Annotated in this window: 52 protein-coding genes and 1 tRNA gene (1 of these 53 running past the window's edge); 28 read left to right on the top strand and 25 right to left on the bottom strand. The window is 56.2% G+C overall.

The window, feature by feature from the left end; genetic code table 11:
- Both queC and queE read right to left on the bottom strand, forming a co-directional pair.
- A protein-coding gene (gene queC / locus B7444_RS12805; protein ID WP_007283805.1) for a 7-cyano-7-deazaguanine synthase QueC crosses the window boundary here: on the bottom strand, positions 1–624 show its 5' portion. 78 nt of this gene lie to the left of the window's left edge; only the first 624 of its 702 coding nucleotides appear in the window; its start codon is at positions 622–624; its stop codon lies off the left edge, out of view.
- The gene (gene queE, locus B7444_RS12800) at positions 621–1,262 is read right to left on the bottom strand and encodes a 7-carboxy-7-deazaguanine synthase (RefSeq protein WP_007283806.1); all 642 of its coding nucleotides are present in this window, start codon (positions 1,260–1,262) and stop codon (positions 621–623) included. Before queE ends, queC begins: the two co-directional genes overlap by 4 nt.
- A gap of 122 nt (positions 1,263–1,384) precedes the next feature.
- Between queE and B7444_RS12795 the strand changes: the two genes are divergently transcribed.
- Together B7444_RS12795 and B7444_RS12790 are read left to right on the top strand one after the other, a co-directional pair.
- Positions 1,385–2,224 carry an ABC transporter permease gene (locus B7444_RS12795; RefSeq protein WP_007283807.1) on the top strand — a complete coding sequence of 280 codons (840 nt, stop codon included), beginning with the start codon at positions 1,385–1,387 and terminating at the stop codon, positions 2,222–2,224.
- Positions 2,225–2,228: 4 nt separating this feature from the next.
- Positions 2,229–2,993: an ABC transporter ATP-binding protein gene (locus tag B7444_RS12790; protein WP_007283808.1), complete on the top strand. Its 765-nt coding sequence runs from the start codon at positions 2,229–2,231 to the stop codon at positions 2,991–2,993.
- Between the two features lie 11 nt (positions 2,994–3,004).
- Here B7444_RS12790 and B7444_RS12785 read toward each other — a convergent pair whose 3' ends face one another.
- Both B7444_RS12785 and B7444_RS12780 read right to left on the bottom strand, forming a co-directional pair.
- Positions 3,005–3,250 carry a hypothetical protein gene (locus B7444_RS12785; RefSeq protein ID WP_007283809.1) on the bottom strand — a complete coding sequence of 82 codons (246 nt, stop codon included), beginning with the start codon at positions 3,248–3,250 and terminating at the stop codon, positions 3,005–3,007.
- Between the two features lie 166 nt (positions 3,251–3,416).
- Positions 3,417–3,493 (bottom strand) — tRNA-Asp (locus B7444_RS12780).
- 213 nt (positions 3,494–3,706) lie between these two features.
- Here B7444_RS12780 and B7444_RS12775 point away from each other — a divergent pair.
- From B7444_RS12775 to B7444_RS12730, 10 genes are all read left to right on the top strand, one after another.
- On the top strand, positions 3,707–4,657 hold the full coding sequence (locus B7444_RS12775; protein WP_224777854.1) for a retroviral-like aspartic protease family protein: 951 nt from the start codon (positions 3,707–3,709) through the stop codon (positions 4,655–4,657).
- A 117-nt stretch (positions 4,658–4,774) separates the two neighbouring features.
- Complete coding sequence (locus B7444_RS12770; RefSeq protein WP_231502873.1) at positions 4,775–6,271, top strand: methyl-accepting chemotaxis protein; 1,497 nt, start codon at positions 4,775–4,777, stop codon at positions 6,269–6,271.
- A complete protein-coding gene (locus tag B7444_RS12765; protein ID WP_007283812.1) occupies positions 6,271–6,540 on the top strand; it encodes an STAS domain-containing protein in 270 nt (89 codons plus the stop codon). The genes B7444_RS12770 and B7444_RS12765 overlap by 1 nt, the downstream gene beginning before the upstream one ends.
- Positions 6,537–6,896, top strand: a complete 360-nt coding sequence (locus tag B7444_RS12760; RefSeq protein WP_007283813.1) for a response regulator — start codon at positions 6,537–6,539, stop codon at positions 6,894–6,896. Before B7444_RS12765 ends, B7444_RS12760 begins: the two co-directional genes overlap by 4 nt.
- Positions 6,893–8,944, top strand: coding sequence for a chemotaxis protein CheA (locus B7444_RS12755; protein ID WP_007283814.1), 2,052 nt, complete (start codon positions 6,893–6,895; stop codon positions 8,942–8,944). Before B7444_RS12760 ends, B7444_RS12755 begins: the two co-directional genes overlap by 4 nt.
- An 11-nt stretch (positions 8,945–8,955) precedes the next feature.
- Positions 8,956–9,378 (top strand): chemotaxis protein CheW, encoded by a 423-nt coding sequence (locus tag B7444_RS12750; RefSeq protein ID WP_007283815.1) that lies wholly within the window; start codon positions 8,956–8,958, stop codon positions 9,376–9,378.
- A complete protein-coding gene (locus B7444_RS12745; RefSeq protein ID WP_035729850.1) occupies positions 9,366–10,196 on the top strand; it encodes a CheR family methyltransferase in 831 nt (276 codons plus the stop codon). Before B7444_RS12750 ends, B7444_RS12745 begins: the two co-directional genes overlap by 13 nt.
- Complete coding sequence (locus B7444_RS12740; RefSeq protein ID WP_007283816.1) at positions 10,196–11,251, top strand: protein-glutamate methylesterase/protein-glutamine glutaminase; 1,056 nt, start codon at positions 10,196–10,198, stop codon at positions 11,249–11,251. Before B7444_RS12745 ends, B7444_RS12740 begins: the two co-directional genes overlap by 1 nt.
- Complete coding sequence (locus B7444_RS12735) at positions 11,251–11,646, top strand: response regulator (RefSeq protein WP_007283817.1); 396 nt, start codon at positions 11,251–11,253, stop codon at positions 11,644–11,646. The genes B7444_RS12740 and B7444_RS12735 overlap by 1 nt, the downstream gene beginning before the upstream one ends.
- Positions 11,647–11,650: 4 nt before the next feature.
- Complete coding sequence (locus B7444_RS12730) at positions 11,651–11,977, top strand: hypothetical protein (RefSeq protein WP_007283818.1); 327 nt, start codon at positions 11,651–11,653, stop codon at positions 11,975–11,977.
- Positions 11,978–11,984: 7 nt separating this feature from the next.
- Here B7444_RS12730 and B7444_RS12725 read toward each other — a convergent pair whose 3' ends face one another.
- From B7444_RS12725 to B7444_RS12715, 3 genes are read right to left on the bottom strand one after another with little or no spacing between them, the layout of a single operon-like run.
- Positions 11,985–12,365 carry a hypothetical protein gene (locus tag B7444_RS12725; RefSeq protein ID WP_007283819.1) on the bottom strand — a complete coding sequence of 127 codons (381 nt, stop codon included), beginning with the start codon at positions 12,363–12,365 and terminating at the stop codon, positions 11,985–11,987.
- 52 nt (positions 12,366–12,417) lie between these two features.
- Positions 12,418–13,296 (bottom strand): 4-(cytidine 5'-diphospho)-2-C-methyl-D-erythritol kinase, encoded by an 879-nt coding sequence (locus tag B7444_RS12720; RefSeq protein ID WP_007283820.1) that lies wholly within the window; start codon positions 13,294–13,296, stop codon positions 12,418–12,420.
- Positions 13,293–15,056 (bottom strand): tetratricopeptide repeat protein, encoded by a 1,764-nt coding sequence (locus tag B7444_RS12715; RefSeq protein ID WP_007283821.1) that lies wholly within the window; start codon positions 15,054–15,056, stop codon positions 13,293–13,295. The genes B7444_RS12720 and B7444_RS12715 overlap by 4 nt, the downstream gene beginning before the upstream one ends.
- Before the next feature lies 1 nt (position 15,057).
- Here B7444_RS12715 and B7444_RS12710 point away from each other — a divergent pair, with 1 nt between their 5' ends.
- Together B7444_RS12710 and B7444_RS12705 are read left to right on the top strand one after the other, a co-directional pair.
- Entirely contained in the window at positions 15,058–15,912 is an 855-nt protein-coding gene (locus B7444_RS12710; protein WP_007283822.1) for a uracil-DNA glycosylase, read from the top strand.
- 165 nt (positions 15,913–16,077) lie between these two features.
- On the top strand, positions 16,078–18,048 hold the full coding sequence (locus tag B7444_RS12705; protein WP_231502877.1) for a transglycosylase SLT domain-containing protein: 1,971 nt from the start codon (positions 16,078–16,080) through the stop codon (positions 18,046–18,048).
- A 99-nt stretch (positions 18,049–18,147) separates the two neighbouring features.
- Here B7444_RS12705 and B7444_RS12700 read toward each other — a convergent pair whose 3' ends face one another.
- Positions 18,148–19,515 carry an MFS transporter gene (locus B7444_RS12700; protein WP_035729852.1) on the bottom strand — a complete coding sequence of 456 codons (1,368 nt, stop codon included), beginning with the start codon at positions 19,513–19,515 and terminating at the stop codon, positions 18,148–18,150.
- A 472-nt stretch (positions 19,516–19,987) separates the two neighbouring features.
- Entirely contained in the window at positions 19,988–20,566 is a 579-nt protein-coding gene (locus tag B7444_RS12695) for a YqaA family protein (protein ID WP_007283825.1), read from the bottom strand.
- Between the two features lie 124 nt (positions 20,567–20,690).
- Between B7444_RS12695 and B7444_RS12690 the strand changes: the two genes are divergently transcribed.
- A complete protein-coding gene (locus B7444_RS12690) occupies positions 20,691–21,221 on the top strand; it encodes a cytochrome b (RefSeq protein ID WP_007283826.1) in 531 nt (176 codons plus the stop codon).
- A 43-nt stretch (positions 21,222–21,264) separates the two neighbouring features.
- Here the strand turns inward: B7444_RS12690 and B7444_RS12685 are convergent, their stop codons facing one another.
- From B7444_RS12685 to ccmA, 4 genes are all read right to left on the bottom strand, one after another.
- Positions 21,265–24,579, bottom strand: a complete 3,315-nt coding sequence (locus B7444_RS12685; RefSeq protein WP_007283827.1) for a S41 family peptidase — start codon at positions 24,577–24,579, stop codon at positions 21,265–21,267.
- Between the two features lie 147 nt (positions 24,580–24,726).
- Positions 24,727–26,352 (bottom strand): Hint domain-containing protein, encoded by a 1,626-nt coding sequence (locus B7444_RS12680; RefSeq protein ID WP_007283828.1) that lies wholly within the window; start codon positions 26,350–26,352, stop codon positions 24,727–24,729.
- Positions 26,353–26,584: 232 nt separating this feature from the next.
- Entirely contained in the window at positions 26,585–27,250 is a 666-nt protein-coding gene (ccmB, locus tag B7444_RS12675; RefSeq protein WP_007283829.1) for a heme exporter protein CcmB, read from the bottom strand.
- The gene (ccmA, locus tag B7444_RS12670) at positions 27,247–27,876 is read right to left on the bottom strand and encodes a heme ABC exporter ATP-binding protein CcmA (RefSeq protein ID WP_007283830.1); all 630 of its coding nucleotides are present in this window, start codon (positions 27,874–27,876) and stop codon (positions 27,247–27,249) included. Before ccmA ends, ccmB begins: the two co-directional genes overlap by 4 nt.
- A gap of 210 nt (positions 27,877–28,086) precedes the next feature.
- Here ccmA and B7444_RS12665 point away from each other — a divergent pair, with 210 nt between their 5' ends.
- Together B7444_RS12665 and B7444_RS12660 are read left to right on the top strand one after the other, a co-directional pair.
- Positions 28,087–28,836 (top strand): amino acid ABC transporter ATP-binding protein, encoded by a 750-nt coding sequence (locus B7444_RS12665; RefSeq protein WP_007283831.1) that lies wholly within the window; start codon positions 28,087–28,089, stop codon positions 28,834–28,836.
- Entirely contained in the window at positions 28,833–30,401 is a 1,569-nt protein-coding gene (locus B7444_RS12660) for an ABC transporter substrate-binding protein/permease (RefSeq protein ID WP_007283832.1), read from the top strand. Before B7444_RS12665 ends, B7444_RS12660 begins: the two co-directional genes overlap by 4 nt.
- A 67-nt stretch (positions 30,402–30,468) precedes the next feature.
- On the opposite strand, the gene B7444_RS12655 is transcribed toward B7444_RS12660, so the two are convergent.
- Genes B7444_RS12655 through B7444_RS12645 form a run of 3 tightly spaced genes read right to left on the bottom strand, consistent with a single transcriptional unit; the run spans position 30,469 to position 33,274 of the window.
- Positions 30,469–31,392, bottom strand: coding sequence for a hypothetical protein (locus B7444_RS12655; protein WP_007283833.1), 924 nt, complete (start codon positions 31,390–31,392; stop codon positions 30,469–30,471).
- 3 nt (positions 31,393–31,395) lie between these two features.
- Positions 31,396–32,646, bottom strand: a complete 1,251-nt coding sequence (locus tag B7444_RS12650; protein ID WP_007283834.1) for an AAA family ATPase — start codon at positions 32,644–32,646, stop codon at positions 31,396–31,398.
- A gap of 31 nt (positions 32,647–32,677) precedes the next feature.
- Positions 32,678–33,274 (bottom strand): hypothetical protein, encoded by a 597-nt coding sequence (locus B7444_RS12645; protein WP_007283835.1) that lies wholly within the window; start codon positions 33,272–33,274, stop codon positions 32,678–32,680.
- A gap of 200 nt (positions 33,275–33,474) precedes the next feature.
- On the opposite strand from B7444_RS12645, the gene rimP reads away from it, so the two are divergent.
- The 10 genes from rimP (at position 33,475) to B7444_RS12595 (ending at position 46,684) form a co-directional block, all read left to right on the top strand.
- Positions 33,475–34,089 carry a ribosome maturation factor RimP gene (rimP, locus tag B7444_RS12640; protein WP_007283836.1) on the top strand — a complete coding sequence of 205 codons (615 nt, stop codon included), beginning with the start codon at positions 33,475–33,477 and terminating at the stop codon, positions 34,087–34,089.
- Between the two features lie 34 nt (positions 34,090–34,123).
- Positions 34,124–35,671 carry a transcription termination factor NusA gene (nusA, locus tag B7444_RS12635; protein WP_007283837.1) on the top strand — a complete coding sequence of 516 codons (1,548 nt, stop codon included), beginning with the start codon at positions 34,124–34,126 and terminating at the stop codon, positions 35,669–35,671.
- Positions 35,619–36,323: an RNA-binding protein gene (locus B7444_RS12630; protein WP_224777851.1), complete on the top strand. Its 705-nt coding sequence runs from the start codon at positions 35,619–35,621 to the stop codon at positions 36,321–36,323. Before nusA ends, B7444_RS12630 begins: the two co-directional genes overlap by 53 nt.
- Positions 36,320–39,106 (top strand): translation initiation factor IF-2, encoded by a 2,787-nt coding sequence (infB, locus tag B7444_RS12625; RefSeq protein ID WP_007283839.1) that lies wholly within the window; start codon positions 36,320–36,322, stop codon positions 39,104–39,106. The genes B7444_RS12630 and infB overlap by 4 nt, the downstream gene beginning before the upstream one ends.
- Positions 39,103–39,522, top strand: coding sequence for a 30S ribosome-binding factor RbfA (gene rbfA / locus B7444_RS12620; RefSeq protein ID WP_016737639.1), 420 nt, complete (start codon positions 39,103–39,105; stop codon positions 39,520–39,522). The genes infB and rbfA overlap by 4 nt, the downstream gene beginning before the upstream one ends.
- Positions 39,523–39,621: 99 nt before the next feature.
- The gene (gene truB / locus B7444_RS12615; RefSeq protein ID WP_035729862.1) at positions 39,622–40,623 is read left to right on the top strand and encodes a tRNA pseudouridine(55) synthase TruB; all 1,002 of its coding nucleotides are present in this window, start codon (positions 39,622–39,624) and stop codon (positions 40,621–40,623) included.
- Positions 40,583–40,852: a 30S ribosomal protein S15 gene (gene rpsO, locus B7444_RS12610; RefSeq protein ID WP_007283842.1), complete on the top strand. Its 270-nt coding sequence runs from the start codon at positions 40,583–40,585 to the stop codon at positions 40,850–40,852. The genes truB and rpsO overlap by 41 nt, the downstream gene beginning before the upstream one ends.
- Before the next feature lie 196 nt (positions 40,853–41,048).
- The gene (gene pnp / locus B7444_RS12605; protein WP_007283843.1) at positions 41,049–43,199 is read left to right on the top strand and encodes a polyribonucleotide nucleotidyltransferase; all 2,151 of its coding nucleotides are present in this window, start codon (positions 41,049–41,051) and stop codon (positions 43,197–43,199) included.
- A 64-nt stretch (positions 43,200–43,263) separates the two neighbouring features.
- Positions 43,264–44,682, top strand: a complete 1,419-nt coding sequence (locus B7444_RS12600; protein ID WP_007283844.1) for an NAD(P)H-dependent flavin oxidoreductase — start codon at positions 43,264–43,266, stop codon at positions 44,680–44,682.
- Between the two features lies 1 nt (position 44,683).
- Positions 44,684–46,684 carry an FUSC family protein gene (locus B7444_RS12595; RefSeq protein ID WP_007283845.1) on the top strand — a complete coding sequence of 667 codons (2,001 nt, stop codon included), beginning with the start codon at positions 44,684–44,686 and terminating at the stop codon, positions 46,682–46,684.
- Between the two features lie 23 nt (positions 46,685–46,707).
- Here the strand turns inward: B7444_RS12595 and B7444_RS16410 are convergent, their stop codons facing one another.
- The 7 genes from B7444_RS16410 to B7444_RS12560 form a co-directional block, all read right to left on the bottom strand.
- Entirely contained in the window at positions 46,708–47,163 is a 456-nt protein-coding gene (locus B7444_RS16410; RefSeq protein ID WP_146911351.1) for a hypothetical protein, read from the bottom strand.
- On the bottom strand, positions 47,160–48,080 hold the full coding sequence (locus tag B7444_RS12585) for a VOC family protein (RefSeq protein WP_231502879.1): 921 nt from the start codon (positions 48,078–48,080) through the stop codon (positions 47,160–47,162). Before B7444_RS12585 ends, B7444_RS16410 begins: the two co-directional genes overlap by 4 nt.
- A 108-nt stretch (positions 48,081–48,188) precedes the next feature.
- Entirely contained in the window at positions 48,189–48,608 is a 420-nt protein-coding gene (locus B7444_RS12580; RefSeq protein ID WP_007283847.1) for a DUF1489 family protein, read from the bottom strand.
- Positions 48,609–48,630: 22 nt separating this feature from the next.
- Complete coding sequence (locus B7444_RS12575) at positions 48,631–49,713, bottom strand: nucleoside hydrolase (protein ID WP_007283848.1); 1,083 nt, start codon at positions 49,711–49,713, stop codon at positions 48,631–48,633.
- 35 nt (positions 49,714–49,748) lie between these two features.
- A complete protein-coding gene (hemW, locus tag B7444_RS12570) occupies positions 49,749–50,900 on the bottom strand; it encodes a radical SAM family heme chaperone HemW (RefSeq protein WP_007283849.1) in 1,152 nt (383 codons plus the stop codon).
- On the bottom strand, positions 50,897–52,921 hold the full coding sequence (locus B7444_RS12565; protein ID WP_007283850.1) for a potassium transporter Kup: 2,025 nt from the start codon (positions 52,919–52,921) through the stop codon (positions 50,897–50,899). Before B7444_RS12565 ends, hemW begins: the two co-directional genes overlap by 4 nt.
- 107 nt (positions 52,922–53,028) lie before the next feature.
- Positions 53,029–53,763 carry a YggS family pyridoxal phosphate-dependent enzyme gene (locus B7444_RS12560; RefSeq protein ID WP_007283851.1) on the bottom strand — a complete coding sequence of 245 codons (735 nt, stop codon included), beginning with the start codon at positions 53,761–53,763 and terminating at the stop codon, positions 53,029–53,031.
- A 21-nt stretch (positions 53,764–53,784) separates the two neighbouring features.
- On the opposite strand from B7444_RS12560, the gene B7444_RS12555 reads away from it, so the two are divergent.
- Positions 53,785–55,125 carry an RsmB/NOP family class I SAM-dependent RNA methyltransferase gene (locus B7444_RS12555; protein ID WP_007283852.1) on the top strand — a complete coding sequence of 447 codons (1,341 nt, stop codon included), beginning with the start codon at positions 53,785–53,787 and terminating at the stop codon, positions 55,123–55,125.
- 57 nt (positions 55,126–55,182) lie between these two features.
- On the opposite strand, the gene B7444_RS12550 is transcribed toward B7444_RS12555, so the two are convergent.
- The gene (locus B7444_RS12550) at positions 55,183–56,559 is read right to left on the bottom strand and encodes a sensor histidine kinase (protein WP_007283853.1); all 1,377 of its coding nucleotides are present in this window, start codon (positions 56,557–56,559) and stop codon (positions 55,183–55,185) included.
- Positions 56,556–57,275, bottom strand: coding sequence for a response regulator (locus B7444_RS12545; protein ID WP_007283854.1), 720 nt, complete (start codon positions 57,273–57,275; stop codon positions 56,556–56,558). The genes B7444_RS12550 and B7444_RS12545 overlap by 4 nt, the downstream gene beginning before the upstream one ends.
- Positions 57,276–57,671: the final 396 nt, after the last annotated feature.

Genomic DNA, 57,671 nt, shown 5'->3' with positions numbered 1-57,671 from the left:
CCATGCGTGATGATGGGTCCGGTCTCCCATGTAGCACGAATGGCTTTCATGGTTAATCAGATCAACGAGCGTCTTGCCGCCAAGTTCTTCTGTCAGATCCCAGGTCTGTGCCTTGTCGATCCACATCAGCGGTGTATGCAATACGAAGCGCTGGTCCATACCGAGATTGAGCGCGACCTGAAGGGCCTTGATTGTATCGTCACGGCAGTCCGGATAGCCTGAATAGTCGGTCTCACACACACCGGTGACGATGTGCTTGACGTTTCGGCGATAGGCGAGGGCAGCTGCAAAGGTCAAAAAAATCAGGTTGCGGCCTGGTACAAATGTATTGGGCAGGCCGCTTTCATTGAAACCGATCTCGGCTTCGCGTGTCAGGGCCGTTTCGGACAAAGCGCCGAGGGAGGCGAGATCAATCGTGTGATCTTCGCCAAGTCGTGCTTTCCATTCCGGGGAGTGTTCGGCCATCCGGGTCCGGAGCGTATCCCGGCATTCGAGCTCTACGAGGTGACGCTGGCCATAAGCATAGCCGACGGTTTCGACGCGGTCGAAGCGGGACAGCGCCCAGGCCAGGCACGTTGCAGAATCCTGACCGCCGGAAAACAGGACGAGTGCGGCGTTGCTCATGGGATTCCGATCAGTTTGTGGGTTTGCAGGGACAGGCGCCAGCGTGGATGCGCGAGGCAGTACGCCACCGCAGCCTGTGTGTTTTCCAGCCGTGCGAGCCCATCCATGGGCTGAAGCCAGAAATGCTGGAACGACAGGCCATCGAACATTTCAGGCGGAAGCTCTGTCTGTGGATAAACGAGTTTCAGTTCCGCGCCGCTGGTCTGGACGAGAGGGCCGCCCGGCTTGGGACTGACACAGACCCAGTCGATCCCCGCGGGTGCAGTAATTGTACCGTTCGTTTCGACGGCAATTTCGAACCCATTGGCTTTGACAGCGGCAATCAGTTCCGCATCCAGTTGCAGGAGAGGTTCGCCACCCGTGAAGACGACGTAACGTCGGCCACTTTCGTCCGCAGCATTTTTCCAGCACTGTTCGATGGTTTCGGCCAGTTCGGAAGCGGTTTTGAAGCGGCCACCGCCTTCACCATCCACTCCAATAAAGTCCGTATCGCAGAAGCGGCATGCCGCCGTTTCACGATCCTGCTCACGGCCTGACCACAGATTGCACCCGGCAAACCGGCAGAACACGGACGCACGACCCGTCTGCGCACCCTCTCCCTGGAGGGTTACGAACATTTCCTTCACAGCATAAGACATGACCGCAGCATGTCGGCGAGGATCGCGCCGGATGCAAGGGAAAACATTCTTTTATTCGCAGGTATATGTTTCCTCAGGTCACAGGGGTGGGCAGAAACGTCTTTCATGGTAGGGAGAGGCTCATGGAAGACAGCAACTCCCGTACTCCCATACTTGATCTCGCACCGCAGAGGGGATTCGGCCGTGTACGGGCCGCTCTGGATGATCTGAAGGCTGGACTGCGTCTGCTGCCGCTGGCGCTTGCGCTGGGCTGGCTGGATATCAAGCTACGGTATCGCGGTTCAATTCTTGGGCCATTCTGGCTGACGCTTTCAACGGCCATCATGGTTGCGGCAATGGGGGTGGTTTACGGCTACCTTTTCCACATGGATCTGCCGCACTACCTGCCGTTTCTGTCGCTTTCGATCGTTCTGTGGGGATATATCAGCGGCGTCATCAACGATGCGGCGACGGTCTTTACGCAAAGCACGTCTCTCTTCCATGCAAGACGTATCCCGGCGACACTTCCCGTTATCCGGCTCGTTGTCCGCAATGTGCTGACGTTCCTGCACAACGTCGTAGTGATTGCTGTCGTTTTCGGCGTTTATCATCTCTGGCCCAAACAGAGCTGGAGCCTGCTTGTCAGTCTGCCCATCTGGTTTCTGGACAGTTTTGCAATCATTCTCCTGATTGGCATGCTGGGCGCCCGCTTTCGGGACATTGCGCCAATCATGTCCTCCATCCTTCAGATCTTCTTCTTCGTCACGCCTGTGATCTGGAAGCCGGATCTGATTTATGTGGGCCGCCAGTATCTGCTGCTGGATCCGTTTTATCCCATCCTCGAAATCATGCGTGGTCCCCTGATGGGATATGATGTGCGTTCCTCTTTGTGGATCGCAGCGATTGTTCAGGGTGCTCTATTATGGGGACTGGCTGCAGCCCTGTTCTGCCGGATGCGCGCCCGTATCCCTTACTGGATCTGACCTCATGCCCCGTATCGACATTGATCGGCTCCAGATCGATTTCCCGCTTTATCACGGCCAGAGCCGGTCTCTGAAGAAGCACGTCGGAAATACACTTTCCAATCTACGTCCAGGGTCTCCCGCGGCTCATCTGATGCAGGACGGGCGCGAGCGCACAGTCGTCAGTGTTCTGAGGGAGATCAGTTTCAATCTGAAGTCTGGCGAACGTCTTGGTCTGATTGGCCGGAACGGAGCAGGAAAAACAACACTTTTGCGGACCATGGCTGGCATCTATGAGCCAGTTGGTGGCCGCGTGAGGCTGGAAGGCTCCCTGGGCACCCTGCTGGATGCCGGTCTTGGCATGAATATGGAGCTGACAGGACGGGAAAATATTCGTCTGTATGGCTTGCATGGCGGGTTATCCAAGGCGCAGATCAGCCAGATTGATCGGGACGTGCAGGACTTTGCGGATTTGGGGTCGTATGTGGATATGCCCCTGAAAACCTACAGTTCCGGGATGACTGTGCGTCTGGCTTTTGGTCTGGCGACGGCCATGAGACCTCAGATCCTGCTGATGGATGAATGGTTTCTGGCAGGCGATGGTGCTTTCATGAACAAGGCGCAGGACCGTCTTGAGGCCATGGTCCAGCATGCGGATATTCTGGTGATTTCTACCCACCAGCCAGATGTGATGCGCAAATGGTGCACACGGGTTATCTGGCTGGAGGATGGCCGGATCCGGATGGATGGAACGCCCGACGAAGTGCTGGACGTTTACCTTACGGCCTGACTGGACCTGTCTCAGGCAGTAAGGTCAAGCTCGCGGTCGCTGTTGGTAGAACCAGAAGATGTGCCGCCAGTCGTTGTCTCGGAAACGATATTACCCGAAGAATCAGTGACAGTCGTCGTGACAGACCCGTCAGCATTGGTGGATGTCGTCGTTGTCGTTTCCTGGGTGGAAGACGTTGAAGACGTGTCCTGGCGGCTTCCAGTGCTGTAAAGGGATGACATGGCAGAAGAGCCAAGGGAAGAAATGCTGGAAGACATGATACATCCTTGAAGAAAGAAGGAGGTATCAGTGTGGTATGGCAGGCGTTAACGTATCCTTACCAAAGTCTTATCGCTTCAAAACGAAGTGCAACGGTATGTAACCGACATCATTTCAGTGGATTTTAGTTTTTTGGGGAGATTTATACACCACTCATGTAAAGAGTGGCGCGAGTGACGGGGCTCGAACCCGCGACCTCCGGCGTGACAGGCCGGCGCTCTAACCAACTGAGCTACACCCGCAAACCGCTTTTCAGCGATCTTTGGACCGTCCGTTTGGTGCCGTGTTGGCGTCCTCTCGGTCGGTGGCGGTGATTTACCAACCTCCCCGGACAGTGGCAAGAGGCTTTTTCGAAAAAAATGCTTTTTTGAACAAAAAAAGTAACTTGCGGGGGAAATTGATCCTGCGAGACAAGTGTAACGGTTTGCAATAATGAAAAGTGGAACGAGATGGGCATGAGAACATGGATGCAGGGAGCCATCATCGGAACGCTTGTGTCGGGATTGGCAGCCTGCTCGCCGACAGGGCCACTTCAATGCAAGGTTTATACAAGCGGTGTGATGCCCATCATCAATCGTTCAGGCTCTCCCATTGTTCGGGCGGGCATTAACGGTCATCCCGTTGCCCTTATTGTGGATACGGGGTCAATGACGTCTTTGATAGGAACATCCCATATTAATCCTCTGGGTCTGGAGGTGCTGGGAGCGTTCGGAACGATCAGCGGCGTGGGGGGCGCAGAACTCGCTGAGGTCGTGAAGATCGACAGCCTGGAAATGGGGCCATCCAAAGCGTCTAATTTTTCTGTTGTTGCGGCAGGAAAATTTGAAAGGTCTATAGATGGCCTTCCGGTTGTCGGTCTGTTTGGTGCCGATTTCCTTGGCAACTACGATACGATCATTGATATTCCCGATCATATCGTCCGCTTGGTTCGAACTGAAGATTGTCCAAGTCCCACGCCCGGTTGGGGCGAACGTATTCATACCATTCACGTGAATCATGGCGTGTCCGCTAACTCGAAGACGATACTGGACGTCAAGATCAATGGGCATTTGGCGGACGCGACTTTGGATACCGGTGCTACGAATACGGCCATGACAATGCATACGGCACGTCGTGCAGGTGTGACGCGCGAAATGCTGCAGCAGGATCCTGTAAGCGTAGTCTGGGGGATAACCCATGATCCCGTGAAGGCTTATCATCATCTTTTTTCAACGCTTGAGGTCGGCGATATCGTGTTTCACAATATCCGCCTGGCTGTTGTGGATGATCTGCCAGATACGGATGTACTGCTTGGCAGCGATTTCATGCGCCATTACCGTTTGTGGATCGGGCGTGGACGCAAGTTATATGCGCAGCATGACACGGACATTCCGGCCAATGACCCAGACCGTCAGGCTGCTGAGTAAACGTTTCCGGGCGCCAAGAGCATAAGGCGACGGACTGTTAACAGACTATCAATCAGTTCCCCGTAAACAGGTTTCCATGTTCGTAGGTCTTGCGCCTGCGGGATATGGGGACCTGTTATGACTGGGCAATCTGGAATGTTTTCCTCTCATGTGAGCGTACGATCTGAAAGTAGTATCGCTTCCAGTTTTTTCTTCTGGGCGACAGTGCTTTTTCCGGTAGTGGTCCTCACAGGAGTTACATTCTGGCGCTTCTGGAGTGTGCCGGGAACTGGCTCTTCGATGCCTGTTTTCATGGGAGTAGCGCCTGACGGGCTGGTTCTGCTCTTGAGCCTGCTTGCGGCTATCATACTGTTTTTTAGAATAGTCCGGCCTGCTTATGCCCTGTCAAAAGGCTCTCATGTCCTTGCCGTTCAGGACATCCTTCCATCTGAAAATTCGGTTCCTGAGCTCGTCGCAATACAGGCACGCTTACAGCGTGTGCAGTCTGATCTCCTCAAAAGCAACAAGGATGCATTTGAAGCCCGTACAGCCTTGTTGAGAGCGCAGGAAAACGCCGAAAGTGCTCAGGCAGAGACTCAAGTAGAATCCCAATCTTTTGAAAAAATGACAGAAGTTCTCGGCGTGGCGCTGAGCAAATTGCGAGCAGGATGTCTGGATCACCGTCTAGAAGATGCTTTTCCGGAGCGATATGAGCGACTTCGATTGGATTTTAATGCCACTGCTGAAGATCTTCAGAAAATTTTGATGTCCCTGAATGACAGTGTTGGGACAATTTCGTCCGGTTCGGCAGAAATCGCATCTGCCGCAGACGACCTTGCCCGCCGCACCGAGCAGCAGGTCAGTCGACTTGAAGAAACAACGCTATCTGTCGGAGCTGTGACAGAAACCGTTAAAAAAACTGCTGAGGCTGCAACTCACGCTAGCACTGTTGCCCAGCAGACCGTTGAGCGGGCACAAAACTCAGGGGATGTGATGGCCGCGGCAACAGCGGCCATGCTGGATATTCAAAACTCTTCCAAGCAAATTGGTCAGATCCTTGGATTGTTAGACGACATTACTTTTCAAACAAATCTTTTGGCTCTGAATGCCGGCGTAGAGGCCGCTCGAGCAGGGGAGGCGGGAAGAGGCTTTGCTGTCGTCGCAACAGAAGTGCGAGCCCTGGCGCAGCGTTCGGCAGACGCTGCCAAGGATATCAAAAGTCTGATTAGTTCCAGTATTCAGCAAATTAGCCAAGGTACGGCTCTGGTCCAGGAAACGGGAGGAGCAATGAAGACCATTGTGGAAAACGTAGGTGAAATCAGTCTTCTTATCGGTGAGATTGCAACGACAGCTCAAGATCAGGCTAATAATCTTTCTGAAATCAGTACTGCCGTCAGTCAGATGGACCAGAATACACAACAAAATGCTGCAATGGTCGAAGAGGCCACAGCGGCAAGTCACAATCTAAGCGCTGAAGCCGAAGAGCTGGTTCAGATTGTTCGTCATTTTCATCTGTGTAGTGAAGATGTTTCTCCCGTTAGCTCCGAAGTTCAGCGACGTGACCTATCACCTTCTATGCCTTTGGTTACAGAGCGATATCAGACCTCCGATGAAGGTTGGGAGGAGTTTCGGTAATGGAAATTTTTTGTTTGCCAGAGCTTCTTGAGACAGGAGTCTCTTTTGATTTGTTGGAACACCTGAAAGCTTTGCCAGAAGATATTGTTCTGGATGGCAGTGAGGTGAAACGTTTGGGCGGCCGATGCCTCGAGATCTTACTGTCAGCCCGAAAAACTGCACTGGCGCGCAATAAGAAATTCATAATTCAAAACCCTTCGCCTGAACTGGAAAAGTCTTTGATTCTGCTTGGAGCTAGAAGGCTTTTAGATGGGGACAAGACACAGTGAATATTCTGATTGTTGATGACTCGAGAACAATCCGGAACCTTCTGAAAAATACGCTGGAAGGCGCAGGATATACTGTTTGTCAGGCAGAAGATGGTATGGATGCGCTCGAAAAGCTAAGTGAATTTGACCCATCTATTATTATTACTGACCTTAATATGCCTCGTATGAATGGTTTCGAATTGGTGCAGAAATTGCGACAGCAAGCTAAAACGAAATTTATACCTATTCTGTTTTTGACAACCGAAGGCAGTCCAGAAGTAAGAGAAAAAGGTCGCGAAGCTGGTGCGACAGGCTGGCTCGTAAAGCCATTTGATGCAACGCGTCTTTTGAACACGATTGATCGGGTCTCGGCATGAACAATTATGTTGAAACTGATGACTTGGAAAGTATCCGGTTAATCTTCTTTGAAGAATGCGGAGAACAGCTGAGCCTTCTTGAGGAAGAGCTTTCCTCTCTGGATGCAGCGACAGGTCCAGGAGAAAAGATAAATACTATTTTCCGGGCGGTTCACTCCATAAAAGGGGGAGCTGGGGCATTCGGCATGGAAAAGCTTGTTCGGTTTTCCCATCTGTTTGAAGCGGTACTAGAAAAATTTCGCGGCGGAGAGTGCACGGTTGACCAAGCCGCCATAGCTACTTTTTTAAAGGCTGCCGACGTACTTACCGATATCGTAGCATTTTATCGAGATGGAACAGATCTATCAGTTCAAGATGATGTGGTTGAAGAACTGGATCGTTATATCAACGTGCCAGAAGCACTTTCGAAAAGTCCAGTCTCAGTTGAAGAACTCCCTGAAGATATAGAAGGAATTTCTTTCACTCCAATAAAAATTGATCTTCCAAAAAAAGAGAAATTTTTATTAGAAATTACTCCTAGAATTGGCTTATATGAAAGCGGAGACGATATTCGTAACATTCTGTCTTTTTTAGAAAAAAAAGGAGAAATGGAAGTCGAGATACACTGTGATGATTTACCTAACATTGAGGAATTTAATGTAAATAAAACGTATTCTACATGGAATATTGTAATATTTTCTAATGAAAATAAGAATTCTCTTGAAGAAATTTTCGAATGGTCTGGAGATAATATCAAAGTAGAATTTTTAGAAGAAAAACACGTTAGTTGCAAATTAGCAGGAAAAATTCCAAATAATTTCGACAAAAATAAGGTTGACGAATTTTCTGGAGCACAGAAGCCATCGAGAGACTCTAGAAAAGAAAATCCAACTATCCGGGTTGATACCAAGCGAGTTGATAAACTTGTAGATCTTCTGAGTGAGCTTGTAATTAATCAAGGAGCTATTCGCTCTCAGATGAAAGTTAATGATATTCGTCCTGGTTCTGCGCTGGACATTGTCATTTCTGAGTTGGATCAACTCACGCATGAGTTGCAGGAAAACGTGATGGCAATGCGGGCGCATCCTATTAAAACCGTTTTTCAACGGATGGGGCGTATTGTACGCGAAACAAGTCGAGTTTCTGGAAAAGACGTAATTCTACATCTTGAAGGTGAAGACACTGAGGTTGATCGGTCTATCCTGGAAAAATTATCTGACCCTCTGACACACATGGTACGGAATGCCATAGATCATGGGCTCGAAAGTACACATCTTCGTGTTGCAGCAGGAAAACCTGCAGAAGGGCAATTGTCTTTACGTGCATTTCATCGTTCTGGCCGGATTATAATTGAAATTGAAGATGATGGCGCCGGTTTGAATTGTGAAAAAATTCATCAAAAAGCGATCTCAAAGGGAATTATTAATAATTCTATTCTAATGGAGAAAGAAGAAATACAAAACCTTATTTTCGAGCCTGGTTTTTCTACCGTTGAAAATGTGTCTGACCTTTCGGGGCGGGGAGTAGGAATGGATGTCGTTAGAAAATCCATTTCTGAAATAGGCGGAAGAATTTCTATTTTAACAGAAGAAGACAAAGGGACATTATTTTCGATTTCGCTTCCGTTGACCTTAGCTGTTGTCGAAGGACTAATTTTCAGAACCCAGAAGCAAAATTTTATTGTTCCAGTTTCTGGAGTGGTGGAAGCATTTCTTTTTCAAGAAAGTAAAAAATTCAAAATTTCGGAAGATGTGTGGGGATATCCCTACCGTGATGAGTATATTCCTATTATAAATAGCGAAAATTTAACTGAAAAAAATAAAATAGAAACAAAAAATAATTCATGCTTAATAATAGAAAATGAAAAAAAAGAAAAAATTGCTTTAATTGTTGATGAAATCATTGATCAGTCCAGATTTGTAGTTAAATCAATAGAAAAAAATTATAAAAAAATATCCGGGTTTTCGTCAGCTACCATTTTGGGGGATGGGGGCGTCGCGCTGATTGTGGACGTAGATTTTCTTATTGAAAGTGTTTCCGGGAAAAAAAATGTCAGAGCGGCTAAATAAGGAAAATCAAAATGCCAAAAGTGCTTGTTTTTACGACGTACGATCAAGAGTACGCCATTGATATTGGTGCTGTACGCGAAATTCGGAATTGGGTTCAGGCTACACCTATTCCTTCCTCTCCGTCTTTTATGGAAGGAATTATTAATATTCGTGGAACGGTTATTCCTCTCGTTGATTTTTGTAAAAAAATAAATCCATCGAGCGATAATGGCGAAAAAAAAGCCATGGTTATTATAGAAAATGGTGAAAAAACAGTTTCATTTTCTGTTAATAATGTTTCAGACATTATCGACTACGACGAAAATAGCAGAAAAAATCTTCCTGATGTTTCTCAAGGAGATGTTTCCACGTTTCTAGAGGGAATACTTTCTATTGAAGGCCGTGTCATATTTATCTTGGATATCCCAAATCTTATTAAAGAATGCTTTCATTGAGCAACAAAGACGAGAAAATATCACGGCGTTCTTTAAGGATTATTTCTCAGATCGCCTACGATGTTTCAGGTATTCTTTTGAATGATAAGAAAGAAGACCTTGTATTCTCGCGTCTAAATAAAAGGCTGAGAGAAAATAAAATTTCAAATTTTGAGGAATATTGTGATATTATTCAATCAGATGCAGTTGAGCGTTCGCAAATGGTTGCTGCTTTAACAACAAATGTTACGGCATTCTATAGAGAGAAGCATCATTTTAATTATCTATCAAATATAATCCGAAATGGATTTATTAATAAAATAAAAAATGGTGAAGAATTACGCATATGGTCTGCTGCTTGCTCAAGTGGAGAGGAGGCTTATTCTGCAGCAATGACTGCTTCTGAAATTCTTGCGGATTTGTCAACCGCTAAGATGAAAATTTTAGGAACTGATATTGATACTAATATGCTTGAACGATCCAGAATTGGATTTTACGATCTAGAAGAAAAAAAATCTATTCCTTTGGAAATTTTTAATAAATTTTGCTTAGAAAAAGGAAAAGAGTTCACTTTCAAAAAGGAAATATTGGAAACAGTAAGATTTAAATCTCTAAACCTTATAACTGAGTGGCCGTTTGAATCAAAGTTTCATGCGATATTTTGTCGAAATGTAGCAATTTATTTTGATAAGCCAACAAGAGAAAAATTATGGTCCCGATTAGCTGAAAGACTTCACGTGGGCGGTGAAATATATATTGGACATTCGGAAAGAATTTCGAATCCAGATCTTCTTGGTTTGAGGCCTGTAGGATTGAATTCATATAAGAGAGTAAAATAGTGTTTGGCGGCCATAAGATTTATTCCGAAACCATTTCTGTATTGGTTGTTGATGACTCTTTGACAAGTCGAGCGCTTATAACGCTTGCGCTTAAGCGGAACCCTAAAATCAAAGTTGTTGGAACAGCGGGTACGCCACTTGAAGCTAAGGACCTGATTTTAAAGCTTAAGCCCGACGTGTTGACGTTAGATGTTGAAATGCCCGGAATGAATGGGTTGCAGTTTCTGGAAAAGATTATGCGTCTGAGGCCCATGCCTGTTGTCATGGTGTCTAGTCTTCTGGCGGCTCGCAGCGAAATGGTTGAAATGGCCTGTCGACTGGGAGCTGTAGAATGTTTTTCCAAATCGTCCGGTGAGCAAGGTGAAGCTGTTTTTGTGGGTTTGGCAGACGTGGTTGTTCGTGCGGCCTCTCAACGTGTCAATGCTCATCTGGGTGTCTCGACCGGCTTTTCGGGCAGCTCTGACTTTATAGTTGCAATCGGCGCTTCAACGGGAGGAGTTGAGGCACTCGGAGAAGTGCTAGGAAGTTTTCCGGAAGATTGCCCCCCGACAGTGATTGTGCAGCATATGCCGCAGCAATTTTCTAAAAATTTTGCCCGGCGTCTCAATTCAATTTCACGTCCAGAAGTTTGTCTCGCGACAGATGGATGCAAGCTTGCCAGGGGAAAAGTATTTATTGCTCCCGGGGGCGAGATGCACACTGAAGTATCCCGCACGGGACGTATGTCTCCTTATAGTTGTCATCTTGTGTCCGGTCCTCCTCTCAATGGACATCGTCCCTCTGTGGACGCCCTGTTTTTTTCAGTTGCCCAAGCGGCAGGACGGCATGCTGTAGGTGTCATTCTTACAGGGATGGAGACTGATGGTGCTCGGGGCTTGCTGGCCATGAGGCAGAGTGGTGCACGAACTATCGGGCAGGATCGCAACACGTCAATCATCTACGGCATGCCAAAGGCTGCCTTTGAATGTGGAGCTGTAGAAGTGCAGTTGCCGCTGTCTGAAATAGGACCATCAGTCCTTCGTCTTGCTGAAAATCGTACTCAGGAGAGTCATTAATGATTTCCGCTTCATCCATGTCCGTTCTTCTTGTGGACGATCAGACATCCATTCGTTCGCTTCTGCGGAACAGTCTAGTTCAGCTTGGATTTGTGCATGTCGCAGGCGTCCGTAACGGAATAGAGGCTTTGGAGCACCTGAAGGCAAATCCAACGCATTTGATTATTTCTGATTTCAACATGCCAGATATGGACGGCCTCGAATTGCTCAAGGCCGTGCGTGCGTCTTCGCATAGTGCAAAAACAGGCTTCATCATGCTGACGGGGCAGGCCAGCAAGGAATTGGTTCAGCAAGCCATTTCTGCGGGGGTGAACAATTTTCTTGCCAAGCCATTCACGACCAGTTCTCTGAAAGCTCGCATCGAGGCCGTGTTTGGTCCGATCTGCGGAGCCTGAGAATATGGCGTTTCTTGCGCTTGCGACTTTGTTCCAAGGGGCTGCCGGTCATCTTTCACGAACTCTTAGTGAATGTCAGACGCTAGAGCAGTTGGCACTTTCACATGTCGCTCCTGAAGAGACCACTACTTTGCAGTCTTTTGATTCCCTAACGCAGACTCTCGAGCAGTTTCAGAGTCTGTTTCAACGGCTTGCAGGCCAGGAAGATGTCTTGGGCATCACAATTAGTGCTGACGCGGTCGAGCAGGTGACGTTAGCCGCTCTGCGTGAGAGGCTTACTGGAAGCAGTGAGCCTTCTTCGCAGTATGCGGGTGATATTGAACTCTTCTAACTGGTTTTTAGCTAGGTTTGCTCGCATCATCCGGAGTGGAGTGAACCATCGCGCGATGACGCTGAAGTCCCCGAATGAGTTGTTCCGCGTCGGTGGGAGTAAACACAAGTCCAACCGGGCCGTAAGCCGGGTGCTGGAATGCCAATAAAGACCCCTCTGTCAGGGTATCGATCTGAAGTGCCCAGTTGGTTTTGTACACGGGAGAAAACCGAGCACCTTCAATGGGTGCCGAGGGTTTCTTTTCTACCAGAGCGGTTCGCGCCAGACCCAGGCTGGTAATCAGTTGGGTGAGTTGGGCTTCATCAAGCGTAATATCGCCGTTAAGGCCGCTGCTCTCCAAGAAAGAAAGAACAATCTTCTGTCCGTCCTCGGAGCGGGTAACCTGCATGCGTGGTCCGGTTGTCATCTTCCTGAGACTCTCTTTGAAGCGTAGAAACGCGTTAATCCTGAAGGAGGGGGCCTGCCCATGTCCACCATCCCAGATGGGCGGCCTCTTTGGAAAGCTCAATTTCAGCGTTGCGGGCTGCGTCTGGGGTTGGAAAGAGGCCAAAGCAGGTTGCGCCTGATCCACTCATACGAGCCATTAGGCACTCTTTCTGCATATCCAGTGTGTCGAGGACTTTCCCGATACTTGGGGCGTGGTGGATTGCAGGAGCTTGAAGGTCATTGGCTGTAAGAGAGAGCATCTCCACAAGATCGCTCATGGAGGTCCAGCGGGCGGGGAATACGGGAGCAGGCCGTTCAATAATTCCTCCCATAGCGGCGAAGCTTCGGAAAATATCGGGTGTGGAAACTGCAAGGCCCGGATTGATGAGTAGGATGCCGCCATTTGGCATGGCGGGAGCCACTGTCAGAATTTCTCCAATTCCCTCCATTCGGTTTGGTTTTTGCTGCACGCACACCGGCACATCGGCTCCCAAAGGTTCCGCAATAGCGATGAGGTCTGCCTCATCGATGTTCCAGAGCTCTCCTAGCAATCTTAGCGTGCAGGCGGCATCAGCTGATCCGCCGCCAATGCCAGACGCGACTGGAAGATTTTTTTCCAACGTCAGGTGATAGGGGTCGTTTTTTCCGGCATGAGCCTGAAGAGCGCGGGCAGCCCGAAGGACGAGGTTGCTGTCGTCAGCCTCCAAGCCTGCGCCGAAGCGTCCTTCAATAGAGAGAGAAAAGCGGTCTGATTTTTCCGCAATACGCACCTCATCAGCGGCACCCGCAAAAACCGCAAGGCTGTCGAGAAGGTGATATCCGTCAGGGCGGCGGCCGGTCATATGCAGGTAGAGATTGATCTTGGCGTGAGCGGTGTCTTGAAGAAGGGTCATTTGTCCTGTTCAAACGCTTTAAGATGTGGGCCGCCCTGTTGAAGGGCATTGAGAATGAGCGTGCGATCCTGCGGCTGTGGATTGTCATCCAGGGACTGGTTCCACTGATCCTGTGCCTCTGTGTGGCGGCCCAGATACCAGTAGGCAACTCCCAGGTGATAACCAATCTCAGCATCACTGGATGCGTGTTCGGCAGCCTGAATGAGAATGGGGAGAGCTGTTTTCAGGTCACCTTTATGCTTCAGAAGGGCCCAGGCATAGCTGTCCTGAATAGAAGGGTCATTGGGTTGAAGTTCCAGTGCGCGTTTGAGAAGCTGAAGCGCGTGTTCCTGGTCTAGATCGTGCTCAATGCTGGCATATCCAACGAAGTTGAGAACTTCCGGTTGATCTGGCGCCAGTTCAAGAGCGTGATGCATGTCATCCTGCATCATGGCCCAGTTTCCGTTCTCCTGAGCCGCCATGGCGCGGCCGAGGAGAATAGGCCAGGCAATTTCCTTGCGTGGTGGGGAGGCTTTCAGAGCCTTTGTATAGAGAGTGATCGCATCGGCATGATGTCCCATCTGGTCCTGGACTTCTGCAAGCTGGACCAGAAATTCCGGATTGTCCGGGAGAAGAGCCAGAGCACGATTCAGGGCATCTGCCTGCATCGGTAAGTCGTGAGAGCGGCTGGCCAGATTGACACGTTCCTGAGCAGCTAACGCAGCGAGTGGATCCGTGTTGGAAACATGTTCGAGAACGTCCAGCCCTTTAGGAATCTGGTTTCCTTCCCGAAAGGTGTCTGCCAGAAAAATGCGTGCCACCGTCAGGCTGGGATCAAGATAAAGTGCCTGCTGGAGAGTAATAATGGCCGGATCCCGCGGGATACCCTCCTGCTGAATGATGTCCGTAATCATCAGGCCAAGTTGCAGATTCAGAATTGCTGCACCTTGTGCTGCGGATAAGGGGGGGCGTTTTCGAAGATTGTGCTGAAGGGGGCCGATAATCATCGAAGCAAGGGGTGAACTGACGCCAAGTGCAGCGATTGCGTCACGTGCGGCCGGATGTTGTTCTTGCCCCTCTAGCCAGCCACCATAAAGCTGAGCGTACAAAACCTGGAGGGTGAGGGGGTCATCGGGGCTGCTGCCTGCCTTTTGGTAAAAAGACTGGGCCTGATGCGGGGTTGGGAGACGCTCTGCAATCAGGGCGGCATGAAGCTGGTACAGGCGGCGTGTCGGAGCAAAGACTGCTGCAGCGTTCAGCGTGCTGAGGGCCTGATCGACGTGTCCTTCTTCTGCCTGCGCCCACGCAAGCAGCACGGGGGCCGATACGGAAACCAGCGGTCCGTGATGGCTGTTACGGCTTAGGGTCTGACGCATTTCTGTCCAGGCTTTTCTGGGAACAGCGTTCTGCGCAAGAACAAGGGTAGCAATGTCACTGGCTGGAAGGGTCTTCGCCAAGGCGACGGCTTCGTCTTCATGACCGGTCATCGCAGCGTAGCGTAGGCCGTCTTCATGCAGCTTCAGATCGCGCGAGGATAAGGCCAGCACATGCGAGAGGGCATCGTGCGCCGCGTCGATCTCCCCACGCTGCATCATGACGCTGGAGGCCAGGAGCCACCCGGTCAGTGATTTGTCGGGGCTGATCGCTGGCAGAACTTCCGGCGCAGGCGCGGCAGAAGCGGGGGGAAACAGCACCCCGGCCAGCAGGACTGCTGAAAGACCCGCGCGAAGCGAGTAGGAAAAAACCGGAATTGATCTGGGCCAGCCGCGCGTGATCTGCATAATGGAAACAATCCTAGACCGCCTGTGGTCTGACGCCAACCTGAACGGATGCTTCATGACGCCCCAGCCAGTTCCGAGCCGGGCCGAACTGCTTGCTGCCCTGCAGCTGCAATACGAATGGGGAGTGGACGAAGTCCTCTCGGAAGAGACGATTGATCGTCTTTCCGAGGCCTCTCGAGCCCTGCCTGCGCGGACAGAGGTGCCTCTGCGGCCACAGACTCCGTCTGTATCGATACGAAGCTCAGCGCCGTTCGCTCTGGAGCAGGCAAAGGATTTACCGTCCCTTATTGCCGCCAGCGAGACGCTGGACGACCTCTTTCTGGCTCGGACGGCAACCCACCGGCTCAAGCCGGTTCATGTGGAGCATGCTCCTTTCATGTTGATTGGTGAAACGCCTGATGCCGATGAAGACCGTTCAGGAACGCTGTTTGCGGGCAGGGCAGGAGGGCTTCTGGAGCGGATGCTGGTCTCTGTAGGGCTGGATCGGGCGTCTTTATCCATGGCGCCGGCCGTTCCCTGGCGGCCACCCGGTGGGCGTGGTGTCACTGATCAGGAAATGCGGTCCTGTCAGCCACTTCTGCTCAAGACGATTGCGCTTTGTCGGCCGCCTTTGATTGTCACGATGGGAGTGACGCCATTGCGGATGTTGTTGGGCGATCAGGCAATGTTGAACCGCCTGAGGGGGAAGTGGACTGCAGTGGCGATTCCTGGTCTGCCGAATCCGATCCCTCTGCTTCCTATGCGGCACCCGCTTCAGCTGGCGGCCAGTCCGGCTGCACGGCGGAATGCCTGGCAGGATTTGTTGGTTCTGATGGAAAGATTGGATGTTGAGAATAGGGTACAAAGCCAGTCTTAATTTCAGTGCCGAAAAAACTTCGTGAAAACGTAAAAAACTACTCGAAAACAGGTGTTTGCCACTGGATTGTTCCAGTGTGTGACTGTATCATCGCTTAGTCCGGATGTCTGTCCGAGTTAACGAAGCCTTGCCAGCGCAGCAGAAACCGGGTAGCACCCCGCTGCTATGCGAAGGATTAACCCTTTCATCTCAGGTGGCACGGCGCGAGCGTTGCTCGTCAGTGTGCTGATTCTGGCCGGTGGAACATTCTCCCCGGCGCGTGCTGAAGGTGGGCGGTTGCAACCGCCCCAACCGGATCATGCAGGTGACGAAACAGCGTTTGCGGAAGCACGCCCCTCCCTAGGTGGAGACGGTACCGTCTCGCTGCCTCACCCTCTTACGGCCACCGTGGCCAACCGATATCGTCTGATTCTTCAGGCCCAACGCCGTGGCGATCTGCAAACAGCGAACGATCTGACGCGTCTGCTGACCGATCGCGTGCTGCTGGCAGACGTTCTCGCAGACCGCTATCTGGCGCCAGGTGCGCATCCTGCAGCCGATCAACTCCGTGATTGGCTGAAAAGCTACTCAACGCAGCCAGATGCGCCGGCTATTCAGGGTCTTCTGCTCCGAACAGCGTCCGCAGGTTCCGTTCCGGCGCAGTCCTTTGTGCATTCTCTCGCCCCCGATGACCGGCCCGATACGGTGCATGTGTCGCCCAATTTCACGCCAGACCCGCTGGCGCGCGCCTTTACCCGCAATCCTCTTCTGGATCGCACGGTTCAGGAGCGAGCTATGCAGGGCCTCAAAGGCGCGACCAGCGCGTTGCACCTTGTGGATATTACCCCAGGCATGACGCCGGCCTACGCTGCGCAGCTATACGGGGAAATCTCCCTCAGTCTGCTGTCTCAAGGTGAAGCGCAAAGTGCATTACATCACGGATGTAAGGGCTTTGAGCGCGGCGACCATCAGGTCGGGCTGCCAGCTTATGTGGCCGGCCTGGCTGCCTGGCGGGAAGGCCATATCGATGCAGCGTATGAGCTGTTCGAATCCGCGGCCAATGCTCCTGTAACCTCGCAGGAGCTTCATGCTGCTGCTGCCTTCTGGGCTGCGCGTGCAGAGGCGCGCCGTCATGCAATGGCGGCGTATGTGTCCTGGCTGCATCGTGCAGCGAACCATCACGAAACTTTTTATGGAATGCTGGCAGCCCAGACGCTTGATCTGGGACGGAAGGGACATGCCCGTCTGCCAGACAGTCCTACCGAGATCACCCTGCATGACCCTGTGCCGGTTCTCGGTGAAATCGATGTCGAAGCTATTGGCGCCCTTCCACAGGGAAGGCAACTTTTCGCGCTTCTTCAGATCGGAGAGCGTGCACGTGCCGAAGCCCTGATGCGGCGTATCTGGCCTGATATTGCGGCTGACAGCGCGCGTGCCCGTTCGCTTCAGCTCGTCGCACAGGCCGCTGGTTTCGAGGATCTGTCCGAACAGCTGGCGTCTCTCATCATGGACGGTGAGAGCCATCCTGATACCGCTGCAACGGCGCTTCCAATGCCTCGTCTGCGTCCCAATCATGGTTTCCGCATGAATCCGGCGCTGGTCTATGCTTTGACGCGGGTTGAATCGAACTTTGATCCGGCCGCGACATCAGGGGCTGGGGCCCATGGCCTGATGCAGATCCGTCCTGTGACGGCGAGCTTTATCACGCTGCATCATCAGACCTATGATGCTCATGGTATGGCGGTGATTCCGGTCCCGCCCGATATGGTTAGCCGTTTGCATAATCCGGCCTCCAATCTCGAGATCGGTCAGCTCTACGTGCTGTATCTTGCGAACCAGTCCAGCCATACGGCACAGGCTGCCCAGCCTGAGGGTGGGGACCTTGTGCGTGTTCTGGCGTCCTATAATGCGGGGCCTGGTGCGATTGCGCGCTGGGAGAGTGCCCAGACCGCAGATCTCCATGATCCTCTGTTTTTCATGGAAACCCTGCCGAATACCGAGACGCGTGATTATGTTCACCGTACCCTCACATATACATGGCTTTATGCCAAGCGGATGGGGCTCTCTTCTCCGTCACTCAAGGCTTTGACGCACGCCGAGTGGCCGTCCTTTGGAGCCGAAATGGCCTTGGCGCATGAGCGACTGGCCCTGAACTGACCCACACAAAAAAACGCCGCCCACAAAAGCAGAGGGCGGCGTTTTCTGGTATCTGACAGCCCGGCAGTAATGCGCCGGGCTTTTGGTTTTTTAGGAGCTTCAGCTTTTCTGCGTCTGAAGGCCGAGATCATTCATTTCTTCATGAACTGCAGCGGCTTTTGCAGCGGAGAACACTTCCATTGCATTGGCGCCCTTAGGCTGCTTCAGGCGGATGAAGCATGTGATCACGGCGGCCAGAAGGTATAGGGCTGCGTAAATAAAGACGACGCCCTGTGTGCCGTAGCTGGTGACGAACAGCGTTGCCAGCGCCGGGCCGAGGAAGTTGCTCAGTCCACCACCAAGGTTCTGAACCGACACTGCTGCACCTTTATGTTCAGGAGCAATTGCCGGGAAGATCGCGCCCATTGGAACAAACGCATTGAGCGTCAAAGCCAAAAACAGGGCGCCAATGATGGCCGTAAACATATTGCCCGGCATCAGATGGGGGATGAAGTAGAAGGCAATGCTTGCCATGGCACATCCGACAAACCCGAACCAGCGCATTTGACGCAGCCAGCCGATCCGGTCCCCGATCAGGCCCCACAAGACGTTCGTCACAGGCTGTACCAGGAAGAATGCACCATAAATCCGGAGCCATTCCGGCATGGTGAATCCGACTTCTGGGGACGTATAGAACAGCGGCATAATGACCGGGAAGCCGAACAGGGACAGGTTGCAGATGACGCGCGTGATGAGCGCCAATGCAATGTCACGGTTCTCCACAATCAGTGTGAGGCTGCGGCTGATTTCGATAAGCTGATCCTTCAGAGGAACCTTGGCGGCCAGCGGTGCAGCTTCGGCAGGCTCTTCACGAATGGTCAGGCAGGCGAGTGCGCCGCCAGCAAGAACCCATGCCAGGGACATCCACAGCGTTGGCATGAAGCCGAAAGCCGGAATCGTCCAGCTCGGCAGGAACGAGGCAATGATGCCGTAACCCAGCGTAAACATGGACCAGACCCAGCCAATGGCAGAGGCCAGACGATGATCAGGGGTCTTCTGAACGATCCAGAAGAAGAAGGCATAGAAGAACAGCGGGTATGCGAAACCGCGCAGGCCGTAGAACAGCATCATCATCGGGAAGGAATGCTGAGCCAGGCCGAGGCCGAGGAAAGCTACATGGCACAGCGCCCACCAGAGAGTGCCGATCGCCATAATGCGACGTGCACCATAAACTTCAGCCAGAACGCCGGACAGCCAGCTCGAAATGGCGGCTGTTGCACCATAAATGGTGAAGAGCATGCCGGCTTGCTTGGGCGTGAAGCCGATCTGCGTGACGTATTTCGCAAGGAATGCGACTTCGATGCCGTCGCCCGTCATGTAAAGGGCAACGGCGATGTAGCCCCACAATAACATTACCGGCATGCCCCAGAGCACGCGTGACTTGGTGATGAGTGGTCGGGGGGGTGGAGAAATCTCTGTGGCACTCATGGATGGTCATGTCTCCGTGAAGGGACGTTGTCTTCAAAGGGTGTCATCGGTCGGGAGTCCACACCATCAACAGTGTCCCGTAGCGTTAGAATTCCAGGAGAAGCCATTCCAAGAAACTGCGCTTCCAGCCCACTGAACAAGCCAGTTGCGCGTGTGGCAGACGGCAGGATCTGAAAACGTTTAGCGCTAAAGTTTGTCTCTCTTCTAAACATGGCAAGCTCCTGTGACAGCGGGAATGTGTGTTCGGGTTGTCGTGCGGAGACTGGCAATCCATCTCCAGATATCCTCTCGGATTCGCCGCGTGCGAAGCTGAGGGGAGGCTGGAAGAGGCAACAGTTGGAACTGCCGGAAAGCCGTAACCGATGACCGTATGGGGTTTACGATCGCACAGAGAATAACATGTTATTTTTATAATTAAAGAATATTTCTGTTATTTGTGTGAATATCCTCTGTGTGAAATGTGACGATCTGATCAAAGGAGTTCAACGAGTGCTACACCGGCGACGATCACCACCAGCAGGATCAACAGAATTACGGTCAGGCGTTTCTCGATAAAGTCCCGGACGGGTTCACCAAAAGCCTTAAGCAGCGCTGCTTCCAGAAAAAAGCGTGCCCCTCGCGTGACGATGCTGGCTGCAATAAAGGGCAGAAGCGGATAATGTGCCGCTCCAGCGGCCAGGGTAACAAACTTGTAGGGAAGTGGGGTGAGACCCTTTCCGAGAATGATCCAGACACCATACCGGCGGAACATCTCTTCAAGTGCCAGGATTCGTCCATCTGCGTGGTAGAAATGTGCGATCGGCATGCCGATGTGTTTCATCAGGAAGGCCCCGAGAATCCACCCGATTACGCCACCAACCACGCTCGCGGCTGTACAGACAGTTGCCAGAAACCATGCCCGGTCCTGTCGGGTCAGGATCATGGGGATCAGCATCAGATCTACCGGGATGGGAAAGACGCAGGCTTCTGCCATGGCGATGACGATCAGCCACCATACAGCTTTGGGAGAGGCGGCGAGGTCGGTAATGCGGCGGTAGACGGAGTTGATCACGGTATGGTCCTGCGGAGAAACGTCAGGACTTCCTATCCTCCCAGCCACTGAATGGAAATCCGTTGGTGTTTCATCCGGGATATGGAAAGTAGACATACTATCTCCCTCACCAAACGGATTTTCTGTGCCCCAGCGTTATTCTCTTACGGCCCGCCTGTTTCACTGGGGCATGGCGGCCATCATCATTCCCGTCTGGATGATCGGCTTTTCTGCTGGACGGCTTCTGCCGCGTGGACCCTCTCCCCTCAAAGGGGAACTGCTGTCCATTCATAAGGAAATCGCGTCGACAGTCATTATTCTTGTGGTGTTGAGAATGGCCTGGCGCGCAACCCACCGTCCGCCGGCATTGCCGGAGAGTATTCCTGAAGAGCAGCAGATTGCTGCGCGGGTTCTTCAGGGATGTCTCTATCTTCTGATGCTAAGTACGCCTCTGACAGGCTGGCTCATGGCGTCCGCTTACGGAGCCCCGGTCCAGATGCTCTGGACCGTTCATCTTCCAGCGCTCATCCAGAAAACACCTCTTCTGGCTCCCGCCCTGGGAGTGCTGCACCAGTTCTCGGCCTGGATACTGGGTGTTCTGATTGCCGGGCATATTCTGGCTGCCCTGATGCACCGGCTTTCCCGGCGCGATCAGGTCATGGACATGATGCTCTGAAAAAAGGCCTCTGCCGGGAGCAGAGGCCCTGATCGCCTGCGCCTTACTTCGGGGGCGCTGGCTGTTCCGGCGGAAAGGCTTCTGCCTTGAGCGCCTGTCGAGGATGGTCGGTCATCTGCTTGTTCAGATAGGCAATTGCCGCATCAAGCTGCTGGTCCTGGCCGTTGAAAGCCGCAACCGGCATGTTCTCGATTTCAATGTCCGGTGAGACGCCTTTGTTCTCGACCAGCCAGTGCCCGTTCATATCGAAATACGGATTTTCAGCCGTGCGGGCATTCCCGTTATCGATCAGGCGATCACCGTCAGAAAGCCAGACGCCTGCGCCCGCTGTGCGCTCACCGAGAACCGGCGCGAGATGAAGAGACTTTATCCCCTGCGAGAAGGTCTCACCGTCTGAATAGGTTCTTTCATCAGCGATGACGATAAGATGTCCCTGGAAGGCCTGCTGCATATCGATGGCCGGTGCGTTGCCGTAGCGGCTCCAGAACATCCATGGCCGGCGCATGAGTTGGGTCAGAACCCAGCTGTCAATGTTGCCGCCGTTGTTCCCGCGGACATCAACAATCAGGCCGTCCTTGTCGATATTGGCGTAGAATTCCCGTGCAAAGGCCTCCATGTCGTCTCCGACCATGGCTTGCAGATGCAGGTAGCCGATACGCCCATGGCTTGCGCGATCCACAGCGTCCGCGCGGCTGACTTCCCAGTCCCGCGCACGAAGGGATTTCTGCTTGGCAAAACTGACGGCTGTCACGACTGTCTTGTGCTCTTTTCCCTTGCGGGAGAGCGTGAGAAGAACCTGCTTTCCAGCCTGATTGGCAAGCAAGGTAGAGAGATCCGGTTCGCCAGCCGTAAGCTGACCGTTGACGGCCACAATCAGATCTCCATCCTGAGCGTCCACGCCGGGTGCCGCGAGGGGAGATTGCTGATCCGGCAGATCCCGGTCTCCTCTATATATATGTGTGATGCAGAAGCCTTGGGTTTCACGTGTCAGTTGCGCGCCCAGCCCGGCGATCAGGCTTGTAGCTGGTTCGTCAAGGCTCTGTGCCGGACGAAGCTGGGAATGCATGGCACCAATTTCCGCCACCATCTGTCCGAGCAGGTCATCCAGATCAGCGCGATCCCCCAGTCGGTCCACAAACGGTGCAAAATGGGCTCTGACAGCTTTCCAGTCCACGCCATGCAGATCGCGGTCGTAGTAATGGTCACGATGCAGGCGCCAGGCATCAACAAATTCATCGCTCCATTCCTGCGCCGGGTCGATCCTCAGGCGAAGTCCATCCAGACTGACGGTCTTGCCAGCAACATCGTCAGGCTTTTTCGCCCCGACAGGGAGCAGCATCACGTCCGGCGTCTGCTTTGGGCGCGGCGTGACGGTCATGATGGTTTTGCCATCAGCCGAGATGTCGAAGTCTTCAACCTTCGGAGCAAAGGTTTCGACCTTGTGCTCATTGTTGTCGATGTGGATGGACTTCAGAGGGTTCGTATCTTCCCCCGTGCCATCCATGGTGAAGAGGAACTCGCTGGAGGCTCCTAGCCCATGATAGTCCGCTGCGGGAACCGGAACCTGATACAGGCGATCCGCCAGTCCGTTCCATTCAAGAGCGGGCAAGGGCTTTTTCGGTGCCTTCTTGTCGTCTTTTTCTCCATCCTTGGGCTCAGGCTTGGTCTTGCTGTCGTCATGATCCAGTTCAGTCGGAGGCTGGAAGGGGAAGCGGTTTTCGGCCTGAAGTGCCAGAGCATAGATCCCCGTTCGGTGAGGAAATGCCGGACCAAGATTACGGTCCCCCCATGGAGAGTCATTGGCGAGAGAGAAGGTCCGGTCAGACAAGAACCAGAGCCATTTTCCGTCTGGGGAAAATGTCGGGCTGTAAGAATCGTAGCGGTCTCCGGTGACCCACCCCGTCCGGCCGGTTTCAGGTGCATAGAGGGCAATCTGTCGACGGAGCCCAGTGCCACGGGTTCTGACAAAAGACAGAATTTTCCCGTCTGCTGACCATGAGAGCGCGTCGAAAACATTCGTCCCGTCCGAAGTGGCGTCATCCACCAGCTTCTCGGACCTGCTGGAAAGGTTGAAGAGCCATAGGCGACCGAGGAGGTCTGTGTGGGCCACGTATTTTCCATCTGGCGAAATAGCCAGCGCGACGGGTTCGGTCGAGGAAGGCTGGCTCAGTGCTTCTCCCTTTCCGCTGCCATCGGCTGCAAAACGCCATAATGAGGATTCCCCGCCAGCATCGCTGAAGGCGATAACGGATTTGCCGTCTGGTGTGACGCGGGCCAATCTCAGGCGCACATTATCCGCGGTTGGAATAACGATCAGACGTCGGGGCGATGCTGCAGCCACAACAGTATGCCCACGCATGGTGAAGACCGTCGCATTGCCCTTGGGAGAGATGGCCTCAGACGTCGTGAAGCGTGTCGGGCGATCCAGCCAGTAAGGCGCACGCGGTGCGTTGTCCGACACCAGTGTGATGGGGATCTGTTTGATCTGGCCGGATGTCAGGTCCAAAGCAAACAGGTCAGCCCCCTTGCGAAAGACGACAGTGTCTCCGGAGAGGGAGGCCTCCAGAACACTGTAATCCGTAAACTGCGTGAGTTGCTTCGCATCGGTTCCATCCGTTGCGAGGTTCCAGAGATTGTAGCGGCCGTTCTCGTCGGAAATCACGATCAGCCGGTTACGCCAGGGCATGGGGTGAAGGAGATTGGCCGTACGTGACCCGATCCGCTCGGCTTCTTTTCCGGCTTGCAGATCGAAGCGCCAGAGCTGGGACAGGCTGCCGCCCCGATAGGCCCGCATGTGATCGCCCGTGACGGCAAGCCCGAAGCGGACGGCATAGAGCCATTTTCCGTCAGGGCTGAGGGCGGCGTCATTGGCGTAGGCCAAGGGGTAAACGTGTTTGGTGCCTGTCTTCGGGTCGAGAGACGCGACGTTGTAACTGTAGTAGGGCCCGGTCGCATCCGGCATGGCATACAGAATGCCAGCGTGGGAATCCCAACCGGTCAGAAGCAGTTTGGGGGCGTTCTCAAATGTTACACGCCGAGGCGTGCCACCCGAGCTTGGCATGACATAAATTTCTGTCGGGCCATCATAATTGGCCAGAAACGCAATTTCGGTTCCGTCCGGGGAAAGAACGGGATGCGGGTCAACCGCATTGGCCCCATGAGGCGCGCTGGTCAGGCGCTGGGCGGTGCCTCCTCCAAGAGGAACGCTCCATACAGACTGTTCCGCATTGAACAGAACTGTCTGGCCAGTGAGGGACGGTTCCCTGAAATATCCGGTTTCTGCCTGGGCTGTCAGACCATAGCCGCACCCCAGGAGAGCAGCACATGAAAGAAGGGAGCGTCGAAGGGAGAACCGCATAATGAACAAGACTTCTCATATGAAATTTAGCCCAATGATGCGGCGGTTTCATATCGGCGTCGAGATGGCATGCGGTATTTCAGACGCTTAAAACAAAAAACGCCAGCCTTTGAAGGCTGGCGTTTCCTGCTTGAAAAGAAAGCGAAATCAGGCTGTGAGGGCTGCTGCTGTCTTTACTTCAGAAACGATGTACTGGCTGTTCGACAGGATCTGCACGCCCACCATGGCGATGCTGTGTGCAGCTCGGTCTTTGATCTGGATCTCGGCATTACCGGTCGTCCAGCGGGCAGCCTGGCTTTCCAGGGCGCTCCAGCCAGACAGCGTTTCTTTCGTCAGGTGGGCGGAAAGGTTGGTCGTGCTGCCTGCATCATACAGAACAACGCTGCCAACGAGCACACCAAGCTGGCGACGATCATCAACGAACGGTCCGATAACGTCTGCCGGACGGCTCGTGCGAGACATCAGGCGCACGGTGCGCACGTTCTGCGGGAGCATGAACATGGCGTAGCCGTTCGTCTCACGCATCTTGCGGAGGATCGTACCATCTTCCGTGACGAGGTGCAGGTCTGCATCGTCTGTCAGCGTGACAGCCTGGTCATTCTCAGAGACGCCAATTGCCTCAGCGCGTGCCGTAATCGCGTGGAATACCGGCTCAACCGTTTCACGAGCTGTCGTCAGGGGAGCCGCAGCGTCTTCTGCCCAGCTCTTGATGACGCCACCAATGCTGACAACGGAACCGTCCTGTCGAAAGGAACCACGGTTGCCGGTATTCAGGTAGCTCTCGGTCAGCAGGCCATTGGCCGTGATGACAGAGTGTTCTGCCGTCTCGATGTGGAAATACTCGTAGGACGTGATGGACAGGTCGTAATGGATGGAACGACCGTTCACCAGCATACGGGCTGGGATGAGCTTGCCATCAAGGAACAGGCAGTGTTCAGCCGTGACCAGCAGATCCTGATGGGGGACGCCCGGGGAGATGGCATCCGCAAGGATGCGGACCGGATAGCCGGCTTCATCGGCAGGAAGATCAGCGCGAACCATCATGCTGCGGCGGCCAGCCCATGTCACAGGGCGGATTTCTTCTCGGCCAGCAACATTCACGATGACGTTGTCGCCAGCTTCAAGGCTTTCGACAGCAGCTTCGCCAGTAGGCGTCAGGATCATTGAGCCTGCAAGGAAGCATGTCAGCGTGGAGTTATCGCCACTGCTGGATGTGCTGAAATCTGCAGCTTTGTAGTATGTGCCCTGCGGATTCTTGGCCGTGTGAAGGGTGCTGAGAGTTTTGCCGCTACTGTCTGTGACGGTGATGACACCATCGCCGGAATCCACGAGCTTTACAGCGCCATAGGAATTCAGGAATGTGATGTTATCGCCAGGAGCTACATTCGCGAAGCTGACATTGGTATTATTATAAGCGTTAATACTAACAGAGCTGTTAGCTGCAGGATCGCCAAAATCAAAGACCAGCGGGCCTGCGGAGCCGTAAGCATTGGTGTCCGTAAAGGAGCCACCATTCATCTTGATGGTACCAGCAGGGAGTGTGCTGGCGTTCAGCTTGAAGTTCGTGCCGGCATTGATAACAAGCAGGGCATTGCTGCTCAGCGTGAGCTGCTGGACTTCTACTGTTTTGTTGTTGTTGAGATCTACCGTTCCGTGAATGGTCAGGCTGTCTACGGCTGTGCTGGGGCTGCCCGTAACAATGGTTTCCTGTCCATCGGTACCAAGGTCACCGCCTTTCTGGGGGATGGATGACCAGTCTGTCGTGTTCGTCACGTGTTTGTTCCAATTAATAATATGTCTGGCAGGGCCGTGGCAGACAATCGATCTGACGGCCCGAATCTCTGCGCATCATTACGTTCAAACAAAACTAACATTCAATTGTATTTTGAAAAATACAAACAGTTCATGAATTGGTAAGGCGCAGTACAAGGTGCTGCTCTTCGCTCCCTGGAACGTGAAGCGGGCATAAAATCCACATGAATCAAAAGATTATGGTGTTGCGGCCTTAGCTGACGGCTGCTTTGAGCCCTTGTCCGGCGGCGAGAGGGCATAGCGGTAACATGGCCAGCAAGCAGGCGCCCAGAAGGTCGAATCCGGCAGCCGGGGAGGCGCCAAGCTGGCCAGCGTAGGACGATGCCGCGCCAAAAATCAGCACGGGTGTCGCGAGGGGAAGCACTAGCAACGGCAGAAGAACGCCTCCACGTCGGGCGCCAAGCACCACGGAGGCCGCCATGCCACCCAAGAGGGACAGACACATGGTTCCCAGCATCAAACCCAGAAGTAGCAGGGGGAGTTCGCCACCCTTGACGCCTAGCATAATCCCGAGCGGGATCGCGGCGATCAGCAACGGCAAGCCCGTTGTCAGCCAGTGAGCGATCATCTTGGCGAACGCAACGGCATATGCTGGCAGCCCCGTCAGCATGAGCAGATCGAGTGATCCGTCTTCCAGTTCCGAGCCGAACAGGCGGTCCAGAGGAAGCAGAGAGGCCAGAAGGGCGCAGACCCAGACAATCCCTGGCCCCATATGGCGCAGCAGATCCGGAGAGGGGCCGAGTGCCAGCGGGAACAGACTGCCGCACAGTATAAAGAAGAGCAGGGATGCGAGCGTATCGGCACCAAACCGGTAGGCCATGCGAAGGTCACGGTCGATCAGGGCAAGAAAAGCAGTCATGACAACCAGATCGGTTCAACATTCGCGAGAGATGGCAGTTCATGCGAACGGGTGTTTTCAAGGGGCAGGGGAACATGCGTCGTCACGATCATGGCGCCCCCCTTGGCGCGATGTGCGGCCATGATGGCACCAAGGCGCTCGATACTCGCCACATCCAGCCCGACAGTGGGCTCATCCAGAAGCCAAAGTGGTGCACCGGATAGCATGACACGTGCAAAAGCGGCGCGACGTTTCTGCCCGGAAGAGAGAAGGCGCGCCGGCAGATCGGCCAGAAACGCCAGATCCAGAGCGTCCAGAACCTCGTTCATCTGGCCTTGCCCGAGCTTCGCGGCGAGTGCAAGATTTTGGGTCAGCGACATTCCGGGCTTAAGGGCATCCTGATGGCCTAGCCAGGCGAGTTCCGTCTGACGTTCGACCGTTCCGCCATCTGGTTTGCGTAATCCGGAAATGGTTCTCAGGAGCGTGGATTTTCCTGCGCCATTCGGGCCGGTCAGGATCATCGCATCTCCGGCGAACAATGACAGTGACACGCTATCAAGCACCAGTCGGTCTCCGCGGAACACCGTAACATCCCTGACATCCAGAAGGGGCAAGGCAGGTGTTGAAGGAGGCGGCTGGGGGGGCATGTCTCTTGTTCTGTCTCGTTACACAGTCCTGTCTGACTTAGAGCCCCTGGAGAAAAGAACTGCAAGGGGCGTCCGAAAAGCTGCAATATGGTGAATTCTCGCAGTCACGTGACGGAAAGGTCTCGATAGCTGTAGCGAGGTTCGTTATGAGGGCTGAGCGATGGAGAAATCGTACGTCTTCTGAAAGGATATCCGGAACTGACTGATCTGGTGTTACAGGCGAGCGCAATCGCCAAGTCTTTTGATGGCAACGAAATTCTTCGTGGTCTGTCACTTGATGTTGAACGTGGCGAACTGATCTCGATTATCGGGCCTTCAGGCTGTGGCAAATCCACGTTCCTGCGGTGCCTCAATTTTCTGGAGCATCCTGATGCCGGGACAGTCCGTATTGAAGACGTGACACTTTCCTGTACTGGCAAAAGCTGGACGCGTGCCAATGAAGCGCAGGCCCATCGGCTGCGCGCGCATGTCGGTATGGTGTTTCAGGCCTTCAATCTTTTTCCGCACAGAACCGTCATCGACAATGTCATGATGGCTCCCATGCAGGTGAAGGGTATCTCGCGGGATGAGGCGCAGGCCACCGCATGCACCCTTTTGGAGAAAGTCGGTCTCTCTGGCGTCAAAAGCCGTTATCCGGACAGTCTCTCAGGCGGCCAGAAGCAGCGCGCCGCCATTGCGCGGGCACTGGCGATGAAGCCTTCCGTGATGCTGTACGATGAACCGACTTCCGCACTTGATCCGGAGCTTTCGGAAGAGGTTCTGTCCGTCATGCGGGATCTGGACGATGACGGTATGACGCAGCTTGTCGTGACACATGACATGCGATTTGCCCGGGCTGCCTCTGACCGGGTACTTTATGTCGAAGGCGGGGAAATTGTGGAGAGCGGTGACCCGGATCTGATGTTCGCCAACCCGAAAGAGGGGCGCACGCGCCGCTTCCTGCGGACGCTGCTGTCATGAACAAGTTTTTCGCGTGTCTCTTTGCGCTGGCGCTCACGCTTGCGCCATTCGTTCATGCCGTAGCCGCTGACGAGCAGACGGCCACACCGCTGGTTGTTCCGGGAGCCAGGGACAGCACGGATCTGCCCTGGGCCTCGGACGGTGAGGCCAATGTGCCTTATGTGTTCCATGATCCGGAACATGAGTCCCGCATGACGGGCTTCGAGTACGATCTGGTCAATGCCATTGCGGAGAAGATGCACCGCAAGGGGCGCTTCATTCAGAATGACTGGGATGGCCTGATTCCTGGCCTGTCCCGCGACCTTTACAGCATGGTTGTGGACGGCATCGAAATGACGCCGGAACACAAGGCGGCCGTTCTGTTCTCGCGTCCTTATTACGTGACGAGCGAGCGCATTATCCTGCGTAAGGAAGAGACCGGCCTCGATACGATGGAAGCTCTCAAAGGGCACAGGATCGGGACCATCAAGGACACGACAGCGGAGCGTATGCTCCGTCGGCAGGGTGGTTCCAACATTCGGTCTTATGAAGAAGAGACGAATGCCTTTTCGGATCTTCGGAATGGACGGCTGGATGCGATCCTGCTCGATGCCCCGATCGCGATGTATTACGGCAGCATTTCCGATGACATGAAGCTGGTGGGAGAACCGATCGGCAGCATGGAATATGGCATCGCCTTCGCGCCCGGAAGCCGAGCACTGCGCGATCAGGTGGATGCAGCTCTTGGGGAACTGATCAAAGACGGGACGCTTCACAAAATTCTGGCCCGCTGGAATCTGTGGACTCCTTTGATGGAGAACTACACCGGCGACCATGCCCAGCTGGATATTGCTCCGGTGGAATGGGACCGGTACCGCGCGGCCATGGCCAGCACGACGGGAAATAACTGGAAAGTTCTGATTCACCGGTATGTTGGTTTTCTGCCCCTGATCGGGCAAGCCGCCCTTATGACGCTGGCGGTCTCCGCACTGGCCATGATTATCGCTGTGGCGCTGGGCTTGTTGCTCGCGCTTGCCAGGCACTATGGGGGAGCGATACTGCGTTTGACGGCAGGTTTTTATGTGGAAATCGTGCGCGGTACGCCGCTGCTGATTCAGGTGCTGTTCATTTTCTATGGTCTGCCAGCGTTTGGTATCCGCCTGTCACCTTTCATGGCGGGCGTGCTGTCTCTCGGGCTGAACTATGCCGCTTACGAGGCCGAGAATTACCGTGCGGGGCTGTTGTCCGTGCCGCGCGGGCAGATGGAAGCGGCGATTGCCCTGAACATGACTCACTGGCAGGCTTTGCGGCTGGTGGTCGTGCCTCAGGCTTTCCGGACGGTTGTGCCGGTCATGACCAACGACTTCATTTCCCTACTCAAGGACAGTTCGCTTGTTTCCGTCATTACCCTGACAGAACTCAGCCAGACCTATGTACGTCTGTCGTCCACGTATTACGATTATTTCGGAACAGGGCTGATGGTTGGCGCGGCCTATCTGTTGCTGGGTCTGCCCTTCGTGCGTCTGGCTCGCATGGCTGAACGGCGTATGGGACGCAGCATGGGCGGCACTGTCGGGCATCACTGATACCCGCGGACGTGTTGATCCCCCTGAAGTGGCCCGTGCCTATCCCTATCCTGCTTCGAGAGGGTCCTTAGGGTGCTTGGGGAGCGGATGGATCTCTGGTGGGGGCGATGGGGATCGCATTCGCATCCAGCTTGCCGTCGAAACCCTTGCGGACCAGATCTGTCCATCCCGGCATCCATGCCTTGACATCGGAAATGAATTTTTCCGCGGCCGGATTGGTTTTGATGCCGTCTTTCGTCCAGACGGGCAGAGGAGCCAGAAGTTGGCGTGAGCCGGGTTCGATTGGGGCAATCAGAGTTTCAACAGCTTCTATCTGGACGCCCTGAGTGCCTTGAACAGCGGCATGATACCATCCAAGCGCGATCATGAGCGGCGGGATGGGAAAACCCAGTGTACTCATCCGGTCAAAACCCGCGCTCACAAACGGGCTGCCGTTGGGGGAGCCGGGCAGGATGACTGCATTGCCAATATAGGCGCATTCTTCCACCGCGCCCTGTTTTTCCACAATGTGAGACGCATAGTTCCGGTCATCATGACAGGGGCGTTCCAGATCATCCACTGCCTGAGGCGGCAGAGGCTGCTGGCTGGCTTCCACGACTATCACGCCCGAAACGACGCCGAGGGATGTTCTGGCCAGAATCTGTTGGGAAATCTCGCCATGTGGCCCGGTGCGGGCTGCCAGAATGGGGTGCCATTCTCCGACTGGAAGCGGAATGATGCGTCCGGCCAGATGCAATCCGCCCTGTTGGGTGATGGCGGGATCGGGGGCCGTCACACTATCAGGACTATTGCCCGGCGTGCCGCTGCCATTTCCCTGTCCGGATTGTGTAGGCGCAGGGCTGACGCCGAGGGCTTTGCCCGGCAGCCATGGAAGATGCTTTTTGAGGGTGGGGGTAGGAAAAAAGGTTGCCATTCCAAGCCCGCCCACCATGACGAAAAGGCTTGTGCGCCAGAGTGGCGCGCGGCGCCAGAGTCGACCAAATGCTGTCATGGATCAGTGGCTCAGGCGGCCGAGCTGGACATCGGCATCCTTGGAAATTTCGGCCGTAACCCCTTCTTCCCCGGCGGTCAGGCGAACCATTTTCGCGCCCTGCTGACGGGCGACAATCAGACTTTCGCTAACCATATCCTCAATGGAACGCACCAGATCGCGGGCGCTGGCTCCGGTTCCAAGGTTTTTCTGCTTTACCATGACCTGGAAGAGCAGGGCGGCATCAATGCCGCCTGTCTCGACATGGAGACCGTAGCTTTCGATCATGGCTTCGATTTCCAGAGCCGCAACGCGTGCCAGATCCAGCCCTCTTAGAGCGCGGAAGACGAAAATGCGGTCAAGGCGGTTCAGGACTTCCGGAGCGAACCCAGCCCGTTTGAGGGCTTCAACGGACTCGGCTCGCATCTTGTCCGGCTCGTTTTCAAGCCGGTCTGCAATTTCTGTCAGGGCATCGGTTGCGATGTTGGAGGTCAGCATGAAGATAGCGCGTGTGGTGGATACCTGTTCACCCGTGGATGCTTCCGTGACATGGCCGTCGTTCCAGGCGGTCAGGAACTTCTTGAAGACATCCGGATGGGCTTTCTCGATTTCATCCAGGAGCACCACGGCATCCGGCTGGTCCTTGAGGCCGCCCGTCAGTTTGCCGAACGTGTCAGAACCTACATAGCCTTTCGGGGAGCCGAAAAGCTGGGTTGCTGCATGAGGGCTGGACATCTGCGTCATGTCGAAATGCAGAAGCGGACGTTCCATCTGCTTTGCAATCTGCTTGGCCAGATAGGTCTTTCCTGTTCCCGGAGGGCCAGCCAGAAGGAAGATGCCGACAGGTTTTCCACGCACCTGAAGAGCCAGACGCCTGCGAAGCTGCTGGGCAATATCTTCGCAAACGCGGTCCTGTCCGATGACTCTGGCACGGAGGGAGGCGGCCAGCTCTTCCGCATCGATAACGGTTTCGCGCTGCTCGCGGGCCATGAGTTCCTCGAGGGCGCCGCGATTGGTCAGCCGGCTGAGAACGTCCATGATCAAACCTTTCCTCCGACGCAGCCCACGGCGCGCCAGTTTTTCAGCAGATGTTTCGTAGGTCAGGCCCAGAGCGGTCAACGCGGCGCCTGTCCCTGCAAGGGGGAGATAGGCAGGGCGCATCCAGTCTATGGCTCGCCAGAGTCCGTCCAGGGACAGATGTAGCATGACGGCGACCTGAATAACCGCCAGAATCAGAAAGGCTGCCATCATGAGTGGCATGGCCCGGTTGAGCATGGGGACGAGCGACTTGAACACCGGGAAGCCTTTACTGAACGATGACGTCAAGCACGATACGCTGGTTTAGCGCAGTCAGGCTCGGGAGTGCTTCGGGGCCGAGAGCCGTCATGGCTCCGATAATAAGGGCAGGAGTATGAGGCATGGTAACGGGATCGATAGTGACCTGAGCTGCTTCCGCAATTGGAAGCACCAGGCGCTGGAACTGTCCTGTCAGAACAATACGCTGTGTCAGTCCTGACACTGTAACATCAATGGTCTGCCCTGTAACGCCTGCGCCATCAAGGACGGGCATTTCCACCAGGCGCATGTCGCCGCGCTGGACGGCGGCCATGATGCGGCTTTTCTGCTCTTCCGTGAAACTGGTGCCGGCCAAGGCTTTGGGAGCATCTCCGGGAGCAATCATGGAAAGCTGGGCATTCGCCTGAAACGTGGACGCCGCGCTCGCGGTCGGGTTTCCCGAGGTTGAGGAGAGTGCAGCCGTTGCCGGGGTCGAATGAGTGAAGAAAAAGGCTCCTGCACCAATGGATGCAACGGCCAGAAGTGTTCCCCCCGCCCAGAGTGAATGACTGCGAGACGTTTCCTGTTTGGGGAGGAGTTGGGGTTTAGGCTCGGGCTGGACTGTCATTGGATAGTCATCTCACTCCGACAGGCCTCTCAAGGCAAGCATTCCGAGCACGGATAAATGTAAACAAATCTTTCGAATCCCTGCATGGCAGCTTCCCTGTGCTTGTACTTGCATTGAGGGGAGTGAAGGCCTAAATAGATGTCATTCCATTCATCTTCCGCTTTTTCGGGGGGTGGCCCTGACGGGCCGCCTTTTTTGTCTTGCCTCAACAGAACACATCTTCCGGTATCGAACTGCCCCATCTGACGGGTCTTGAAGCCCGTATTGCGGAGCGGATCGCGCCGACCCTGGCGGATCTGGGCTACGAGCTCGTCCGCCTTTCCGTTCTCGGGCGGGATACCCCGACCATCCAGATTATGGCAGACCGTGCAAACGGCTCCCTGATTTCCGTGGATGATTGCGAGCAGATCAGTCACGCCGTGGGCGCGATCCTTGACGTCGATGATCCAATTCCTGGCGCATGGATGCTGGAAGTGTCGTCCGCAGGGATTGATCGCCCGCTGACCCGCGCCAAGGACTGGGACCGATTCGCTGGCCATCTGGCCAAAGCCGAACTTGACGTGCCGCTGAATGGCCGTCGCCGCTTTTCCGGAACGGTGATGGGCGCGCGAGATGGCAAAGGTGTTATCCGTCTGGATGACGGTACCGAGGCAGAGCTGCCGCTGACGGAAGTCCGCAAAGCTCGTCTGGTGCTGACGGATGCCCTGATCGAGGCGAGTGCTGCCCTGTCAGGCGTTTCGTCCGACGAGGAAAGCGATGGCGATACGCCCCGCGTTCCGAAACTGAATCCGAAGAAGCCGGGGAAGAAGAACTAATGACCCGTCTCATGCTGGCTGGAGGTCCGATCTGATGGACACATCTGTTATCCGCCCTGAACTGCTGCTGGTCGCAGACGCAGTCTCGCGCGAGAAGAACATCGACCGCGAGGAAGTGCTGGAAGCGATGGAGCAGGCCATTCAGAAGGCCGGCCGTGCAAAGTATGGTCACGAGAAGGATATTCGCGCGACCATCGACCGCAAGACGGGCGAAGTTCGCCTCAGCCGCTGGACGGAAGCTGTTGAGCAGGTGGAGAATGAGGACACGCAGATCCCCATTCACATCGCACGCAAGTTTCAGCCGGAAATCCAGATTGGCGAGCATCTCGTCGATCCGCTGCCTCCAATCGATTTCGGGCGTATTGCTGCCCAGACGGCCAAGCAGGTCATCGTGCAGCGCGTCCGTGAGTATGAGCGCAAGCGCCAGTATAACGAATTCAAGGATCGCGTAGGCGAGATCGTCAACGGTACCGTCAAGCGGACCGAGTACGGCAACATGATGGTCGAGATCGGCAGTGCCGAAGGCCTTCTGCGTCGTGACGAACTGATCCCGCGTGAGGCTTTCCGTAACTCCGATCGCATTCGTGCCTATATCTATGATGTACGTGACGAGCCGCGCGGACCGCAGATCTTCCTGTCCCGGACGCATCCGGCTTTCCTTGCAAAGCTGTTTGCCCAGGAAGTGCCAGAAATCTATGATGGCATCATCGAGATCAAGGCTGTTGCCCGTGATCCCGGATCGCGTGCCAAGATGGCTGTGATTTCCCGCGATGCCGCCATTGATCCGGTCGGTGCCTGCGTTGGTATGCGTGGTTCCCGCGTTCAGGCTGTTGTGGCAGAGCTGCAGGGCGAAAAGATCGACATTATTCCCTGGAGCCCGCAGGCCGCCACATTCGTGGTGAACGCCCTTGCTCCTGCTGAAGTCAGCAAGGTGGTGATGGACGAGGACGCTGGACGTGTTGAAGTCGTGGTGCCGGATGAGCAGCTTTCGCTTGCCATTGGTCGTCGTGGCCAAAACGTGCGTCTGGCCAGCCAGCTGACACGCTGGGATATCGATATCCTGACGGAAGCCGAGGAATCGGAGCGCCGTCAGGAAGAGTTCCGCAAGCGTACGGGTCTCTTTGTTGATTCTCTCGACGTGGATGATGTGATTGCAAGCCTGCTGGTCACGGAAGGCTTCCATTCCATTGAGGAACTGGCCTATACGGACCCGGGTGAACTGCATGATATCGAAGGCTTCGACGAGAGTGTTGCCGAAGAGCTGATGCTGCGTGCAAACGAGTATCTGGCAGGCAAGGAGCAGGAGCTGGACGACAAGCGCAAGGCGCTTGGTGTGACAGACGATATTGTTGATCTTGGAGTCTTCACGAACCAGATGCTTGTGACGCTGGGAGAGAAGGGCGTGAAAACGCTCGACGATCTGGCAGATCTGGCAGGTGATGAACTTGTGGACATTCTTGGCGCCGATGCCATGGATGAAGACGCCGCAAACGAAGTCATTATGGCTGCCCGAGCCCACTGGTTTGAAGGTGACGAATCGGCTGAAGCCGGCAAGCAGGACGGGGAGTCGACCGACGTCTGATATTTCTGATACTGATAATGGTCCCGTTCGCGGTGCTCTAGGGCGCCGCAGTTCAGAGCGGCGCTGCCTCGTAAGTCGAGAGCAGAGGCCGCCTGAAAGCATGATCCGTTTCGTGGTCAGCCCGGAGAACCGGGTTGTGCCAGATCTGGCGGCAAAGCTGCCCGGTCGGGGAATGTGGTTGAGTGCTAGCCGGGATGTGTTAGATAGCCCCCGCACCCGTCAGGCTTTTGCACGTGCTGCGAAAGCTCAGGTGTCTGTACCGGACTGTCTGGCAGATCTCGTTGAAGCCGGGCTGGTACAGAGGATGTTGGACGCTGTCAGTCTGGCCCGCAGAGCGGGGCAGGTTGTCTGCGGGTTTCAGAAGTGCCGGGAGTGGCTCACTTCCGGGAGGGCAGGGGTGGTGATCCGTTCGGAAAGTGCAAGTCCGGACGAGTTCTCCAGACTGGTGTCGGGCCGGCGTTCTCTGCCGGTGGTGACAGTTCCCGATCGAGTCCTGGCTTCGGCGTTCGGCCGGGACCGGGCGGTCTATGCGGTGATGGCGCCGGGTGCGCTGGCACAGCGCCTGATCGCCGAACATGAGAGATTTTCGGGAGTGGCAGGACGTCCACTCCCAGACCCCACAGGGGTCAGTAAGGAACAGGCGGAACTATGAGCGACGGCAACGAGCGCAACCAGGACGGAACACAGACCCCATCACAGGGCGGCGAACAGACCAAGAGCGGCCGCCTGTCCCTACGCCCCGCAGGCCGCAAGGATGTTGGTCGTACAGTGGATGCCGGCTCCGTGCGGCAGAGCTTCAGCCACGGCCGTTCCAAGGTCGTGCAGGTTGAGGTTCGCAAGCCAAAGCGTGCAGCCTCTGGTCCGGGTGGTCCGGCAGGTGGCGGTGCACGTGGTGGTCGCGGTGCTGGCGCTGGTGGTCGTGCCCTGACGGCTGCGGAACTTGCAACGCGTCAGCGTGTCCTCGAAGCACAGCGTAAGGCTGCGGCTGACGAGGCTGCACGTCGTGAGGCGGAAAAGATCCAGATCATGTCGGCTGCTGAAGCAGCCCGTCGTGCCGAGGAAGAACAGCGTCTGGCTGCTGAAGCCCAGGCCGCTGAAGAGGCTGCTCGCAAGGAGCGCGATCTTCACGCTGTCCGTACAGCCGAAGAAGCCCGTATCCACGCTGAGGAAGAAGCCCAGCGCGCTGCACGTCAGGCAGAGCGGGAAGCTGAAGAAGCTGCACGTGCGGCTCCTCTTGATCCGCGCAACCATTCAACCGGTGGTGTTCAACTCGCTGCGCCGGTTCAGCGGCTTCGTCCGCTGGCTGAGCGTGCCATTATGCCGGAGCGTCCCATTCAGACGGCTCGCCCGGCTGCTGCTCCGGCTCAGCCGCGCGGTGGTGAGACCCTGCATCTGCGTTCACCTGCTGCGAATGCAGGTGGCGAGGAAGAGCGTCGTGCACCAGCACGCCGCAGTGGCGGCGGTGGCGCCCCGAATGGTCCGGCACAGCGTCGTTCGACGCAGCCTTCTCCGCGCAAGAGCCCGGGTGGCAATGATCGTCGCAGTGGCCGTATTGACGTGCGTGCAGCGATTGAAGGCGATGACGGCAAGACCCGTTCACTCGCTTCGGTCCGTCGTCAGCGTGACCGTGAGCGCCGCCAGGCTGAGCTGGAGCGTCTGCGCTCCGATCAGGTGCGTGTTGTTCGTGATGTCATTGTGCCGGAAACCATTACGGTTGCCGAGTTGGCCAATCGTATGGCTTCCCGTCAGGGTGAAGTTATCAAGTCGCTCATGAAGATGGGCGTGATGGCGACAGCTACCCAGAGTATCGATGGCGATACGGCAGAGCTGATCGTTGAAGAATTTGGCCATCGTGTGAAGCGCGTTGCTGAAAGCGACGTGGAGATTGGTATCGAAGGTGTTGAAGATCGTCCGGAAGACCTGAAGCCACGTGCTCCGGTTGTTACCGTGATGGGCCATGTTGATCATGGTAAGACGTCCCTGCTGGACGCTCTGCGGGCTGCTGATGTGGCGGGTGGAGAAGCAGGTGGCATTACGCAGCACATCGGTGCGTATCAGGTCACGGCGCCTTCCGGTAAGAAGATCACCTTCATTGATACGCCGGGCCATGAGGCATTTACCTCCATGCGTGCTCGCGGTGCATCCGTGACGGACGTGGTTGTGCTGGTGGTTGCAGCAGATGACGGCGTCATGCCGCAGACGATCGAAGCCATCAAGCATGCCAAGGCTGCGAATGCTCCGATCATTGTGGCGATCAACAAGATCGACAAGCCGGGTGCAAATCCGGATCGTGTCCGTCAGGAACTGCTCAGCCACGAAATCGTCGTGGAAGCCATGGGCGGCGATACGCAGGACATCGAAGTGTCTGCTCTCAAGCGGACCGGTCTGGACAAGCTGGAAGAAGCTATTCTTCTGCAGGCTGAAATGCTTGACCTGAAGGCCAACCCGGATCGCGTGGCTGAAGGTACGGTTATCGAAAGCCGTCTGGATCGTGGACGTGGCCCTGTTGCTTCTGTTCTGGTTCAGAAGGGCACCCTTCGCCGGGGTGACATCGTTGTCGCTGGTGCGGAATGGGGACGTGTCCGTGCGGTTCTTGATGACCGTGGACGTCAGCTCAAGGATGCTGGCCCATCCATGCCGGTGGAAATCCTCGGTGTGACGGGTGTTCCTGGTGCAGGCGAGCCGTTCGTTGTTGTTGAGAACGATGCCCGTGCCCGTGAGATCAGCGAGTTTCGTCAGCGCGTCATCAAGGACAAGCAGGCTGCAACCCAGGTTGCTGCTCGCGGAACGCTTGATCAGATGCTGGCCCGTATTCAGGCCGGTGATCAGAAGGAAGTTGCCCTTCTCATCAAGGCTGACGTGCAGGGTTCCGCTGAAGCAATTGCGACGACAGTCCAGAAGCTTGCCCATGAAGAAGTTGCAATTCGCGTTCTGAACGCTTCTGTCGGTCAGATCACGGAAAGCGACATTCAGCTGGCCAAGGCTTCCGATGCCATCATTGTGGCATTCAACGTTCGTGCGACAACGCAGGCTCGTGAGCTGGCGCAGCGCGAAGGTGTGGACATCCGCTACTACTCCATCATCTACCAGGTGGCGGATGACGTAGAGCAGCTCGTGAAGGGCAAGGTTGCGCCCAAGCATCGCGAGAAGTTCCTGGGCTATGCGGAAATCCGTCAGGTCTTCAACATCACGAAGACTGGCAAGGTTGCCGGTTGCTATGTCACCGAAGGCCTCGTCAAGCGTGGTTGTGGCGTGCGTCTGCTGCGTGAGAACGTGGTCATCCATCAGGGTGATCTTAGCCAGCTCAAGCGCTTCAAGGACGACGTCAAGGAAGTGGCTCGTGGCTATGAGTGCGGTCTCTCCTTCGCAGGTTACAATGATCTGCGCGAAGGCGATGTCGTCGAGTGCTACGAGATGGAAGTGATCCCGGCTTGAGCTCACGTTCGAGAAATGACCTGAAGGGTCCGGCGGGCGTCTCGGCTCACGGACCAAGCACCCGACAGCTTAGGGTGGCAGAAGAGGTTCGCCGTGCTCTGGCGGAAATCTTCGCCCGCACGGAATTCCGTGACCCCGAGCTGCTGGATGTTCGTGTGACTGTGACGGAAGTTCGGATTTCTCCGGATTTTCGTCATGCAACAGCCTTTGTGACCCGTTTGGGTCGCAGTGATGTGGAAGAAGTGCTTCCAGCCCTGAAGCGGGTCGCGCCTTTTCTGCGAAACGGACTGTCCAAGATGCTTCGGCTCAGGACTGTTCCCGAAATCCATTTCCAGCCGGATACGGCTCTGGACAATGCGATGGAACTGGATCAGTTGTTCCGGTCTCCGGAAGTCAAACGCGATCTGGAAGACTGATTTGAAAAACTCCTTCTGACATTTGTCAGGAGGAGTTTTTTGCATTTACCCGTCTGACTGGTCTATCAGCGCCCGATCATGGAAAAGGGTGTTGGGACAGTGGCGAGAAAACGTGGGCGCGAGATTGATGGTTGGCTGATTCTCGACAAGCCCCTCGGCCCCACCTCAACGGATATGGTCAACAAGCTGCGTTGGGCCTTTGATGCTCAGAAGGCGGGCCATGCTGGCACGCTTGACCCTCTGGCTTCTGGTATTCTCCCAATCGCTTTTGGCAAAGCGACGAGGACCATTCCCTATATTATGGATGCGACAAAGCGTTACCGCTTTACGCTCTCACTGGGGGAAAGCCGCACAACGGATGATCGGGAAGGGGAGGTGCTGGCAACCTCTGTCCATCGTCCCACTGACGATGATCTCAGAGCGTGCCTCCCAACTCTGACAGGCGATGTTCTGCAGATCCCTCCCGTCTTTTCAGCGTTGCGGGTAGGCGGCCAGCGTGCTTACGATCTGGCGCGTTCTGGCCGTCCGCCCGAGCTTCCGCCCCGGCCGGCGAGGATCGACTCGATAACACTCGTAGAACGTCCTGATGCGGATACGGCTGTTTTCGAGGTGCAGTCTGGCAAGGGGGTCTATATGCGCTCCCTGGCGCGGGACATTGCTCTCGCATGCGGAACTGTTGGCCATATTTCCGTTCTCCGTCGGACGAAATGCGGGCCGTTCGATCTGTCTCATGCGATGACGATTGATCAGATAGCACTGGACAAATCGCCTCAAACTGTGGACAAGGCCGATGCTCTTCCGGCTCCTCTGCTGGATGTAGCGACCGCGCTGGTCGACATCCCGGCGCTGGCCGTTACCGAAGCGGAGGGAAGGATACTGATCTGGGGACAGTCTCTTGACCCCTCTGATCTTACGTATCCTCTGCCGGCCGTGTCACAGGAGGGAGACCAATTGTGGCGTGCGATGATCGGAGAGCACGTGATTGGCCTGTGTCAGATCCGCGATGGACGGCTCAGGGCAGCACGGATGCTGGAAAACCACGAGTTTTTTGGAGAACACGATGTCGATTACTGCAGAACGCCGCACGGCTCTGATCGCTGAATACCGCCAGAACGAGACCGATACGGGCTCCCCGGAAGTTCAGGTTGCGATCCTGACCGAGCGTATTGTCAACCTGACCGAGCACCTGAAGACCCACAAGAAGGACTTCCACTCCCGTCGTGGTCTTCTGATGATGGTCGGTCAGCGTCGCAGCATGCTGGACTATCTGAAGCGCAAGGATCAGGCTCGTTACCAGAGCGTGATCGAGCGTCTCGGCCTGCGTCGCTGATACGTCGTCCGGGGGCTTGCCCCCGGACATTCCTGCCGTCGGACCTGTCCGCAGGTGGGGTGCGCGACCGGCGTTTCAGGCCACATGGTGTCGTTGCGGGTATTCTCCCGTTACCACCGCCATGCCGTCCGAAACGCTGCTCCGTCACCTGCCGGACTGTCCAGATGATGGCTCGTTCCTAATTTAGGAGAACGATATGTTCGATTATTTCCGTAAGGAAATCGAGTGGGCCGGACGCCCGCTAATCCTCGAAACCGGCAAGATTGCCCGTCAGGCTGACGGTGCTGTCATGGTCACTTATGGTGACACGGTTGTTCTGTGTACGGCTGTTGGTGCCAAGAGCGTCAAGCCGGGACAGGACTTCTTCCCGATGACGGTCAATTATCAGGAAAAGGCTTATGCGGCTGGTAAGATCCCGGGTGGGTTCTTCAAGCGCGAAGGCCGTCCGTCTGAAGCAGAAGTGCTGAATGCACGTCTGATTGACCGTCCGCTCCGTCCGCTGTTCCCGGAGAACTTCCGTAACGAAGTTCAGGTTACGGCAACGGTTCTGAGCCATGATATGGAAAACGATCCGGCGATCGTCTCCCTTATCGGTTGCTCTGCTGCCCTGACGCTTTCCGGTATCCCGTTCTTCGGTCCGGTCGGTGCTGCCCGTATCGGCCGCATTGATGGCAAGTTCGTCGTGAACCCGACGCTGTCCGAAGTTAAGGACAGCACGCTGGATCTCGTCGTTGCCGGTACGTCTGAAGGCGTGCTGATGGTTGAATCCGAAGCTAGCGAGCTTTCGGAAGAGACCATGCTGGAAGCCGTGACCTTGGGTCACACCTCCTTCCAGCCTGTGATCGAAGCCATCATCGCTCTGGCCGAACACGCAGCGAAAGCTCCGTGGGATCTTCCGTCGCTCACGAAGGAAGAAATTGCCCTTCGCAAGCGCGTCGAGAAGATCGGCAACAAGCTGATGGCCGAAGCCTACAAGGAGCGCGTCAAGCAGGCTCGCTACAAGAAGGTCGGCGAAGCCAAGGACCGTATTAACGAGATCCTGGCGGAAGAAGGTTTTGATGTCGAGCTGGCCAAGCCGATGCTCAAGGAACTGGAAGCCCAGGTCGTTCGCGGTTCCATCCTCAAGACGGGTATCCGTATTGATGGCCGCGATCTGAAGACGGTTCGTCCGATCCTTGCGGAAGTTGGCATTCTGCCGCGTGCGCATGGGTCGTCGCTCTTCACCCGTGGTGAAACGCAGGCGCTGGTCGTTGCAACGCTTGGCACGGGCCAGGACGAGCAGATCATTGATGCGCTCGAAGGTGAGTACCGCTCAAACTTCCTGCTGCACTACAACTTCCCTCCGTATTCGGTCGGTGAGTGTGGTCGTATGGGTTCCCCAGGTCGTCGTGAAATCGGTCACGGCAAGCTGGCATGGCGCGCTCTGCACCCGCTTCTGCCGTCCAAGGAGCAGTTCCCGTACACGATGCGGGTGGTCTCCGAGATCACGGAGAGCAACGGCTCCTCGTCCATGGCAACCGTCTGCGGTTCGTCCCTGGCGCTGATGGATGCTGGTGTTCCGCTGCCGCGTCCGGTGGCTGGTATCGCCATGGGCCTGATCAAGGAAGATCGTGGTTTTGCAGTCCTGTCCGACATTCTGGGTGATGAAGATCATCTGGGTGACATGGACTTCAAGGTTGCCGGTACGGATCAGGGCATCACGGCCCTTCAGATGGACATCAAGATCACGTCCATCACGCCGGAAATCATGCAGATCGCCCTAGAGCAGGCTCGCGATGGCCGTATCCACATCCTTGGCGAAATGGCCAAGGCTCTGACAGAAGGTCGTGATGACGTGTCCGGCAATGCGCCGAAGATCACGACGATGTCCGTGCCGAAGGAAAAGATCCGCGACGTGATCGGTTCTGGTGGCAAGGTCATCCGTGAGATCGTCGAGTATTCCGGTGCCAAGGTGGACATCGGGGATGACGGCACGATCACGATCGCTGCTTCCAATGACGAGCAGGCCCAGAAGGCCATTGCCCGCATTGAGGGTATCGTCGCGGAGCCGGAAATCGGCCGCATCTATGACGGCAAGGTTGTGAAGACGGCGGACTTCGGTGCGTTCGTGAACTTCCTTGGGCCGCGTGATGGTCTGGTTCACATCTCCGAACTGACGCAGGGCCGCGTCGCCAAGACGTCTGACGTGGTTCAGCAGGGTGATGCCGTGAAGGTCAAGGTCATCGGCTTTGATGACCGCGGCAAGGTCAAGCTGTCCATGCGGGTTGTTGATCAGGAAACCGGTGCCGATATTACGGAGAGCGTGGGGGCCAAGCCTGGTCGTCCGCCCCGTCGCGACGCCGAGTGAGTCCTCGGGCGGGGCTCGCAAGGCCCCGCCTTTTTTGTGTGAGTATCGGAGACATCGAGTCCCCATGAAGTTGATCGACACCCTTCGTTTTGGTGGTCAGGATGTTCTGCCTCTGGTTGAGGGAGGCAAAGGTGTTTCTGTCTCCACCGGTATCTCGGCAGGTCACTGGGCTGCTGCCGGTGGAATTGGAACCATTTCTGCCGTCAACGCTGACAGCTATGACGAGCAGGGGCGTCCAGTTCCCCAGATCTATCATGGTCGTACCCGCCGTGAGCGGCAGCGCGAACTGATCCGTTATGCGATTGATGGTGGTATCGCGCAGGCGAAGATCGCTCATGAGATTGCTGGCGGCAAAGGTCGTCTCCACGCCAATATCCTGTGGGAGATGGGCGGCGCAGAAGAGATCATCGAGGGCATCCTTGAGGGAGCCCCGGGTCTGATCAATGGTTTGACCTGTGGTGCGGGCATGCCGTATCGCCTGTCCGAAATCGCGGTCAAGCACGGCATTCCGTATTATCCCATTGTCTCCTCAGGGCGCGCCTTCAATGCGCTTTGGCGTCGAGCTTACAGCAAGGCGCCGGAACTGCTTGGTGGCGTGGTCTATGAAGATCCGTGGCGGGCCGGTGGCCATAACGGTCTCTCCAACACGGAAAACCCGCTGAACCCGGAAGATCCGTTTCCGCGTGTGCTCGAACTGCGTCGGGTCTTGCGTCAGTATGGTCTGGATGAGACGCCGATCATTATGGCGGGCGGTGTCTGGGCGCTGGAAGAGTGGCAGGACTGGATCGGGAACCCGGATCTGGGCCCGATTGCATTCCAGTTCGGGACGCGTCCGTTGCTCACGCAGGAAAGCCCGATCCCGGATGCGTGGAAGCGCCGTCTTCTGACGCTGAAGAAGGGAGATGTGTATCTCAACCGCTTCTCCCCGACCGGTTTTTATTCTTCTGCGGTGAACAACAGCTTCATGCAGGATCTTCGTGGTCGCTCTGAGCGACAGGTCGCCTATAGCCCGGAAGCGACAGCAGAGCTGGATGCGTCTTACGGCGTCGGCGCGCGCAAGCGCGAAGTGTTTGTCTCTTCGACAGACCGTCAGCATATTGCTGGCTGGGAAGCGCAGGGCTTCACGGAAGCGCTTCGTACGCCGGATGATACTCTGGTTTTCGTCACGCCTGACAGTGCCCGTGAGATCCTTGCAGATCAGACGAACTGCATGGGCTGTCTGTCTGCCTGCAAGTTCTCCAACTGGATGCAGCGTGAGCCTTACACCAACGGACAGAAGGCTGATCCGCGCTCCTTCTGCATCCAGAAAACGCTTCAGACGATCGCCCATGCCCCGAATGATGAGCATGCGGATGATGTGGTTGACCACAATCTGATGTTTGGTGGCACGAATGCGTGGCGTTTTGGAACCGATCCCTTCTATGCGAACGGATTTGTTCCTACAGTCGGTCAACTCGTGGAGCGTATTCTGACAGGACGATAACATGACGGTGCGTGATCCACTGGCGCGACAGGCTTCATTGAACCGCACCCGTCACCTGACTTTCCTGTCTCAGTTTCTGGCGCGTCATTCGGTCCCCCTCAGCCCCGAGCAGCTTGCTCCGGCTGAGGGTGTCCGGGCGGCTCTGGCAACGGTTGTTGCTCTTCTTCCTGCTCTTTACTTTCATCAGGCTGTTTTTGCCTGGGCTGCTTTTGCGGCGTTCTGGTGCTGCCTGATTGAACCGGGGGGAACAGCGCGGGAACAGTTCCGTATTCTGGGCATCTTCACCGTTGCGGGTGCCGTACTGGGTGGTGTGGCTTCCCTGATTGCCACCTCGCCTTTCTGGGGTGTTCTACCCTGGCTGATCGTGACAGGCCTGTTTGTGGGGCTGGCACGGGCTCTTGTGCCCAGTATGGCTCTACTCTGTGCCTTACTGGGATGTGTGATGCTCGCAGGGATTGGTTTCCCGGCGTCCACGCTTCAGGATGCGTTGACGATCAGCTACGCGTTTGGTGGCGGCGGTCTCTGGGCCATTCTTCTTTGCCTCCTCATCTGGCCACAGCATCCTTATGCCCCTGCACGCCGTGCGGTGGGAGGGTGTTATCGATTGCTGTCCGTCATGGCTGGGGAACTTGCTGCAGGGCGCCTGCAGGAAACCGTTCACCGGCAGACAATCCGAACGGCCATCGAGCGGGCGAGGGGTGTTGCGCTTCAGATTGATGCCGGCCATGCCAGTTACAGCATGCGCGGACGGCTGATTGCGTCTCTGGCAGGGGCGGAGCGTCTCTTTACGGCGATGCTGGCTGTTGAGCATCTCGTGGAAACACGCGGCCTGGATTTCGAGGCACGGGGAACGCTGGCGGCGTTTTCAGCGCTCTGTCAGCATGCGAGTGAGGCCGCGCTTGCGCCTGTTCCCAATCTCGAAGCGCTGTCTCATGATGCGTTGACGCTCGCAGGTAGTATTCGCGTCCGGTCGGGCACGATCAGCGAGCTTGTTGCGACCAGTGCGCGCACATTGGGAAATCTTGCGGAAGGGCTGGCGGAAAAAGCCCGGATGCCTTTCGATGCAGAAGCACCGCGGCATGTGGCGCGTCTGACGCCGGTGATCTGGCGGCATGCGCTGCGGATGGTCGTCGGCCTTCTGGGAACATATCTGGCGACTGAATGGCTTGGTCTCACCTATGGGTTCTGGGCGCTCGTTGCATTTCTTCTCGTGATCCAGCCTTCCGGCCAGACAACGCTCGTACGGGCTCTGGAACGTGTGCTGGGAACGATTGGGGGTGGTGTTCTGGTTCTGATCGTTTCGCCGTTCCTTCCAGGTCTGTCGGAAATGGCGGTGGCGCTGGCCCTGTTCGTGATCGGGGCGATTGCGATGCGGGCCGTGAATTACACGCTGCTTGTCATGTTCCTGAGTGCGCATTTCATCATTGTTACGGAAATGACGATGCCGTCTCACGGCATTGCCTGGCTGCGTATTCTCGATAACACGCTGGGAAGTCTGATTGGCCTTGGCTGTGCGTTTGCAGTCTGTCCCCAGCGGTCGACGCAGGACATGAATGGCCTGCTCCGTGCTGCCATTGTTGGTAATTTGCGATATCTTGCTGCTGTCCTGAACGGTGGTGACACACTTATGACTGACAGAAGCCAGCGTCAGGCCGGGGTGGATACGACACGAGCCGAGTTTGCGCGTGGATCGTTACCGATCCTGGGTGGATTATCGAGTGTCGGGCAGGAAAGTGAACACACGCACAAACTGCTTCGGTCGTTGCGACGGCTGAGCGGTGAGGTAACGCTTTTGCGCTTTGATATGGCAGCGGGCCTTTGTATGCCTGATCCCGAGGCTGCAACATTCTGGCAGACCAGAGCGGACACTCTCGCCGCCGGAGAACCTCTCGCAGATATTGCGGCGGAACTCGAGAGCGGAAAGATCAGGTCCGAAATCGCGGCCCTTGAGCGAGTGGATCGGACGGTGTCCGTGCTCCCCGAAACACCCCTCAAGTCATAATGCTTTGGTGCTGGACGGCTCGGTTAGGGCCGCCCGCCCGGACCGCCTGGTCCCCCTCCGCGGCCACCTCCGCCACCTGGTCCATGCCCGCCACCGCCATGACCGGGGCCACCGTGGAAGCCTCCGCCGCCTAGGCCGCCGCCTGGCCCCCCGTCCGGACGGCCGCCTCCTCCGGGAAACCCGCCGCCGGGTCCACCCCCTGGGCGGCCCATATGGCCGCCACCGCCAGGAGGCGGGCCTCTACGATCCATGCGACCGCCCTGCCAGCGTCCGCCTCGGCCAGGATAAGGACCAACAGCGTATCCCGGTCCCCAGTTGCCCCAACCACCGTTCCCCCAGCCGGTATTGTAGTAGCTGCCGCCGTAATAATCGCCGCCTCCATATCCGCCGTATCCGTCATATCCGACACAGCCCGAAAGGAAGGGGACGAGGGAGAATGCACCGACAAGTGCCAGAGTGCGTGACAGACGAATGATCATTTCGCATCTCCTGTGGCCGCAGCATCATGCCATTCCATCACACCGAACGCTGCTCCGGCAGGGTCTGCAATGATGGCAATAATGGTGCCCTGTCGGTCGGGATGAGGCTGAACCAGCACTTTTCCGCCGAGTTCAGCAGCTTTTTGGGCAGTGGCCCCGACGTTGTCGACCTGCACGAAGTTCATCCAGCGTGCATGTGCGCCAACTGGCAGGCGCGGGGGGAGAGGGTTGATGGTGGCACGGGGTATGGATTGGGATTCCAGAAGATAGGAGCTTCCCCGTTTTGTATCCGGCGCGGCTTCAACCTGATAGCCGAACAGTTTCTGATAAAAGCCAGCGGCTTCGTAGGGGTTGCTGGTCAGAAGCGCGTTCCAGACCCATTCCCCCTGTTGCGGAGGCGTCGTGTCATCAGGTGTATCGCCTGTGGCGGAGCGCAGGGCTGCAAACAGACCGCCCTGTGGGTCTGAGATAACACTCTCATCTCCCCGGCCTACCACGTTCTGCGGTTTGAACAGGATATGGCCGCCCCAGACTTTCGCAGCATTGGCTGCGGCTTTTACGTCCTGCACGGAGATGAATGGCAGCCAGAGCGGGTCGCCATGAGCGATCATGTTGGGCCGTTCGACAAGTCCGGCAACAGGGTGGCCATTGACGATGGCCTGTGTGTACCGGCCTTTCGAGACCGGGATGTCCTTGAAAGTCCAGCCCAGTAAAGCACTGTAGAATGCTTTGGCCTTATCGAGGTCTGGGGTGGTCAGCTGCGCATAAACGATCTTGCCGGGTAGAATCTGCTCCTTTGCAGGCGCTGACGTGTCAGCCGCATGAAGAGGGGGCGCGATGGCAAAAGAGAGGCCCGTTCCCAGAAGGAGGGCCATGGATCGCCGGGTTTTGCGTGTATGAGTACGAAACAACGACAACGGATGTCTCCTTGCAGGACAGGAGGATGCCTACGGAGCAGGCATGACGTGAGCAGTTAACGCACGTCCCGTTGTTTTGTTCCAGATCGGTCCTTTTGAAGAGCAGGATCAGATCAGGGCCAGTTCTGCCAGTTCCCGACGCAGTTGTGGGGGGAGGTCAGCGATGCCGTCTCCCCCCGCGGATTGTCCGAGATCAGGCGGAGCGTCCTTCGGGTCCAGATAGCGCCAGCCCTGGAATGGACGCATCGTGCGGGGCTGCACCGGAATGATGTCGTCTGACACAACGATGAGCGTGCCTTCTGTCCCATCCGGGCGGCGGCAGGCTTCCAGCCCGATGATGGGCTGGCGGCACAGAATCATGCCGTCCATCACGCGGTACAGGGAGCCGCCGTCCAGAACCTCGGCGGCCCGTTTGGGCATGGTCCGCGTGGGCACGGCACCATGACCGTTCACACGCGGATGCTTCATTCGTTCCCGGAGAACCTCAATGGTCGGGCAACCGACGGCCAGCTTGATGATGTTCAGCATGTCGGTTGCCTTTCTTCAGGTCTTAGTGGGTACCCATGGCGTTCTGTGCCTGAGCGACGAACTCGTCGATGAAGCGCTTCGTGTCTACGGACTGAACGAGCTTCACCTTCTGCAGACCCATACCCTTTGGTGCTGTGGCTTCAGGCCAGACATGGGCGTGACCGTAATCCATGCCAGGAGCTGTGTTGATGTCCATATAGGCATCGACGGACTTCGTAACCAGATCTGGTTCGACAGCGATGGCGGATGTCAGCTCATCCCAGAGCGGCAGCGGAGCGTAGAACTTCTGAAGATACTCCGTAACGGGCGTCTTCTTCTCCGCAATGCGGTTCATCAACTCATGCGTCATCATGATGTCGTTCGAGACATTGCCAACACAGATGATGGACGCCCAGGGTGCTGTGAGGGTGATGTGTGCTGCTTCCGGATCGGCGATCATGTTGAAGTCGGATGCGAAGTCAGCATTGCCGGTGACGGACATCATGCTGGAATCCAGCAGGCCCCCCATGAACACAAGCTGCTTGGCGTTTGCTGCGAAGGTCGGGTCCAGACGGATGGCGAGGGCGAGGTTCGTCAGCGGACCTGCGGCAATGATCGTGACCTGATGGGGATGGTCGTGAACAGCCTTGATCAGAACCATGGCGGCGGGAAGCGGATCGACGGCCATGTGCGCCGTCCCATCCGGCATCTTGCCGAGGGCAGGCTGGGTCGCGGGCGTCTTGTCGATAGAGCCGAGGCCGCCCCAGGCGCCCTTCCAGGGAATGGTGCCGTACTGCTTTTCACGCAGTCGCGTTGCGGCCACCGTGTTGACGAGCGGCAACGTCGCGCCATCGGCCACGGGAATCTGTGTCTGTTTGGCGATTTCGAGGAAACGACGCAGATGGGCCGATTCAGCATTTTCCCAGTCATCGCCGATTGTGACGGTCAGGGCCAGAAGATTGACGTTGTCGCGGTTCAGCAGCGGAATGACGGACTGGATGTCCGAGCCGCCTGGGCCGAGATAGTCGTTGTCCTGAATGTAATATCCCGGAGTGGCAGGGGCAGCGGAAGCAATGCCGGTCAAAGCGCAGGCAGCAAGGAGGGCAGAGAGAATGGATCGGCGCATGGTCTCGTCCTGTTGATTAACGCCCGATCATGCCCTCAAGTGACCAATCTTGCCAGCAATGCTTCAAGACGAAGTCTGCCTTCGTCCGTCGCTTTCAGAATACCCCCCTCCCGGATGAGGTAATTCTCTTCCAGGCAGGCTTCGAGCATGAGCGGATCTACGCAGTCTTCCAGGGCTCGACCCGTACGGTGGGCAAAGCGGGTTTCGTCGATCCCTTCGGAGAGGCGTAACCCCATCAGGAGAGCTTCCCGTCCCTTTTCTTCAGGGGAAAGGGCTGTTTCATCCGTGCTGCCAGACCCTGTTTTCTCAACACGCTCTGCCCATGGCTCTGGTGCACGATGGCGTCGGGTGGCGTATAGCCCGTCTTCCAGTGTGAGGCGTCCATGCGCTCCCGGACCGATGCCGATGTAATCCGCATAGCGCCAGTATGTCAGATTATGGCGGCTCTCCGCGCCCGGCTTTGCGTAGTTGGAGACTTCATAGGGCAGAAGGCCGTGTCGGGCTGCTGTCTCGCCTGTGAGGTCATAGAGGCGTGCAGCGTCGTCAGCGTCTGGCAGGGTGAGTTCGCCTCTGCGATGCAGGGCTTCGAACTTTGTACCGGGCTCGATTGTGAGCTGATAGAGCGACAGATGATCGGCCACGAGATCAAGTGCCGTGGATAGTTCGTTCTCCCAGTCCGCATCGCTCTGGCCCGGTCGGGCGTAAATCAGATCGAAAGAGATGCGCGGAAACAGGGAACGGGCGGTTTCAAGCGCCTGAATGGCCTGCCCGGCTGAATGTTCCCGGCCCAGCATTTTGAGCGCGTCGTCCCGAAGGCTCTGGACCCCGAGAGACACACGGTTCACGCCGGCCTGACGGAAGGCGGAGAATTTTCCGGCTTCCACACTGGTCGGGTTTGCTTCGAGTGTGATTTCCAGATCCGGCTCGGCATCGAAGAGCTGATGAGCGTCCTCAATGAGGGCTGCGACCGTTTCCGGGGCCATCAGGGAGGGTGTGCCGCCGCCGAAGAAAATGGAGCGGAGCGGCCGACGGCCAAGACGGGCCGCGTCATGTGCCAGTTCCTGACGAAGTGCCGCGGCGAAGCGCTTCTGCGGAATTTCATCCCGAACATGGGAGTTGAAGTCGCAGTAGGGGCACTTCGCCAGACAGAACGGCCAGTGAATGTAGAGGGAAAGAGGTTCGGTCAAATTGCAATCCGGACGCCGAACTCCACCACGCGGTCAGGCGGGATGCGGAAGAATTCCGTGGTCGAGGCAGCATTACGCAGGAGGAGCAGGAACAGCCACATCCGCCAAAGCTGCATTTTGGGAACGCGGGAGCGCACCACAAGCTCATGGGATGTGAAATAGGAAGCCTGAATGGCGTCAAACGCCACGCCCAGCGCTTTCAGTTCCATCAGGGCACGGGGCAGGTTCGGCATTTCCATGAAACCGTACCGGACGATCACGCGATGGATGTTCGGTGCCAGTTCCTGAACGATCGTGCGGTGGCCGCGCTCTGCTTCCGGCTGGTCGAGGTTCTGCACGGTCACGAACATGACGTGCTCATGCAGGACCTTGTTGTGCTTCAGGTTATGCAGCAACGAGTTCGGAACGATATCCGGGTTGGCTGTCAGGAAGACAGCGAGGCCTGGCACACGGATGGTGCGCGATTGCGGGAGACGGGCCAGGAACGAGGCCATCGGCATGGAGTCCGCCTGCTGTTTGGCCGCAATCAGGCCGCGGCCGCGCTTCCAGGTTGTCATGACGATGGTACTGATGATGCCGATGGCAAGCGGCACCCAGCCACCATCCGGGATCTTCAACACGTTGGCGGAGAAGAACACTGCATCCACCACGAAGAAGAGGCCGAACACGGCACCAACGGCCACAGCGCTCCATTTGAAAGTGCGACGGAACACGACCATGGCCAGCACGCAGGTGCAGAGGAAGGTGCCGGTCACTGCGATACCGTAAGCCGCTGCCAGCGCTGCGGATGAGCGGAAGGACAGCACCAGCACCAGTGCACCGAAGGCAAGGATCCAGTTCAGGGACGGCAGATAGATCTGTGCTTCCTCATCCGCATTCGTATGAACGATACGGGTGCGGGGCAGATAGCCGAGCTGGATGAGCTGTCGGCAGAGTGAGAAGCTGCCCGAGATGCCTGCCTGAGACGCAATAACGGTTGCGAAGGTGGCAAGGATAAGCAGGGGGATCTGCGCCCAGTGTGGCCCCAGATGATAGAACGGATTGGCCAGAGTGGCGGGGTCATGAATCAGCAGCGCTGCCTGGCCGAAATAGTTCAGCGTCAGGGATGGCAGCACGAAAAACAGCCAGGCCTTGCGGATTGGCGCGCGGCCGAAATGCCCCATATCGGCATAAAGCGCCTCGGCACCCGTCACGGACAGCACGACTGAACCCAGCGCGATAAAGGACAGGTAGCCGTGCAGAACGATGAATTCGAGCGCAAAAGTCGGGGACAGGGCCAGCAGAATATGGGGATACAGGAGAATACCGCGGACGCCGAGAATGGCGAGGACCGTAAACCAGAGTACCATGATCGGGCCGAAAGCCCGGCCGATCTTGCCCGTTCCCATGGCCTGGGCCGTAAAGAGCGCCACGAGGACGACCATTGCGATCGGGATGATCACGTGGCTCGCTGACGGGACCGCAATCTCAAGGCCTTCCACGGCAGAAAGAACCGAGACGGCGGGGGTGATGATGCTGTCCCCGAAGAACAGACAGGTCCCGGCAATACCGACGAGGCCGAACAGCCATCGGAATTTCTGGGATTTGCAGACGCGCTGGGCGAGGGACATCAGGGCGATGATGCCGCCTTCACCGTCGTGATCGGCGCGCATGATGAGCAGGACATATTTGAATGTCACGATCAGCATGAGTGCCCAGAAAGTGAGGCTGGCCAGCCCCATAACTTCCCAGGCCGCGGCCGGATGCTTTACGGACCCTACAATGCCGACGGAGGACTGAAGGGCATAAAGCGGGCTGGTTCCGATATCGCCGTATACCACGCCGAGAACCGCCAGAAGCGCGCCAAAGCCTGCCGGCTTTTTGTGACTGCTTCCTTCGGTGTCCCCGAGTTCGGATGTATTGCCGTCCTTGCGTGCCTGATCGATGGTTTGAAGAACTTCCCCGCTCTCCACAGGAACCCCGGCACCGGGATGAGGAGGGGGAGCGTTATCGCCGTCGTGTTCTGGCATCGGTGGTTCCATTTACGGGCATCGCAGGAAACCAGCACGTCCAACACCTCACACGGATGTGTCGGAGCGCGGTCTTTCCCCCTCATGACAAGATTTCTTACAGAGATGCAAGCTGTGCGTTAGGAAGCTGTCATGGGGCGGGTGCCAAAGATGGCGCTTCCAACCCGGACAAGTGTGGCTCCTTCGGCAATTGCCGTCTCGAAATCAGCGGACATGCCCATGGAGATAACGGGCAGGCCGTGGCGCCTGGCCAGGTCTGTCAGAAAACGGAAATGCGCCGCCGGATCTTCATCTTCGGGGGGAATGCACATCAGACCACGCACTTTGGGCCCGAACCTTGTCATGCAGGTCTTGATAAAAGGATCAGCATCGTCACGCGGGACGCCCGACTTCTGGGGTTCGTTCCCGGTGTTGACCTGCACGAGAAGCTCCGGCAGGCGACCGACCTTGTCCGCAGCCTTTTCCAGCGCATCGGCCAGAGCGGGGCGGTCCAGAGTCTCGATCACATCCGCAATGCGGCAGGCGTCAACGGCCTTGTTGGTCTGGAGGCCACCAATAATGTGAAGGCGCAGGTCCGGCCATGTGTGACGAAGATCGGGAAACTTGGAGGTTGCTTCCTGAACGCGGTTCTCCCCGAAAACGCGCTGACCGGCTTTCAGAGCGGCTTCAACGGCCTCTTTCGGATGGAATTTACTGACGGCGACGAGGCCAACATCCGAGGCTGAACGCCCCGAAATTTCGCACGCATGAATGATGCGACTGCGGATAAGGGAGAGATTTTCTGCAATCTGATCGGACATGTCGGCAGAAGACTCCATTGCGTCCGAAGCCGCAAGATGCGATTTCGGCAGCATGCGAGAGATCGACGCCTGAGAATGACACAGAATACGCCCCCCCGCGGCTCCGGCCGTCCGAAGAACCCGTCCGCTTCCCGTCAGGGAGTACGCCGTCCGAAACAGGGACAGGATCGCCGTCCTGCGCCTGACCCGACACGCGACCTTGCCTTTGATATTGTCTGTGGTGTGGTTGAGCACCGCCGCATGCTGGAAACGACGCTGGATCGTGCCGGACCGATGGATCTGCGGGATCGTGCATCCGCGCACCGTCTGGCTGCGACGACGCTACGCTATCTTGGCAGCATGACCGAAGTTTTGCAGCCGATGCTGCGCCGGGAGCCGCCTGAACCTGTCCGTTGTGCGCTCCTGCTTGGCGTGGCGCAGCTTCTGCATCTGGAAACGCCGCCTCATGCGGCGGTTGGCACGATCGTGGATCTTCTGCGCCGGCGTGGACTGGCTCCGTTCGCCGGGCTGGCCAATGCGGTTCTGCGTCGGGTGGCCCGTGAGGGACGGGATCTGCTGGAAGGTCTGGATGAGGCTCGTCTGGATGTGCAGCCCTGGATGTGGGGTGCATGGGGGCAACGTGCGCGCTCCATTTCCCGTGGTCTTCATCGTGAAGCTCCGCTGGATCTGAGCATGCGCCCCGGGGCAACCATTCCAGAAGGCGGGGACGTTCTGCCGACAGGGACTGTGCGCTTCCCGGCCGGAACGCGTATTTTCGCGATGGAAGGTTTTGAGGAGGGGCAGTTCTGGGCACAGGACGTTGCTGCCGCAATGCCCGTGAAGCTGATGGGCGATGTCTCTGGCAAGGCCGTCATTGATCTGTGTGCGGCGCCCGGTGGCAAGACAGCGCAGCTGGCAACGGCGGGAGCGCAGGTCGTTGCCATCGAGAAAGAAGAAGCCCGTGCCGTGCGGCTGCGTGAGAATATCGCGCGGATGCGTGTATCGGCTGAAACGATCGTGGCAGATGGCCTGATCTGGCGCCCGCAGGCTCCTGTCGATGCGGTTCTGCTGGATGCGCCATGCTCGGCGACCGGGACGTTCCGTCGTCACCCGGACGTGTTGTGGATCAAGCGTCCCCGCGATGTGACCGCACTGGCTCAGGGGCAGGATGCCTTTATTGATGCCGCACGCGAGATGCTCAAGCCGGGTGGGATGCTGATGTATGCCGTCTGCTCCCTTCAGGATGAAGAAGGGCCGGATCGTATTCGCGCTGCACTGGAACGCGGCGGTTGGAGGCACGAGCCCTTTACGGACGCGGAACTGGCAGAGATGTCCATCGCCCGCACGCCGGAAGGGTTCTTCCGGACGCATCCCGGTCTCTGGTGGGATCGCGGTGGGATGGATGGCTTTTTCGCTGCCCGCCTGATCAAGGTCTGATGAAAAACCCCGTCTGAGCAGTCAGGCGGGGTTTTTTATGCCTCTTGAGTCCGCAGTTCAGATCTTCGGAAGATGAACGCAGACCTCAAGGCCACCTTCCGGTCTGTTGGTCATGGTGATGTCTCCACCATTGGAGCGGATGATCGTCTGGGCGGAGGTCAGCCCCAGTCCCACGCCTCCCGTTTGTCTGTTGCGGGATTTGTCCAGACGAAAATAGGGATCAAAAACGCGTGGCAGGCTCTCTTCCGGAATGCCGGGCCCCGTGTCCCGGATAAAGACCAGAAAATCGCCATTTGGCTGGATTTCGAGGTCGATTGTCGGCGGTGTGGCGTATTTGATGGCGTTCTCGACCAGATTTGTGAAGACGCGCTTTAGAGCATAGAGACGACCAACATAGCTGGCTTTTCCGGGACCCTGATATTCGACCGTATGGCCCTGGTCGCAGTAGTCATAAGCGATGGTCTGGAGAAGGCCCGGCAGGTCGAACATGATGCTCTCTTCGCCAGACGCGTCATCGCGGAAGAAGGACAGCGCGCCATCAATCATGGCCTGCATTTCGTCTACATCCCGGAAAAGGGCGGTCTGCTGCTGTGAGCACTGAATGAACTCGCCCCGCAGGCGTATCCGGGTCAGTGGCGTGCGCAGATCATGGGAAATGGCAGCGAGCATTGTCGTACGGTGTTCGATGAAACGCTGGATCTGGGCCTGCATGCCGTTGATCGTCTGGGCGACGAGAGAAATCTCTCTTGGTCCTTTTTCATCGATATGGGCCGTGCGGGGCTGAAGGCCGAGCTGCTTCACCCCTTGGGCAAGATGCTCAATCGGACGAGACATCTGACGGGATGCAATCATGGAAACGGCAATGACCCACAGCGCAAGCATCAATCCCTGAAGGGAGAGGCGCTGAGGGCTATAGAGGCCCCAGACACGTTCGAGAGCAACGCACAGGATCCAGCTTCCATCCCCGAAACGTACACCGACAAAATAAGCATCCCGAAACCGGTGACGATCATAGGGCAGACCGGATTCCTGAGAGACGGGGTTGTCTTCCTGGAAGACGACGATCTTGCTGGGGTAGCGGCGCAGGTAAGGCTGTAGAAAATGCCAGCTCTGTCCGACTTCATCTTCGCGGTAATGTCCTGTTTCGAGCAGGTGAGAGACATGACTGTCTTTCTCATACCATGCGAAATGGACTTCATTAGTATTCGCTGCCTCTATGAGGTGTGACCTGTCAGACGGCTGAGCCACTTCAACCATCCGGATTACGGTACCGACCACTCCCAGCAGCCCGGTCTCCTGAATGTCCGGTTTGGCCCACTGGCCGCCAAAAGTGAAAAACAGCTGAAGCACCAGCAGGGTGACACCGGCAGCAAGCGTAACCGTGATAGCAAGGCGGCGTGTGATTGTGTCTTCCAGCAGGGACAGACGTCTCATGAGCGTTTTACAGTCTCGGAGAAAATATAGCCGCCATTTCTGACTGTTCGGATCAGGGCCGGGTTTTTGGGGTCATCTTCCAGTTTGTGGCGCAGGCGGCTGACCTGAACGTCAATGCTGCGGTCATAGGCTGCATGCATGGAGCCGCGTGCGAGATCCATCAGTTGGTCTCTGGTCAGAACCCGCTGGGGATGTTCGACGAAGGACAGAAGAAGATCGAACTCACCCCCGGACAACATCACGAGGGAATTGTCGGCAGAGCGGAGCTCCCTGCGTGCCACATCCAGTTTCCAGCCCCCAAAGTGGAGCAGGGGACGTGTTGGTGTCTCTACTGCGGTGAGGCGCTCGGAGGTTCGTCTCAGAACGGCTTTGACCCGTGCCAGCAGTTCGCGTTGATCAAACGGCTTGGTCAGGTAATCGTCTGCTCCGATTTCGAGCCCGACGACACGATCCGTGTGATCGGCCATGGCAGACAGCATGATGACAGGAATTTGGGATGATGCCCGCAAACGGGTGCACAAACTGAACCCGTCTTCCTTGCGAAGCATGATGTCGAGAATAATGAGATCGACAGTTTCGCGTTTGAGCAGCGAGAACATCGCGTCTCCATCTTCGGCGATCGAGACATGATAATGATGTTTCTGAAGAAATCCTGTCAGAAGCGTCAGGATATCGCGGTCATCATCGACAATAAGAAGATGCGGCATGCTGGTCATTCTCCGCCTTTAGCATGACCCGTTATCTGCGGAATGTCCGGGTCTGCAAACTTGTTTCAGGCCAGACATAATTCACAATCCTGCATGGGATTTGAGTTGGCGAGCAGAGAATGTTTTCTGCATCAGATTGAGGAAGACATGTCTGCCATGGCCATCTGAAGTGACGGAAACCGGGCAGAAGAGCCGGGCCGTTACCCTTTTGGAAGGGTTTCAAAGGCTCTTTCTCCCTACATTGAAAATCGGTCCCCCTCTTGAAGGGGAGTTTTTTTCAAATGGTTACCATACTCTCGAGCTGGTTTTGTGGTTCCGACTCTTCGTCAGACTCTAGCCAGATCTGCCACAAAAACTTTCATAGGCTCAGGACTCATAGCCAGAAGATGACGGTTGCGGCGAGGC

The organism is Gluconobacter thailandicus F149-1 = NBRC 100600 (assembly GCF_000964465.1).
Taxonomy (GTDB): Bacteria; Pseudomonadota; Alphaproteobacteria; order Acetobacterales; family Acetobacteraceae; genus Gluconobacter; species Gluconobacter thailandicus.
The sequence above is the reverse complement of the archived record's forward strand: the minus strand, read 5'-3'. Positions and strand labels throughout refer to the sequence as shown.

Excerpts from the sequence above, each read along its gene's own strand:
- B7444_RS12650 (WP_007283834.1), bottom strand. The coding sequence starts at position 32,646 with ATGCTCAACCGGGCCATGCCACTCATGATGGCAGCCTTTCTGATTCTG.
- B7444_RS12770 (WP_231502873.1), top strand. The coding sequence starts at position 4,775 with ATGACTGGGCAATCTGGAATGTTTTCCTCTCATGTGAGCGTACGATCT.
- B7444_RS12745 (WP_035729850.1), top strand. The coding sequence starts at position 9,366 with ATGCTTTCATTGAGCAACAAAGACGAGAAAATATCACGGCGTTCTTTA.
- ccmA (WP_007283830.1), bottom strand. The coding sequence starts at position 27,876 with ATGCCCCCCCAGCCGCCTCCTTCAACACCTGCCTTGCCCCTTCTGGAT.
- B7444_RS12710 (WP_007283822.1), top strand. The coding sequence starts at position 15,058 with ATGGAAACAATCCTAGACCGCCTGTGGTCTGACGCCAACCTGAACGGA.
- B7444_RS12730 (WP_007283818.1), top strand. The coding sequence starts at position 11,651 with ATGGCGTTTCTTGCGCTTGCGACTTTGTTCCAAGGGGCTGCCGGTCAT.
- B7444_RS12735 (WP_007283817.1), top strand. The coding sequence starts at position 11,251 with ATGATTTCCGCTTCATCCATGTCCGTTCTTCTTGTGGACGATCAGACA.
- B7444_RS16410 (WP_146911351.1), bottom strand. The coding sequence starts at position 47,163 with ATGATCATTCGTCTGTCACGCACTCTGGCACTTGTCGGTGCATTCTCC.
- B7444_RS12725 (WP_007283819.1), bottom strand. The coding sequence starts at position 12,365 with ATGCAGGTTACCCGCTCCGAGGACGGACAGAAGATTGTTCTTTCTTTC.
- B7444_RS12715 (WP_007283821.1), bottom strand. The coding sequence starts at position 15,056 with ATGCAGATCACGCGCGGCTGGCCCAGATCAATTCCGGTTTTTTCCTAC.
- pnp (WP_007283843.1), top strand. The coding sequence starts at position 41,049 with ATGTTCGATTATTTCCGTAAGGAAATCGAGTGGGCCGGACGCCCGCTA.
- B7444_RS12600 (WP_007283844.1), top strand. The coding sequence starts at position 43,264 with ATGAAGTTGATCGACACCCTTCGTTTTGGTGGTCAGGATGTTCTGCCT.
- B7444_RS12660 (WP_007283832.1), top strand. The coding sequence starts at position 28,833 with ATGAACAAGTTTTTCGCGTGTCTCTTTGCGCTGGCGCTCACGCTTGCG.
- B7444_RS12785 (WP_007283809.1), bottom strand. The coding sequence starts at position 3,250 with ATGTCTTCCAGCATTTCTTCCCTTGGCTCTTCTGCCATGTCATCCCTT.
- B7444_RS12775 (WP_224777854.1), top strand. The coding sequence starts at position 3,707 with ATGAGAACATGGATGCAGGGAGCCATCATCGGAACGCTTGTGTCGGGA.
- B7444_RS12795 (WP_007283807.1), top strand. The coding sequence starts at position 1,385 with ATGGAAGACAGCAACTCCCGTACTCCCATACTTGATCTCGCACCGCAG.
- B7444_RS12580 (WP_007283847.1), bottom strand. The coding sequence starts at position 48,608 with ATGCTGAACATCATCAAGCTGGCCGTCGGTTGCCCGACCATTGAGGTT.
- B7444_RS12755 (WP_007283814.1), top strand. The coding sequence starts at position 6,893 with ATGAACAATTATGTTGAAACTGATGACTTGGAAAGTATCCGGTTAATC.
- B7444_RS12555 (WP_007283852.1), top strand. The coding sequence starts at position 53,785 with ATGACACAGAATACGCCCCCCCGCGGCTCCGGCCGTCCGAAGAACCCG.
- B7444_RS12550 (WP_007283853.1), bottom strand. The coding sequence starts at position 56,559 with ATGAGACGTCTGTCCCTGCTGGAAGACACAATCACACGCCGCCTTGCT.
- ccmB (WP_007283829.1), bottom strand. The coding sequence starts at position 27,250 with ATGACTGCTTTTCTTGCCCTGATCGACCGTGACCTTCGCATGGCCTAC.
- B7444_RS12595 (WP_007283845.1), top strand. The coding sequence starts at position 44,684 with ATGACGGTGCGTGATCCACTGGCGCGACAGGCTTCATTGAACCGCACC.
- B7444_RS12720 (WP_007283820.1), bottom strand. The coding sequence starts at position 13,296 with ATGACCCTTCTTCAAGACACCGCTCACGCCAAGATCAATCTCTACCTG.
- queE (WP_007283806.1), bottom strand. The coding sequence starts at position 1,262 with ATGTCTTATGCTGTGAAGGAAATGTTCGTAACCCTCCAGGGAGAGGGT.
- B7444_RS12575 (WP_007283848.1), bottom strand. The coding sequence starts at position 49,713 with ATGCGCCGATCCATTCTCTCTGCCCTCCTTGCTGCCTGCGCTTTGACC.
- B7444_RS12700 (WP_035729852.1), bottom strand. The coding sequence starts at position 19,515 with ATGAGTGCCACAGAGATTTCTCCACCCCCCCGACCACTCATCACCAAG.
- B7444_RS12655 (WP_007283833.1), bottom strand. The coding sequence starts at position 31,392 with ATGACAGCATTTGGTCGACTCTGGCGCCGCGCGCCACTCTGGCGCACA.
- B7444_RS12545 (WP_007283854.1), bottom strand. The coding sequence starts at position 57,275 with ATGACCAGCATGCCGCATCTTCTTATTGTCGATGATGACCGCGATATC.
- B7444_RS12705 (WP_231502877.1), top strand. The coding sequence starts at position 16,078 with ATGCGAAGGATTAACCCTTTCATCTCAGGTGGCACGGCGCGAGCGTTG.
- infB (WP_007283839.1), top strand. The coding sequence starts at position 36,320 with ATGAGCGACGGCAACGAGCGCAACCAGGACGGAACACAGACCCCATCA.
- B7444_RS12750 (WP_007283815.1), top strand. The coding sequence starts at position 8,956 with ATGCCAAAAGTGCTTGTTTTTACGACGTACGATCAAGAGTACGCCATT.
- B7444_RS12765 (WP_007283812.1), top strand. The coding sequence starts at position 6,271 with ATGGAAATTTTTTGTTTGCCAGAGCTTCTTGAGACAGGAGTCTCTTTT.
- nusA (WP_007283837.1), top strand. The coding sequence starts at position 34,124 with ATGGACACATCTGTTATCCGCCCTGAACTGCTGCTGGTCGCAGACGCA.
- B7444_RS12645 (WP_007283835.1), bottom strand. The coding sequence starts at position 33,274 with ATGACAGTCCAGCCCGAGCCTAAACCCCAACTCCTCCCCAAACAGGAA.
- B7444_RS12565 (WP_007283850.1), bottom strand. The coding sequence starts at position 52,921 with ATGGAACCACCGATGCCAGAACACGACGGCGATAACGCTCCCCCTCCT.
- rpsO (WP_007283842.1), top strand. The coding sequence starts at position 40,583 with ATGTCGATTACTGCAGAACGCCGCACGGCTCTGATCGCTGAATACCGC.
- B7444_RS12560 (WP_007283851.1), bottom strand. The coding sequence starts at position 53,763 with ATGCTGCCGAAATCGCATCTTGCGGCTTCGGACGCAATGGAGTCTTCT.
- B7444_RS12790 (WP_007283808.1), top strand. The coding sequence starts at position 2,229 with ATGCCCCGTATCGACATTGATCGGCTCCAGATCGATTTCCCGCTTTAT.
- B7444_RS12685 (WP_007283827.1), bottom strand. The coding sequence starts at position 24,579 with ATGCGGTTCTCCCTTCGACGCTCCCTTCTTTCATGTGCTGCTCTCCTG.